General features: G+C 39.8%; 52 protein-coding genes and 1 pseudogene (1 of these 53 running past the window's edge). 20 read left to right on the top strand and 33 right to left on the bottom strand.

What is annotated here, in order from left to right:
- Both PSM_RS15565 and PSM_RS15560 read left to right on the top strand, forming a co-directional pair.
- Positions 1-1,737: the end of an AAA family ATPase gene (locus PSM_RS15565; protein ID WP_013462816.1), read on the top strand. It extends 1,914 nt beyond the left edge of the window; the window shows 1,737 of its 3,651 coding nt (coding positions 1,915-3,651); its start codon lies beyond the left edge, outside the window; its stop codon occupies positions 1,735-1,737.
- Between the two features lie 9 nt (positions 1,738-1,746).
- Positions 1,747-2,403 carry a class I SAM-dependent methyltransferase gene (locus PSM_RS15560; protein ID WP_013462815.1) on the top strand — a complete coding sequence of 219 codons (657 nt, stop codon included), beginning with the start codon at positions 1,747-1,749 and terminating at the stop codon, positions 2,401-2,403.
- Positions 2,404-2,504: 101 nt separating this feature from the next.
- Here the strand turns inward: PSM_RS15560 and PSM_RS15555 are convergent, their stop codons facing one another.
- Together PSM_RS15555 and PSM_RS15550 are read right to left on the bottom strand one after the other, a co-directional pair.
- A complete protein-coding gene (locus PSM_RS15555; RefSeq protein ID WP_011329603.1) occupies positions 2,505-2,714 on the bottom strand; it encodes a cold-shock protein in 210 nt (69 codons plus the stop codon).
- A 288-nt stretch (positions 2,715-3,002) separates the two neighbouring features.
- A complete protein-coding gene (locus tag PSM_RS15550; RefSeq protein ID WP_013462814.1) occupies positions 3,003-3,455 on the bottom strand; it encodes an Lrp/AsnC family transcriptional regulator in 453 nt (150 codons plus the stop codon).
- Between the two features lie 114 nt (positions 3,456-3,569).
- Between PSM_RS15550 and PSM_RS15545 the strand changes: the two genes are divergently transcribed.
- A complete protein-coding gene (locus PSM_RS15545; RefSeq protein ID WP_013462813.1) occupies positions 3,570-4,214 on the top strand; it encodes a LysE family translocator in 645 nt (214 codons plus the stop codon).
- Between the two features lie 14 nt (positions 4,215-4,228).
- On the opposite strand, the gene PSM_RS15540 is transcribed toward PSM_RS15545, so the two are convergent.
- Together PSM_RS15540 and PSM_RS15535 are read right to left on the bottom strand one after the other, a co-directional pair.
- On the bottom strand, positions 4,229-4,765 hold the full coding sequence (locus tag PSM_RS15540) for a DUF6942 family protein (RefSeq protein ID WP_013462812.1): 537 nt from the start codon (positions 4,763-4,765) through the stop codon (positions 4,229-4,231).
- A 1-nt stretch (position 4,766) separates the two neighbouring features.
- Positions 4,767-5,222, bottom strand: coding sequence for a YaiI/YqxD family protein (locus tag PSM_RS15535; protein WP_008110780.1), 456 nt, complete (start codon positions 5,220-5,222; stop codon positions 4,767-4,769).
- 68 nt (positions 5,223-5,290) lie between these two features.
- Between PSM_RS15535 and PSM_RS15530 the strand changes: the two genes are divergently transcribed.
- Positions 5,291-5,824 carry a lipocalin family protein gene (locus PSM_RS15530; protein ID WP_013462811.1) on the top strand — a complete coding sequence of 178 codons (534 nt, stop codon included), beginning with the start codon at positions 5,291-5,293 and terminating at the stop codon, positions 5,822-5,824.
- A 206-nt stretch (positions 5,825-6,030) separates the two neighbouring features.
- Here PSM_RS15530 and PSM_RS15525 read toward each other — a convergent pair whose 3' ends face one another.
- Genes PSM_RS15525 through PSM_RS15515 form a run of 3 tightly spaced genes read right to left on the bottom strand, consistent with a single transcriptional unit; the run spans position 6,031 to position 8,299 of the window.
- Entirely contained in the window at positions 6,031-6,372 is a 342-nt protein-coding gene (locus tag PSM_RS15525; protein ID WP_013462810.1) for a DUF3325 domain-containing protein, read from the bottom strand.
- Positions 6,369-7,958, bottom strand: a complete 1,590-nt coding sequence (locus tag PSM_RS15520; protein ID WP_013462809.1) for a PepSY-associated TM helix domain-containing protein — start codon at positions 7,956-7,958, stop codon at positions 6,369-6,371. Before PSM_RS15520 ends, PSM_RS15525 begins: the two co-directional genes overlap by 4 nt.
- Complete coding sequence (locus PSM_RS15515) at positions 7,955-8,299, bottom strand: hypothetical protein (RefSeq protein WP_013462808.1); 345 nt, start codon at positions 8,297-8,299, stop codon at positions 7,955-7,957. The genes PSM_RS15520 and PSM_RS15515 overlap by 4 nt, the downstream gene beginning before the upstream one ends.
- Positions 8,300-9,312: 1,013 nt before the next feature.
- Here PSM_RS15515 and PSM_RS15510 point away from each other — a divergent pair.
- The 3 genes from PSM_RS15510 (at position 9,313) to PSM_RS15500 (ending at position 13,939) form a co-directional block, all read left to right on the top strand.
- Positions 9,313-9,822: a hypothetical protein gene (locus PSM_RS15510; RefSeq protein WP_013462807.1), complete on the top strand. Its 510-nt coding sequence runs from the start codon at positions 9,313-9,315 to the stop codon at positions 9,820-9,822.
- Positions 9,823-9,949: 127 nt separating this feature from the next.
- Positions 9,950-10,717 (top strand): hypothetical protein, encoded by a 768-nt coding sequence (locus PSM_RS15505; protein WP_236613546.1) that lies wholly within the window; start codon positions 9,950-9,952, stop codon positions 10,715-10,717.
- A gap of 141 nt (positions 10,718-10,858) precedes the next feature.
- The gene (locus tag PSM_RS15500; RefSeq protein WP_236613545.1) at positions 10,859-13,939 is read left to right on the top strand and encodes an SdrD B-like domain-containing protein; all 3,081 of its coding nucleotides are present in this window, start codon (positions 10,859-10,861) and stop codon (positions 13,937-13,939) included.
- Here PSM_RS15500 and PSM_RS15495 read toward each other — a convergent pair.
- A complete protein-coding gene (locus tag PSM_RS15495) occupies positions 13,926-14,255 on the bottom strand; it encodes a hypothetical protein (protein WP_013462804.1) in 330 nt (109 codons plus the stop codon). The two genes, PSM_RS15500 and PSM_RS15495, sit on opposite strands and share 14 nt — an antisense overlap.
- A 163-nt stretch (positions 14,256-14,418) precedes the next feature.
- On the opposite strand from PSM_RS15495, the gene arfB reads away from it, so the two are divergent.
- A complete protein-coding gene (gene arfB / locus PSM_RS15490) occupies positions 14,419-14,832 on the top strand; it encodes an alternative ribosome rescue aminoacyl-tRNA hydrolase ArfB (protein WP_013462803.1) in 414 nt (137 codons plus the stop codon).
- Positions 14,833-14,890: 58 nt separating this feature from the next.
- On the opposite strand, the gene PSM_RS15485 is transcribed toward arfB, so the two are convergent.
- The 6 genes from PSM_RS15485 to PSM_RS15460 form a co-directional block, all read right to left on the bottom strand.
- Complete coding sequence (locus tag PSM_RS15485) at positions 14,891-15,940, bottom strand: DUF2955 domain-containing protein (protein ID WP_013462802.1); 1,050 nt, start codon at positions 15,938-15,940, stop codon at positions 14,891-14,893.
- Positions 15,941-15,951: 11 nt separating this feature from the next.
- Entirely contained in the window at positions 15,952-17,016 is a 1,065-nt protein-coding gene (locus PSM_RS15480; protein WP_013462801.1) for an HlyD family secretion protein, read from the bottom strand.
- Positions 17,017-17,018: 2 nt separating this feature from the next.
- Positions 17,019-17,495, bottom strand: coding sequence for a MarR family winged helix-turn-helix transcriptional regulator (locus PSM_RS15475; protein WP_008110790.1), 477 nt, complete (start codon positions 17,493-17,495; stop codon positions 17,019-17,021).
- Positions 17,496-17,585: 90 nt separating this feature from the next.
- Complete coding sequence (locus PSM_RS15470; protein ID WP_013462800.1) at positions 17,586-18,299, bottom strand: type 1 glutamine amidotransferase; 714 nt, start codon at positions 18,297-18,299, stop codon at positions 17,586-17,588.
- Between the two features lie 77 nt (positions 18,300-18,376).
- Positions 18,377-19,273 (bottom strand): spermidine synthase, encoded by an 897-nt coding sequence (locus tag PSM_RS15465; RefSeq protein WP_016899977.1) that lies wholly within the window; start codon positions 19,271-19,273, stop codon positions 18,377-18,379.
- On the bottom strand, positions 19,260-19,886 hold the full coding sequence (locus PSM_RS15460; RefSeq protein ID WP_013462798.1) for a fused MFS/spermidine synthase: 627 nt from the start codon (positions 19,884-19,886) through the stop codon (positions 19,260-19,262). The genes PSM_RS15465 and PSM_RS15460 overlap by 14 nt, the downstream gene beginning before the upstream one ends.
- A gap of 162 nt (positions 19,887-20,048) precedes the next feature.
- Here PSM_RS15460 and PSM_RS15455 point away from each other — a divergent pair, with 162 nt between their 5' ends.
- Together PSM_RS15455 and PSM_RS15450 are read left to right on the top strand one after the other, a co-directional pair.
- Entirely contained in the window at positions 20,049-22,124 is a 2,076-nt protein-coding gene (locus tag PSM_RS15455) for a TonB-dependent siderophore receptor (protein ID WP_013462797.1), read from the top strand.
- A 259-nt stretch (positions 22,125-22,383) separates the two neighbouring features.
- The gene (locus PSM_RS15450; protein ID WP_013462796.1) at positions 22,384-22,992 is read left to right on the top strand and encodes a hypothetical protein; all 609 of its coding nucleotides are present in this window, start codon (positions 22,384-22,386) and stop codon (positions 22,990-22,992) included.
- A 209-nt stretch (positions 22,993-23,201) separates the two neighbouring features.
- Here PSM_RS15450 and PSM_RS15445 read toward each other — a convergent pair whose 3' ends face one another.
- Entirely contained in the window at positions 23,202-23,702 is a 501-nt protein-coding gene (locus PSM_RS15445; protein ID WP_008130525.1) for a lactoylglutathione lyase family protein, read from the bottom strand.
- 104 nt (positions 23,703-23,806) lie between these two features.
- Here PSM_RS15445 and PSM_RS15440 point away from each other — a divergent pair, with 104 nt between their 5' ends.
- The gene (locus PSM_RS15440; RefSeq protein WP_013462795.1) at positions 23,807-24,673 is read left to right on the top strand and encodes a LysR family transcriptional regulator; all 867 of its coding nucleotides are present in this window, start codon (positions 23,807-23,809) and stop codon (positions 24,671-24,673) included.
- 37 nt (positions 24,674-24,710) lie between these two features.
- Here PSM_RS15440 and PSM_RS15435 read toward each other — a convergent pair whose 3' ends face one another.
- The 6 genes from PSM_RS15435 to PSM_RS15410 are packed head-to-tail and all read right to left on the bottom strand — an operon-like array spanning position 24,711 to position 32,810.
- Complete coding sequence (locus PSM_RS15435) at positions 24,711-25,790, bottom strand: heparan-alpha-glucosaminide N-acetyltransferase domain-containing protein (protein ID WP_013462794.1); 1,080 nt, start codon at positions 25,788-25,790, stop codon at positions 24,711-24,713.
- Positions 25,774-26,412 (bottom strand): hypothetical protein, encoded by a 639-nt coding sequence (locus PSM_RS15430; protein WP_013462793.1) that lies wholly within the window; start codon positions 26,410-26,412, stop codon positions 25,774-25,776. The genes PSM_RS15435 and PSM_RS15430 overlap by 17 nt, the downstream gene beginning before the upstream one ends.
- Positions 26,405-28,753 (bottom strand): GNAT family N-acetyltransferase, encoded by a 2,349-nt coding sequence (locus tag PSM_RS15425; RefSeq protein WP_013462792.1) that lies wholly within the window; start codon positions 28,751-28,753, stop codon positions 26,405-26,407. The genes PSM_RS15430 and PSM_RS15425 overlap by 8 nt, the downstream gene beginning before the upstream one ends.
- Positions 28,754-28,777: 24 nt before the next feature.
- Entirely contained in the window at positions 28,778-29,956 is a 1,179-nt protein-coding gene (locus PSM_RS15420; protein ID WP_013462791.1) for an MFS transporter, read from the bottom strand.
- On the bottom strand, positions 29,953-31,272 hold the full coding sequence (locus tag PSM_RS15415) for a lysine N(6)-hydroxylase/L-ornithine N(5)-oxygenase family protein (RefSeq protein ID WP_013462790.1): 1,320 nt from the start codon (positions 31,270-31,272) through the stop codon (positions 29,953-29,955). Before PSM_RS15415 ends, PSM_RS15420 begins: the two co-directional genes overlap by 4 nt.
- Complete coding sequence (locus tag PSM_RS15410) at positions 31,272-32,810, bottom strand: pyridoxal phosphate-dependent decarboxylase family protein (RefSeq protein WP_013462789.1); 1,539 nt, start codon at positions 32,808-32,810, stop codon at positions 31,272-31,274. Before PSM_RS15410 ends, PSM_RS15415 begins: the two co-directional genes overlap by 1 nt.
- A 382-nt stretch (positions 32,811-33,192) precedes the next feature.
- Here PSM_RS15410 and PSM_RS15405 point away from each other — a divergent pair, with 382 nt between their 5' ends.
- Positions 33,193-33,642, top strand: a complete 450-nt coding sequence (locus PSM_RS15405; RefSeq protein WP_013462788.1) for a GyrI-like domain-containing protein — start codon at positions 33,193-33,195, stop codon at positions 33,640-33,642.
- Between the two features lie 74 nt (positions 33,643-33,716).
- Here the strand turns inward: PSM_RS15405 and PSM_RS15400 are convergent, their stop codons facing one another.
- Entirely contained in the window at positions 33,717-34,394 is a 678-nt protein-coding gene (locus PSM_RS15400) for a haloacid dehalogenase type II (protein ID WP_013462787.1), read from the bottom strand.
- Between the two features lie 454 nt (positions 34,395-34,848).
- Positions 34,849-35,034 (bottom strand): annotated as a pseudogene (locus PSM_RS15395) (IS110 family transposase); the annotation flags it as partial.
- Positions 35,035-35,345: 311 nt separating this feature from the next.
- Here PSM_RS15395 and PSM_RS15390 point away from each other — a divergent pair.
- The 3 genes from PSM_RS15390 to PSM_RS15380 all read left to right on the top strand — a co-directional run bounded on the left by PSM_RS15390 (position 35,346) and on the right by PSM_RS15380 (position 37,197).
- Entirely contained in the window at positions 35,346-35,720 is a 375-nt protein-coding gene (locus PSM_RS15390; protein WP_016898937.1) for a DUF6864 domain-containing function, read from the top strand.
- Positions 35,707-36,081 carry a hypothetical protein gene (locus PSM_RS15385; protein WP_016898936.1) on the top strand — a complete coding sequence of 125 codons (375 nt, stop codon included), beginning with the start codon at positions 35,707-35,709 and terminating at the stop codon, positions 36,079-36,081. Before PSM_RS15390 ends, PSM_RS15385 begins: the two co-directional genes overlap by 14 nt.
- Before the next feature lie 75 nt (positions 36,082-36,156).
- On the top strand, positions 36,157-37,197 hold the full coding sequence (locus PSM_RS15380) for an HNH endonuclease (RefSeq protein ID WP_201764148.1): 1,041 nt from the start codon (positions 36,157-36,159) through the stop codon (positions 37,195-37,197).
- A gap of 367 nt (positions 37,198-37,564) precedes the next feature.
- On the opposite strand, the gene PSM_RS15375 is transcribed toward PSM_RS15380, so the two are convergent.
- Entirely contained in the window at positions 37,565-38,605 is a 1,041-nt protein-coding gene (locus tag PSM_RS15375; RefSeq protein WP_013462783.1) for a methionine synthase, read from the bottom strand.
- A 31-nt stretch (positions 38,606-38,636) separates the two neighbouring features.
- Positions 38,637-39,611: a DUF1852 domain-containing protein gene (locus PSM_RS15370; RefSeq protein ID WP_013462782.1), complete on the bottom strand. Its 975-nt coding sequence runs from the start codon at positions 39,609-39,611 to the stop codon at positions 38,637-38,639.
- A gap of 463 nt (positions 39,612-40,074) precedes the next feature.
- On the opposite strand from PSM_RS15370, the gene PSM_RS15365 reads away from it, so the two are divergent.
- Both PSM_RS15365 and PSM_RS15360 read left to right on the top strand, forming a co-directional pair.
- Positions 40,075-40,884, top strand: a complete 810-nt coding sequence (locus tag PSM_RS15365; RefSeq protein WP_013462781.1) for a sulfite exporter TauE/SafE family protein — start codon at positions 40,075-40,077, stop codon at positions 40,882-40,884.
- Between the two features lie 65 nt (positions 40,885-40,949).
- Positions 40,950-41,324 (top strand): hypothetical protein, encoded by a 375-nt coding sequence (locus PSM_RS15360; RefSeq protein WP_013462780.1) that lies wholly within the window; start codon positions 40,950-40,952, stop codon positions 41,322-41,324.
- A gap of 69 nt (positions 41,325-41,393) precedes the next feature.
- Here PSM_RS15360 and nhaR read toward each other — a convergent pair whose 3' ends face one another.
- Complete coding sequence (nhaR, locus tag PSM_RS15355; RefSeq protein WP_013462779.1) at positions 41,394-42,287, bottom strand: transcriptional activator NhaR; 894 nt, start codon at positions 42,285-42,287, stop codon at positions 41,394-41,396.
- Between the two features lie 109 nt (positions 42,288-42,396).
- On the opposite strand from nhaR, the gene PSM_RS15350 reads away from it, so the two are divergent.
- Together PSM_RS15350 and PSM_RS15345 are read left to right on the top strand one after the other, a co-directional pair.
- A complete protein-coding gene (locus tag PSM_RS15350) occupies positions 42,397-42,708 on the top strand; it encodes a hypothetical protein (protein ID WP_013462778.1) in 312 nt (103 codons plus the stop codon).
- 494 nt (positions 42,709-43,202) lie between these two features.
- A complete protein-coding gene (locus PSM_RS15345) occupies positions 43,203-44,177 on the top strand; it encodes an alpha/beta hydrolase (RefSeq protein WP_013462777.1) in 975 nt (324 codons plus the stop codon).
- Positions 44,178-44,346: 169 nt separating this feature from the next.
- Here the strand turns inward: PSM_RS15345 and PSM_RS15340 are convergent, their stop codons facing one another.
- Positions 44,347-46,683 (bottom strand): S9 family peptidase, encoded by a 2,337-nt coding sequence (locus PSM_RS15340; protein ID WP_013462776.1) that lies wholly within the window; start codon positions 46,681-46,683, stop codon positions 44,347-44,349.
- 134 nt (positions 46,684-46,817) lie between these two features.
- A complete protein-coding gene (locus PSM_RS15335; RefSeq protein WP_013462775.1) occupies positions 46,818-47,705 on the bottom strand; it encodes a LysR family transcriptional regulator in 888 nt (295 codons plus the stop codon).
- Between the two features lie 104 nt (positions 47,706-47,809).
- Between PSM_RS15335 and PSM_RS15330 the strand changes: the two genes are divergently transcribed.
- Positions 47,810-48,673, top strand: coding sequence for an MBL fold metallo-hydrolase (locus tag PSM_RS15330; RefSeq protein WP_029609893.1), 864 nt, complete (start codon positions 47,810-47,812; stop codon positions 48,671-48,673).
- 72 nt (positions 48,674-48,745) lie between these two features.
- Here the strand turns inward: PSM_RS15330 and PSM_RS15325 are convergent, their stop codons facing one another.
- The 5 genes from PSM_RS15325 to PSM_RS15305 form a co-directional block, all read right to left on the bottom strand.
- A complete protein-coding gene (locus PSM_RS15325; RefSeq protein ID WP_013462773.1) occupies positions 48,746-49,543 on the bottom strand; it encodes a DODA-type extradiol aromatic ring-opening family dioxygenase in 798 nt (265 codons plus the stop codon).
- A gap of 104 nt (positions 49,544-49,647) precedes the next feature.
- On the bottom strand, positions 49,648-51,117 hold the full coding sequence (rmuC, locus tag PSM_RS15320) for a DNA recombination protein RmuC (protein ID WP_013462772.1): 1,470 nt from the start codon (positions 51,115-51,117) through the stop codon (positions 49,648-49,650).
- 604 nt (positions 51,118-51,721) lie between these two features.
- Positions 51,722-54,868: a DEAD/DEAH box helicase gene (locus PSM_RS15315; protein WP_029609892.1), complete on the bottom strand. Its 3,147-nt coding sequence runs from the start codon at positions 54,866-54,868 to the stop codon at positions 51,722-51,724.
- Positions 54,869-55,294: 426 nt separating this feature from the next.
- Complete coding sequence (locus tag PSM_RS15310; RefSeq protein WP_013462769.1) at positions 55,295-56,257, bottom strand: transcriptional regulator; 963 nt, start codon at positions 56,255-56,257, stop codon at positions 55,295-55,297.
- 15 nt (positions 56,258-56,272) lie between these two features.
- Positions 56,273-57,511: an AAA family ATPase gene (locus PSM_RS15305; RefSeq protein ID WP_013462768.1), complete on the bottom strand. Its 1,239-nt coding sequence runs from the start codon at positions 57,509-57,511 to the stop codon at positions 56,273-56,275.
- Positions 57,512-57,671 lie beyond the last annotated feature (160 nt).

The following is a 57,671-nucleotide window of genomic DNA, read 5'->3' as shown; positions in this document are numbered from 1 at the left end:
GATGCTCAAACACAGCTTCATCAGCACCAAACACAACACGCGGTTTTGGTGGCAGAGCATACTCAGCACAACCAAGCCATTAGTGATGCACAAGCCAAAATGCTGGAAATTAAAAATACCATGCAAGCGGCTAAAACCGAGCTTAATGAGTTAACAGTTGAGCAGCTTGATGAAACTTATAAGCAATTAAGTGAACAAAAAACACAGTATTTTTCGGCGCAAAAACAGCTCAGTAATTTGCAAGAAACTGTTAACCAGCTGCAAAGCACAGTTAAAAAAGAACAAGCGACACAACAACAATTAAACACACAACATGTTGAGCTGAGCAATCAGCAATCTCAGCTTAATAACAAATGCGATGAACTAGCAACTCAAAGCGAAGCGCTTATAAATGAGCTCAATTTACATTTTGAATACAGTGATTTTTGGCACGCATTGCAAGCAGGATCGTTACCGCTTAGCGATTTAGCTCAGCAGGTAGAACAATATCAGCAAATCCAAGCACAGCTTGAGCAAAGTCAAAAACAATTCGACAGCGCCAATGTACAGTTACAACAACTAACACCGCTTATAACCAAAGCAGAGCAGCGAGTTAACACGCTCAATGAAGAATTAACTCAAACACAGCAACAGCACAATAATACGCAGCAACAGCGCTTAGCCTTATTTGATAACCAAACTATTAGCGCCGATGACTACCAAGCTAAACTGTCAGCACAGCTAGAGCACTGCCAAAACCAATTAAGTGCCAGCCAACAAGCACACGACAGCGCCGTAAAACAGCGCGATGAACACGCCATCACGCTTAAAAACCTTGAGCATCGTCTGGCAGATAACCACCAAGAGTTAGTGATGCTTGAAACGCGTTACAACGACTGGTTTAAAGAATTTAACATCCTTCATGGCGATATCAGTCATGAGCAAGTCACATTTTTACTAACTATCAGCAACGACGATATTAAAACTCAGTTAAAACAAGGCGAGCAACTATCGCAAGCAGTCGTTGATGCCAGTGCCGCGTTAAAGCAACAGCAACAAGCTAATGAACAGCATCAACAAAATAATCAGCCAACGCAAAGCGAAGCACAGCTAATTGAGCAACAAAACCACTTAAATACCCAGCAAACACAATTGCAAAATAGCTTACTCACCATCAACACCGCGATTGAGCAGCACAACCAAAATGCAAAAGCGCTTGAGGGCAAACAAGCTGAACTGAGCCAGCTCAAGCAACAGGTTGACCAATGGCATTTACTTAATAAAGTACTAGGTGATGCCACAGGTAAAACAATGCGTAATTTAGCGCAAACACAAACACTCAAAATATTGCTGCATTATGCTAATAGCCATTTAAAAACCCTTAACAAGCGTTATGAGCTCACTGCAATTGCTGAGTCACTTGATATAGCCATTATCGACCGCGATATGGCCGATGAACAACGATCGGTCAATACACTATCTGGCGGTGAATCGTTTTTAGTGTCGTTGGCATTAGCACTGGGACTTGCCTCACTATCTTCGAACAAAGTGCAAATTAACTCGTTATTTGTTGACGAGGGCTTTGGAACACTAGATAGTGAAACACTCAGTATTGCCATGGACGCGCTAGATTCATTGCAAGCGCAAGGTAGAAAGGTCGGTGTAATTTCACATGTAAGTGAAATGAGCGAACGCGTTGCTACGCAAATTCATGTCGCTAAAAAACCGGGTGGATACTCCACCATAAACGTAATTTAAGGAGACAGCATGCCCACTTTCACAGGCGAAGAAGCACAAGAATATGATAACCGCATTACCCGTTTAGTCCCAGGCTATGAGCTACTTCATCAACTAACCAATGCACAACTGCAAACCACGTTAAGCGACGATGCACACATTTTAGTGATTGGTGCCGGCACAGGTAAGGAAGTATTAGCATTAGCACAAATAAATCCTAAATGGCAGTTTACTGCCCAAGACACCTCCAGTGATATGCTCGATATTGCAAAACAGCGCTTTGCAGAGCAAGGTATTGATAGCCGTGTCACTATTGAATGTAGCCCAGTTGATAAAGTAAAAGCGAAAGCAGACGCCGTATTATGTTTACTGGTGATGCATTTTGTAGAAGATAACGGCGACAAAAAACAAATTCTTAAAAGCATTAAAACTAACCTTAAAAAAGGAGCGAATCTTTACATTGCTGATTTAATGCGCCCAGAAACAACATTTGAGCGTGAGTCACAATTAAACACCTGTGCTCAATTAGGCTTAACTGAAGCTGGCAAAACTCAAATGGGGCATAACCTCGAAAGAGAGTTTTACCCCCTAGATCGTATGCGCTTTAGTGAACTACTGAATGAATGTGGATTTGGTATTCCAAAGCTTTATTTTAAAGCACTTGGCTTTAGCGGTTACGTTGTATAAATTTTTGTCAAAAAAAAGCTAATATCATAATGATATTAGCTTTATTGCTTAACACTAGTTTAAGCGGAGTGAGTGCGCTTTAAAGCCCACTCCCTCTATAATTAGATGCAAACGATGTTTTCAGCTTGCGGGCCTTTTTGACCTTGAGTAACAGTAAACTGTACACGTTGGCCTTCAGCTAGCGTTTTAAAACCGTCGCCAGAGATAGCACTGAAATGTGCGAAAACGTCTGCGCCAGATTCTTGCTCAATAAAACCAAAACCTTTTGCTTCATTGAAAAATTTTACTGTACCAGTAGTTGTATTAGACATAATAATATCCTAAAAAAATAATAAAAAATTTGCCTTAAAATAGGCGTTTAACAGGAAGAAAACAAACATTTAACTTGAGGATATCGCGAAGGATTATTACTAATAACAACGAGGTACTTACAAATAAACAGGGCTTTCTATCAACCCGATGGCAAGCAGAATAACAGCAATACACTTTATAACAAGCTTTATTTACACTTTATTTTTACCTATTTAGGCAAAGCCCGCTGCCATAGGCTTTGCAGCGTCATCGGTTTAACTTTTTAAACTTCGTGTAAACATAACCTGTTAAAAGTGCAAGTTACGCGCTCTTACAATATCTTTCATCACAATGGTTGAGGTTAAACGTTGTACACCCGGTAAGGCTGATAGCTTGTCATCGTAGAGTTGCTGAAACGCGGCTAAATCTTTAGTAACGACGTGTAATAAGTAATCAGGGGTGCCAAATAAGCGTTGTGCATTGGTGATCTGAGGAATAGCATCCACCGCTTGCTCTAATTTGCTTAACGACGCTTTATCACCTTCTTTAATAGTAATAAATACTAACGCAGAAAAGTTTAAACCCACTTTTTCAGGTGATATTTCAGTTCTGTAGCCAACAATTGCTTTGCTTTTCTCAAGCTCTTTTACACGACGATGACAAGGTGACACGCTTAGCCCAACACGATCAGCCAATTCAGAAAGGGTGAGCCTGCCATCAACTTGCAACTCAGCAAGAATTTTCCTATCTATGGTATCCATAGTTGATTATTTCCTAAAATGAACGCTTATGTCAGTAAAATACAGTAACTTTTACTCATCAGAAAGAAATAAAATAGCAGCTCACTTATTTTGGGTTTTAGCGCATGGATACGTATGGATATTAATATTATTTTTTCTTTTTGGCTGGTATCAATCTTGTTTGTACTTACCCCCGGTGCCGATTGGGCTTATACAATCAGTGCAGGTATAGCGGGTGATAAAATCATTCCTGCCGTGTCAGGATTAATACTTGGGCATTTAATGGCTAGTTTGATTGTGGTGATAGGGTTAGGCGCGTTATTAGCGTCGCATGCCATTTTTATAAAGCTGTTAACCTTATTTGGTGCTTTGTACATAATTTGGATTGCCGTATCACTGTACCGATTTCCTCCAATGCCTGCAGCCTATAACGATGGCCAAGAACACACCTCAGACACGCCCCTAAAGTGGATGAGAAAGGGCTTTATAATTAGTGGCTTGAATCCCAAAGTGATGCTGTTATTTTTAGCCTTATTGCCGCAGTTTGTTTTACCAACACTGTCATTTTCTATTACTGAACAATTGCTGGTACTTAGCATTATTCATTTAGTTGGCTGTGCGCTGGTATATTGGTTAATAGGGGTAAGTGCCAGAAAAATCCTCAGCAACAATCCGGCGCTCTCACTAAAATTTGGCCGTGCATCGGCCTGCATCCTATTTATTTTGGGCTCGCTCATGCTAGTTGATAGCGCTAACACACTGAGCGTAACACTTACCTAAAAAACGAAAGTGGCTTAGATTATTCGCAACTGAGCCACTAATTCACTCAAACGGGCAATTTTAATATTACTCAGCTGCCTATAATCAAAATAGGGGCATACAATAATATTCTGGCTTTTATCTATAGCAAACTCATCATCAAGCCAATCAAGTTGGGCGTTTAACTTACCTTGTTGTATCAAGTTTTTAGCGTGAGTTCTTCCTGCAATAATGTGCAATTGATTTTTATGCTCAGTAAGCACCGGCGCACTAAAGAGTAATGCAGTCCCGCTATGCTGCTGTAACAACAGCTCATCTCGATATGCTTGCCAACTCACTGCTTGTTTAGCAAATGAGTAATATTCGCTGGGCAGGGCAAACAACACCTTGGCGTATACATTAAAAACTTTTCGCCAGCCATTGCCACAGTGCTGGTTTATGCTATTTATTTGCCCACTAACTAAAGGCTCTAGCTGCGCAAGTGTTTCAAAGTAAGGCATAGGGGGCGCTTTTGCTACATACACAGCAACACTGAATGAGTCATCACCTAACCCTATTAACTGACTGCTCACTTTAACTGCTCTTATTTTGCGCTAAAATACGATCAAGATTGTTAGCAAAGTTTTGTCTGTCACTTTGGCTTAATGGAGGCGGCCCACCACTCATTTCTACACCACTTGAGCGCATAGTATCCATAAAATCGCGTACATTTAGTAATGAACGAATGTTTTCAGTGGTGTAAAGCTCACCGCGCGGATTAAGTGCTTGGCCGCCATTATCAATCACTTCACTTGCCAGTGGAATATCTCCTGTGATCACTAAATCGCCTTTTTCAATCCGTTTTACTATTTCATCATCAGCCACATCAAAGCCCGATGACACTTGTAGTCGGCTAATAAATTTTGACGGTGGGATGCGCATGGCATGATTTGCAACCAGTATTGTTTCTGTTTGCGTACGCTCTGCGGCTCTAAATAAAATTTCTTTTATTACCACCGGACAAGCGTCAGCATCAACCCAAATTTTCATGCTAAGTTCTTTAAATTGCTTTAGTATTAAGGCGATCCTATAGCAATTTCTAAAGAAAAGGAAACAACATGAAACTCGCTTTTAAAACCGCATTATTTATTACCACCGTGTTTTTACTCAGTGCCTGTACCAGCGCACCCGAAGGAATAACCCCTGTTAAAAACTTTGATTTAGAGAAATACCAAGGCAAGTGGTATGAAATAGCACGATTAGACCACTCTTTTGAACAAGGAATGGAGCAAGTAACAGCCACTTATTCAATTAACGATGATGGAACGGTAAAGGTATTAAACAAAGGGTTTATTAGTAAAGAGCAAAAATGGGACGAAGCTGAAGGCTTAGCTAAATTTGTAGAAAACGCCGATACAGGGCATTTTAAAGTGTCATTTTTTGGCCCGTTTTATGGTGCCTATATTATTTTTGAGCTCGACCAACCTGATTATCAATATGCCTTTATTACCAGTTATAGCAAAAATTACTTATGGTTTTTATCGAGAAAACCTACAGTGAGTAAAGAGCTCAAGCAGCACTTTTTAAGCCAAGTAAAAGCGCTTGGTTTTGCAACAGATGAGATTATTTGGGTAAATCAAAAATCGCTGTAAAGGGGGTTTACATGCCCCTAGGTTGTAATAAAACATTCACCTTACTGTAAGGTAAACTAAATAAAGAGGGGCTATATTAGCCCCACTTGCAAAAGGAAAGGCAAGTACAAGACATAATGACAATCCCCCTTTTTAATTGGCAAGCCTGATGGCTTGCCATTTTTTACCTCAATTTAGCCTATTCTTTGGGATCAGGTTTTTACTAACTAAAGCCCATTTAAACCAAAAAATAACGTACTCGTAGCCAATATCAATAATACAAGCAAGTTAAAAAGCTTAGTTAAATTGACTAAAAAACTATAAAAAATCATTATAATTAAAGCACTTAACGACATAAACCCGCAAAACTGTAGAGCACCATAGCCGTGTAATTCGCTAACACAAAGCAGTAAACTTAGTAAAATACTGATCCAAGCAACACTCAGTAAGATTAAACGCTGCTGATCAGTAGGGCGCTTGTTAAAAACATCCTTAAAATGATTAAACTTAGCCAGTGCAAAGCAGTTAAAAGCCACCAAACATAAACTAAAAGGGAGCAATGCAATCATACTTTTTGCTCCTGAGTGTTTATCGGGCTAGGTTTTTTAGCTTGCAGTGCAGTACGTAATTTTTCGGTTTGTAACAAAAACAGCAAACCAAACAGTAAAAAGAGACTATCAAACATAAATAAAGCCCACTGCTCATTACGTAAATAACTAATTATATTACCTTGCGTTGTGAGCGCATTAACCACTGGCACACTAAAACAAGCAATGCTGTTTATGGCAGCCATAACACACCACAGCAACTTGTCACGCTTTACAAAAGCAATAATAAGTACACACAGCCAAGTTAAAAAGAAGGCAAGTATCTCTTTATCCGCGCGCTCCATTGCGCGTGTGCTAATTAATCGATTTGCTAAAAAGAACGCAGATGTTGCCAAGGGTAACCCCATTAAAGTTCCTAAATTAAGCGCTTCGACGAGTTTTAAACCCCATGATGGCTGGGCATTTTTTTTCATTCGCTCCCGAATACGCTTCGCCCACATAATACAGCCCGTGGCTATCATTATGCAGCCAGCAATGCCGCCTAAAAAGTATAAAACACGTAATAATGGTTCTGCTAAACGCCCAGTGTGCATTGAATTTAGTGACTCATACAGCGCTTTACTGCCGGTGAGTTCATCATCAGTATGAGCAACAAGCTCACCACTCGCTCCACTAAATATCAAACGCGGTGCTTGATCCCTTAATGTTTTTCCAGGACTGACCAAAACCATAATTGTCGCAGCGGCCTTATTCGGCTTATTTATAATCACCCGAGTTATATCAGCCTCTGGCCACTTAGTATAAACCTGATCCAAAACAGTATTGATAGGCACTAACGGCGCAGTGCCTTGCAACGACTCTGTTGCAGGACTACTTGGCGAAACATCATTAAAAAAGCCACGTATTCCATCCTCATAAACGGTTTGCGCGGGGTAGGGGAAAATCATAAATATCAGGGTAATAATGCCCGTATAAGTAATCATTAAATGAAACGGTAAGGCAAATACCGAACTTAAATTATGCACATCTAACCAGCTACGGCTGCCTTTATTAGCCCTAAAAACAAACATATCTTTAAAAATACGTTTGTGAATAACTACACCAGATATCAACGCAATGAGCATAAATAAACTAGCAAAACAGACAATCCAACGCGCCGTTTTTACATCGATATAATGCAAATCAAAATGCAGGCGATAAAAGAAATTACCCCCTCTGGTATCTACAAAGGGTGCTAAAGGCTGCATGGTATTTGGATTTAAACGGGTATTTTCGAACTGGGCTCTGCGCTGTCCAGGCTCTTTTGGTTTTGCATAACCATACGTTAAATAAGGTATACGCTCCTCAGGAAGCGTTATACGCCAATTAGGCGCATTAGGTGCTTGCGCATTTAAATACTCAACACCCGACACGATTTGTTGCTTTTGCGCGCCAATACGATCTGCCTGCTGCTCAATATTATGGACACTTGGCTGATTCCATAAGCTCACTTCATCTCTAAAAAAGCTAATAGTGCCTGCAAAAAATATTAAATACAGTAACCAACACACGAGTAAACCCACCCATGTATGTAACCACGTCATTGAACGAAAAAAACTCCCTTTCATAACCATTCCTTCAATAGCGATAACACGACAAGTTGCGCTGCAATACTTAGTAAAATACTGATCCAAACAGTTTTTAATGAATGAATATAAAAGCTATAAATAAACACTAGGGCATAAATTAAAATACTCGCAGACACACTAAGCAAAACCGCGTCAACTTTAGGCACAGGCACTACTGCACTTAATAGCGACACACTCACGGCTGTAAAAAAATACCCGCCAACAATGGCAATAAAAAAACGCGATAAAACCGCTAATTCATAGCTAAAGCGTTGCATAAATTGCCATAACATAGAAAAAACGGGTTTGGGAAAGTCTAAAAGACGGTTGGTGGCCTGCATAAACTGCAAATTCCTTTTAAACATAGCTAAAAAAAGATGGCGATATTATAACGCCAACAAATACAAAAGATAGTAATTCTTATTTGTATTTGAATGCAGTAATAGGCATTTAATTGAGTTAGTTAAATAGTGATCTATATAAAGATTAAAAGTCAGCTATAAAATAACCTATCTAAGTGAATGCTTACTCTGGATGCGTTGCTGTTACCGGCTAAATACATAAAGACACAGTAAACACACGTCCGTGTATGAAATTAAAAGTTAAATAAAGCACTCTATTTAATAAGTTTTTCCATAGCCTTAACAGGTAATTTTGATATAAGAAGCTAATAATTAGAGACCTTTTAAGCTATAAATTTCTCTCAAATAACACTGGATCAGTATTTTACCAACAAGGCATAAAATACCGCTGGCATAAACCGATTTTTTACTAACTTATTACCAAAGAAAGCTAAAAAACAACCAAAACAATGAAAAAACAGGCTTGAAAAATTAAATTTTATACTTTTAAACCGACATGTTAGTAAAAATCTGATCTTTGATAAATGCAGTTTAATCCGTAATGATTTTAACTGGGAAGGTAACAATAGAGATACAACGCGTAAATTATGCTCAAAAAATAAACATTTCGCATAGATGTTGCAGTCACTTTATTTCACCGCTTAAGCACAGAGCGACTGCCATAAAAAACTACAAAGTGGTTATGAAAGATTAAAAATAGTTTATAAACATTCATATAGGCTCAACATCAATTAAGTCGCTTTGACTATGCCTTAAAATAACTCCCTCTAGCGTTAAAAAATAATTAACATCGGTGCTATTTTTCTTGTTGCATTTTGCTGGTCAAAATTAATAACTTCATACTAATTATCTCTTTTAAAAAGCCTTGATGTTAACAAAAGATTTCATTTTGATAACAATTGTGTTTAAATCCGAAACAATGGACTGAGATAACCCTCAAAACTAATTTGCACGGAAGTAAAAAAATAATAATTTTTAAAAATGGAAAAACTATGAATAAAAAAATCTTTGCTGCTTCCGCTTTGCTAGCAATTTCATCAACTTCTTTACTTGCATCTAACCAAACATTTCAAGCAAGTGTAAATGGTTGGACTGAGCCTACTTTTGCAGAAGATAGCCCACTGCACTTTGGTAAAATTCGCTTATCTACAAGCTCAACCTGTACGATGGATAATGCAGGCGCTGTATCGGGTGACTGTGATGCGTCAGATGCAAACATTCAATTAGGTGGAATTACTGTATCTGGTTTAGCGCCAAATTCAGCAATGAATATTACTGTATCTGGAAGCACAGGCACTAACTTAACTTTTGCTCCAGTAACAACGGCTACAGATGGCACAACCAGTGTAACAACTGCTGACAATGTTGCGTCTGCTTTCACTACTGATGCAAGTGCAACCGATATTACTGTTAGTGTATATGGTGATATGACAGTTGATTCTACACTGACAGCGGGCGCTGCTTACACTGTAGATTATACTGTAGATGTGTCTTTCCAATAAGACTATGAAAGCTGAGGCTAACTTACTAAGTTAGCCTCAGTTTATTTTTTTGCGCAATTGCGCATTAAAAATAAAATGTGTGGAGCAACGCGCTCCACTTTTTATTATCATGTTGTTGAGTTGTCCCATGATTCTTAAACTTTTTTGTTGGGCCGCCCTTTGCCTAACTCTTTTACTACCTGAAATTTGTAGTGCCAACCTTGCGCTGTCTGAATACCGTTTATACTTTGATGGACGTACTAAAAATAATTCACTACTTATCCGCAATACCTCTAATAAAAATCTCGATTTTAAACTTGTTGTTACCCATAAAGATATGACCGAAGAAGGAGCACTTATAGATGTTACTCCGCAACAAGTTGAAGGACGCTCTGCCAAAAACATGCTACGGTTTTCTCCACGTCGCGGCACTATTGCCCCAAAAGGGATGCAAGCTATCAGAATGACCGTTCGCAAAAAAGCTGAGCTTGCTGTAGGCGAATACAGGGCGGTGCTTAAAATCATAGCCTCTGAGTCACAAAACCCCGACATTGATGGAATAAGCATTAGACCTAAAGTTGCTTACAGCGTGCCTGTTATTGTTCGTCATGGCCAATTAGAGGCTGACTCAGAATTAATAAACCCGCAATTAATTACTCAAAATGGGCGTCCGACTCTAACATTTTGGCAAACACTCACAGGGAATCGCTCTGTGTATGGAAACTTTGAATTAGTCGATGAGAATAATGTAATGATTGGTGAAATAGTCAATGTGGCCGTTTATACCCCTTTATCACGTCGCAAGGTATACATCACTTTACAGGCCCCTGTGACAGGGCCTGTGACACTCAATTACAAAGAAAACGAGCTTTACGGCGGTAAAATCGAGTTAGCGATCCCTATTAATATCAAATAACAAATGCTACACATTAATGCCTTATACTATGGTATAACGGCTCGCTTGTTACTTTGTACATTACTGTTAATTGTACCCAAAGCAATCATCGCAAAGCAGTTACCGACTCTTTATCAATGGCCTATTGATGAGGAGTCTTTTGTGATTATAAATGTAAGAGTTAATGGCCGTTCTGTTGTCTCCGACTTAGAAGCTTACTACTCAAAATCAAATAAGTTGCTACTTCCCATAAGCGGCCTGAAATCGACCATGGGAATTAGCTTAAACGTGTCACAAAATACACTGTCTGCTAACGTTGACTCAAGTGAGCAGGTGCTGAATGCTGAGCTTTCCTCAACTTTAGCCCCCTCAGAAAATGTTTCATTGTGGGCTGTCGATGACTACGACCACTATGTTGATTTATCTGTTATAAATACACTTTTAAATACCGACTCGCGCTTTGATTACTCACTGATGCAGGTTTCATTTTCTAGTAACTTGCTTACTTATAATAACAACCAAGTAACGAGTGGTATTACAAAAAAAATTAAGTCCAAAGCACTGCAATACGACCACTTTATAGACGACCAATACCAAGCGCTAACCTACCCCGTGTCTGAATATTCGCTATCAGCAAGCTATAAATCGTCTAATAATCGTTATAAGGGACTACTCAGGCTTAATAGCTACTTTGACTTATTTCATCATCGAGCTGAACTACGATTCAACAAAAACGAAAACACCGCTAATACCTTTTTAAAAATAACTAAAGACTTTAACTTAAGTGAACAAGATCACTCACTGGCACGCATTCACTACCAATTGGGAGATATTCAATCTCAGTCAGATCAGCTTATTACTAGCTCAAACCAAGGCCGGGGATTTTATATTTCAAATGCTAACCCGCATTCGGCACAAAATTTTTCAACTATCACCATTGAAGAACCGGCACTACCTGGCTGGCAAGCAGAGCTGCATCGAAATGGCCAATTTATTGCCACGACTCAAGCTAACGACGAAAATTTGGTTCGATTTACCGATGTTGAAACTTTTTACGGCAACAATATCTTTGAAATTAAACTTTTTGGCTCACAGGGTGAGCAAATTACACGCACTCAAAAATATACAATAGGGCAAGACGCACTATCGCCCGGAAAAATAAGCTATCAGGTGGAGTTTTTAGAAACAGATAAAAGCTTTTTTAATCAATCCAGTAACTCCTCAACGGCGATGAGTAATGCCTTTAAAAGTAATCTCTCTTATGGCATTAGTGAGTTTATTACTTATGACGCTCAAATTACTCATTTGCAAACTGAACAAAATAACAGCAGCTACCTATCATCTGGGCTAAACACACTTACAGATCACGGCAGTTACCGTTTTTTAGCCACAAAACAACTCGATGCTGGCTATGCTTATTTTGCCGGTTTTAGAGGCCTACTTTCTAATAAACTTTATAACGATATTAATGTTAATGTTGAATACAGTGCCCTTAATAACTTTTCTAGCGCTTTATTTGTAGCACAAGAGAACTCACTCAAAAATAGGCTCTCACTGAGCCTCAATGGCCGCACTGATTTTTTTAACTCCCTTAACTGGAATATGAGGTGGAACAATGAAGTACGTAAAAATACTAACACTAAAAATCGGTTCTCATTAGGCATCAATAAAAGTTATGTCGCAGGAACATGGTCAAGCCAACTATTTTATGATGACGATACAAATAACCTCATAAACCGGCTTTATTCTTCAATAGATATTGCCTCTTGGAAATGGACCAACACCTTAGATTGGCAGGCTAATAATGGCGCAGAACTCACTCGTTTGAGAAGTAGTTTACGCTGGCCACAAACACAAAGCACCTTTAATCAAACCCAGCTGACGTATCAGTCTAACTCTGCGGCAAGTACGCTTTTAAATCATCAATATACTTACCGCCATGAGATATTTAATATACAAGTATCAGGGCAAGTTGATAATCAAGGAGATTGGCGCTTATCTTTAGGTTTAAATGGCACATTTAGTTTTGATCATTTAGAAGCAGACTTTAACTTTGACACTCCTCGCTCATTAAATTCCGGGCAAATAGAAGTTAGTTCGTTCATAGATTGGAATGAAAATGAAATCTTTGACCAAGGCGATGAGCCAATTCAAGACGTTAATTTTACTGGCAACTACCTATGGCGAGATAAATACACCAATAATGACGGAAAGGTCTTGCTACCAAGCAGTTACGGTGGCCAGGTTTTAGATGTTAATTTACGCTCGTTGTCTAATCCTTACTTGCAGCCCTCTTTAGGAAAAATTAAAACATTGGCTCATAGAGGCGGACAAACCAAAGTAAATATTCCTTTAGTGGTCTACAACGAGGTTGAGGGGACTATTTATCTATCGAGCAATGAAAAGAGTAAACCTATCGCAGGACTCACGGTTGTACTTAAAGAAAAAGACGGCGAAAAGCATTATTCAACGGTCACTGAATATGATGGTTATTATTATTTCCCCAATGTTTCTCAAGGAAATTATATGCTTGAAATAGAAAAAAATGAGCAACTCTCAGAAAACATAACTATAAAAAATCTTCCTGAGCAGGTCATCACTGAAAAAAGCGGCGATACCATAATATTGCAAGATATTATTGTATACACAAATAACGCTGATACCTTAACTGAACAAGCTACAATAGCGGCTGAATCAAACCAACAAACACCTTATTTTGTGCAATTAGGCGTATTCAAAAAGTTTCAATCGGCACTTACTGTTGCGAATAAAATTGATAAAGCAGCCTATGCTTTGCAGTTATATAAGCATGAACGTCGTGATAGCTATTACCTCGTTGCAGGCCCATATAACAATGCAGCTAAAGCACAACAAACCATTAATGATGTTTATTCAATACCAGCGCTTCATGGTAGCTTTATGGTTGATGCAAGGCGATATGCCTCACCACAGTGGCGAAAAATAGGGGAGTGGAGCGATATGCAAACCAAAAATACTGAGACTTATTTTTGCCAGTATGGCGCATATACCTCTAAAAAATCCGTTAACAAAAAACTGCTAAGGGAAAACCCATCACTGTTCATAGCAGAACGAGCAATAAAAGGTAAAGCCCACTATTTGATGCTGTCAGGACCTCATAATGCAAAGCAAACAGCGTGTGATACGCAAGTGATTAAACAAATAAAAGGGCTCACCACCGCGATAAAGAAACCTTGGCACAGCATTTTTACTATAAATCAGTAGTAAAGTACTGCGCCTGTGTTTTGCCATCACTGTTTAAATGCGACTCACATTTTATTTCACAACGCGCTCCCGCAGATTCAGCAACCCAAATCGATTGCGCGCTCTTTTTGATATAACACGCAGAATACAGAGCATCTTCTTTTTGCGCAGCAACAACAAAGCAACGCTGAAAATCACCCAAAGCTAATACTTTGATTGGATAAACTTGTTCTTGTGCAATTACACCAGCACTAAATGTTTGTGATGATTTAGCATAAACAGCATATGAAATAGCGAGCATACACACCAAAAACATTAAAATAGATATTTGTTTCATATAATTAAAGCGAATTAAAAAGCAATATAGTAAGTGTAGAATAAATTAGTTTTTATGTGTTTATTTAACAAATATTAGACTGTAAATAGCAATGACCGCTTGATTCACCACAAGTCAATGTACTGATGATATAATACATTTTTTGCAAAAAGAGCGGGGCACTATGTTAACTATTTCAAATACCGTAACCATAGATGAATGGGAAGTAGAGCTCAGCGCTATTCGCTCACAAGGTGCAGGCGGGCAAAATGTTAATAAAGTAGCCAGTGCTATACATTTACGCTTTGATATTAATCGCTCTAAATTACCTGACTTTTATAAAGAACGATTACTTGCTTTAAAAGATTCAAGGATCACCAAAGAAGGGGTATTGATAATTAAAGCCCAGAGCCACCGCACTCAAGAGCTCAACAGGGAAGATGCACTAAAACGGCTAAAAGATTTAATTTTAAGCGCCACTAAGGTTAATAAAGCACGCCGTGCCACCAAACCTAGCCGTAACTCACAGCGTAAACGCATGGACAAAAAAACCAAACACGGCCAAACCAAAGCCCTACGCGGTAATATCAAGCTATAACTTAAGTAACCTGTACTGTGGTTAAGTATATAAAAAGGCTGCGGATGCAGCCTTTAATTTAATCATAAGTATGGTGGCGGGTGACGCTAAATCGGTTGAGGATTCGATGCACTACATACACTGCACTTAAGCTTACTGTTACTGCAACAGCCACCGAGCTAAATCGATACATGGCGCTGTATATTAAATCTTGCCCTGGGCCTAACGACTGACCAAATAAAATCCCAAACGTGGTTAATACCCCAAACCCAACCCCCGGTGGACCACCACCTAAAATATGAAAACGACTAAATATAAAAGATAAAATCCATAATATAGCCACCGGAAAAAGCAAAACGTCGGTATGGTTATACAAAAACAACTGCGCAACTAAAGCAGCATTACAGCCTATCAGTGTACCAATAATACGTTGCCAACTTGCGGTGCCCGCAGCCTTAAAACACAACGAAAACAAAATTAAAATAGACGCCGCTTGCGCCGAAATTGAATCTTGTAAGTCAAGTACCTGAAAAACCACGAATGATAAAGTCGCAACGCTAGCGCATAGCAACACCTCGTGACGAATACTTTCTTTATCCTTGTGTGGCACAGCCCGCATGGGCCGCGCTGTCACATCAGGAAACAAACCATGCATCAAGAGCGCAATAATAATAGTAATAAAAATAGCCATACCATTACTTAAAATAAGCGGGTAAATGCTGCTTCCTTGATCAACATGGCTGGCAAAGTGCAACTGAATCGATAAACTCACCGCCCCCAAAGCACCAAATAAAAATGCGCCACCAGAGCTCATTAAGTAAAACAATATACAAAAGCTGGCAAAAATAATGAGCGTCATTAACACCGGCAAGTGTGAAAATAAGCCCTGTAAAATAAGCACTATAAACGCACTGTAGGCAGCACTGGCAACAAATTGACGGATCACGCCTTTGTTAATACTTGGCACTAAACCGAGTAATAACATAGGGTAAACTGTAAAAAATATTCCATTGGGCCAATTCATTAACTTGCACAAAGTAAAACCAATAGTGCAGCCGCCAGCAATCCGTAGCGCTTGGCGTAAACCATTTGAATCGAGTTGTGGCGCTTGGCTAACATGTTGTGTCATTACTCGCCCCACTAATAAATGTAATGTAACCAACTAATAAAGCGGATCTGTACTGATCCCAACCATTGACCTATAGCCGATTGTGGAAGTAACTGCACAGTGGCACGCGCACCACTGGGCATATTATTTATAAGCTGAGTGTTATTTGGCAGCACTAAATGAATACGTTGACGCTGCGCGTCACGAACCCAGCGGTTGCTGGTTTCGGTGGTGCTAAGTAATCCATTCGCACTAAGTTGCCCGTCACTAACACCTGCTTCGAAGGTTTCAATTTTAGCGTCGAATACTTCACCTGGTCGGCTATCAAATACCACTTTTGCTAAACTGCCTGGCTGCATATTTGATAGTGACTTTTCACGAAAATCAGCCACTAAATCGGCTTTTTTTGCCACAATAGCAAGTAATGGCTTACCCGCAACAGCATAGGACCCCTCAAGTAACTGTAAATTAGCCACTACACCATCACTTAAAGCACGCACTTGCGTATAGGATAAGTTAAGCTCGGCTTGCGCTAACTGATTGGCCGCATGGCGCAGCGCTAAATTATTTTGCCCCGAGTCGCCTCGCGCCAGAACAGCTTCAGCAAGCTGTGCTTCAAAGGCGGCTAAATTAGATTGGCTGGCTGCAAAATTTGCACGAATGCTTTCAAGCTCTTGTTCCGAAATAGAGTTTTGTTTATAAAGCGTTTCGCCACGCTTTTTTAATAGCTGCTGCTCATGCAATTTAGCGTTAGCTGCACTTATTTGTGCCTCAAGCGCTTTTACATTGGTATCAAGGCGTTTATTTTGTAGTTTGGCATCGTCAAGGGCAAGCTGTGCTTGCTCAAGTGCTAGTTGGTAAGTATTTTTATCTATCTCAAATAATACATCACCCGCTTTAACCGCTTGGTTATTACTGACCAATACATCGGTAACACGGCCATTTATTTGCGGTGATATTTGCACAACCGGATGATAAACCCGTGCCTGTGGCGTAACCGGCAACCACACATCGGCAACAATATAATAAAAAAAGACAACAATAAAACCAACAAGCGAAACTTTAACGTAGCGGGCAAATTTTTGATCAGGTGTCATACTTATTTATCTCCAGATAAGCTTGCAATACAACGCCGCGCGTTTTCTTCCATTTGCACTAAACTGTGCGCCATACCATCAAGTTGCTCAGTACTTAAACCGGCATATAAACGCTGTTTAATATCGCTTGTTAGCTCTTTTAAATGTTCTAATAACTTTATACCCTCATCGGTAAAGTACAATTTTTTACTGCGTTTATCGTGTTCATCAACTTGTCGAATAACCAGATTTTGCTGCTCTAATTGCTTAATTGTGCGCGTTAATGAGGGCATTTCAATACCTAAACTGGTCGCCAACGCTTGCTGTGTTGCCCCTAAAGGTAAATGATGTAAGTGAATCATTGCCGTCCAGCGCGACTGAGTTAAACCTAGCGGCTCAACCGCCAGTGTCACCGCTTCTCGACATAAGCGGTGCACTCGACCCATATTGCCGCATAAAGTTAAATCGAGTGTTTCATGAAAAGGAATAGTGCTACTCATAGGAACTCTTACTTGTGAATATCAGCAAATTTTAGCATTAGTTAGCAGGCTAAGTAAATAATTGGCATTTTAACTTCACGTAAATAAGTATTATTTAGATAAATAGTGTACGGCAAGCTTATCTAAGAAAGTATAAAGCTTATTGTTCATTTCGTTATAGTCGTGACTTAAGAGCTTTTCGGGCTGTTCAACAAAGCGGTAATTATGGGCATTGGTTAAATCATCGTTGGCAATGAGGAGGGTAACCACCTCGGTGGTCAATTCCATGTGGCATTGAAAACCAAATACTAAATCGCTATAAGCGACTATTTGCCTTGGACAACCTTCGCTATAGGCAATAATACTGGCCGTAGCAGTCAGCCCAGGCATATCGTTATGCCAATGCCCCACATTAAACTCACTGCCAAAATGGCTAAATAACGGATGATTCAAGCCTGCATCGGTGAGGGTAATTGCAAACTTACCAATTTCCTTTTCTGGACTAGGTTGATAAGTCGCGCCTAACGCTTCACCAATTAATTGCGACCCCAAACAAACGCCTAACACCACTTTGTTTGCCGTGATCGCACTGGCAATAAAGGCTTGTTCTTTTTTGCTATCAAAATAAGGGCATTCTGCAAGCGATGTAGCGGGCGATTGTGGCCCACCCATTACGATTAAAAAATCGATATCATCGGTATGCTGAGGTAAGGGTTCAGCTAAATAAATACGGGTATAAGACAACGTATGGCCATTCATTTTAGCCCAAGCTTCATAAGCGCCTGGCGCTTCAAAATGTTCATGAATAATAAAGTGAATGTGCATTGCCGTTTCCTTAAAATATTATCTTTTTAATAATACCCTAGGGTCACCGGATATAAGTGACCATGTGATATCAGCCGCTAAAAGTTAAGTAAATTAGCGGGAGAGTATTGATCAGTCAGCACCTTAGTATCACTTGGCCAGTCCTTACCATCTTTAGTGAAAAACATACGTTGGCTAATTGCCTCTATATCGACATCATAAGGGGCAAGTAACGGAGCTAGTTGCTTAACCCGCAGTGCTATTTGTTGCTCTGTAGGGGTTTTGTTATAACCGGCTAAAATAATACGGTTACTATTATTATTGGCTGTTACATTAATAAAATCGCCAAATACCGCATGATAGGTTGCCGACTCATGCTCATAGAGTTTACTTGATGAAAACGTGTTAGCAGCCACAATTCCGCCTTCGGCTAATACGCTTTTTATCTCTTCAAAAAACTCTTTTGTGAGTAAGTGCTCAGGAATGTAATCGCCATTAAACGCATCTAAAATAATCCAATCAAATTGCTGACTTTTAAGCGCCGCACGTTTAATAAAAATACGCCCATCTTGTACTTTAGTAGTTACGTTATCGGTTTCTATAAAGTTAAAATAATCGCGCGCCACTTTAATTACCGAAGGATCTATTTCAACATTTTCAATGTGTGCCTTTGGGTATAGCTCATGAATCATATTAGAAAGCGTACCGCCACCTAAACCAATAATGAGCACATTTTTAGGGTTATCAATCAGTAATAAACTAGAAAAAGCCAACTTAGTATAATTAAATACCAGTTTTTTAGGGTCGCTAATGTACATGCAACTTTGGCTGCTTTGTCGGGTTTTTTCATCAAACTTTAAACAGCGTAAATCGCCAGTTTCTTCAACGAGTAAATTTCGATATAAAGAGCGCTCTTTATGCACCACATTACTCATACTATGAGCTGAAAATAGCAGCGCCATTATACTAATAAACAATAATTTAAGCTTGTGCATAAACGACCTCTCGCACTTTAAGTTTATCAAAGCTAATAGCAATTAGCCCAAGCGTGCCTAACACACCAGCAAAACCTAAAATAATGGTGTTAACATCAAACGCCAGTACCATATAAAAAGAGGTAATAATGGTGCCCAGCGCACTGCCTAAGGTACTTACAAAATAAAGGCCGCCAGCCACTTGGCCGCTGCGCTCACTATTGGTAACCAGCAAACGTACAGAGTAGGGCGAGATCATGCCTAAAATAATGGTGGGTATAAAAAATAACGCGGTTGAGGCGAGTAACGAGCCGTAGCGGCTGTCTTCAATATGCGAAAAAATAAATGCCATAATTGGCTCAGCAAACAAAGCAATGGGCACCACCATAATACTGGCAACTAAAAAGATTAACCCATATTTGGTCAACGAAGGATGACGAATAGACAGCTTCCCTCCCAGTAAATACCCGAATGATAAGCTAAGCATAAATACCGTAATAATACTGCCCCAGATATGTACGCTACTGCCAAAGTAAGGCGCTAAAATGCGCCCACCTAACAGCTCTATTCCCATAATACTAAAGCCACTGCTAAAGGCTAAAAAGTAAATTAATGCATTTGTTTTTGTTAACATTATATTGTTCTTATTGTGTTATTTTTATCCATCTTAACGTGATAGCTGTATAGCCGCTAGTGTAAAAATTAGACGCACACATAGAGCGCAAAAAAACATTTTGTTATAAAGTAACACATGCTATAGTTTTAGTTATAATATAACGTTACCAAAAAGCATTTTATGAAGTACTCATTAATTTACTTAGCCTGCTTAAGTGCAAGCGCACAAAGCATTGCCCAAAGCCAACCAATAGAGAAAATTGCGGTTACATATAAACAAGCTTACCGAGGCGATATTCCTCAAAAGCAAATGCCACAATCAATCGAAACCCTCGATAACGCGGTACTTGATCAAAAAGGAATAACTCAATTACAAGATGCGCTGGATTTTTCTGCCAGTATTTCACGTAAAAATAACAGTGGCGCATTGTGGGATAGCTTTTCGATTCGTGGATTATCGGGTAACGAAAACATGCCATCGGGTTACTTAATTAATGGTTTTAGCGGTGGACGTGGATTCAGCGGCCCTCGTGATGTATCAAACATTGAGTACATTGAAGTATTAAAAGGCCCAGGTTCTGCACTATACGGGCGCTCAGAGCCCGGCGGTACAGTAAATATCGTGACCAAAAAACCTCAATTTGAGCAACAGGGTGAGCTAAAGCTTAGCTTAGGTAGTGATAACTTTAATCGCGTTGAAGGTGACTATACAAACGGCATTAACGATAACACAGCATTTAGAATAAATGGCGCATGGCAAGATAGCGACAGCTACCGCGATGAGGTGTACACCCATAAAAAGGTGGTTACGCCATCTATTTATCATCAAATAAACGCTTCAACCAGTATCACTTATGAATTTGAATACGTTGATTTAGCCCAGCTATTTGACCGTGGTGTTGTTGTACTTAATGATAATTTTAATACTGTTCCTAGCTCACGCTATTTAGGCAATCCAAACGATGGTGACACGCAAGTATATTCTCGTGGTCACCAAGTAACTTTAAATCACGATATAAACAATGAATGGTCACTCGTTGTAGGCGCAAACTACCGCAGCTCTACACTAACTGGGTTTTCGTCTGATGCTGAACTTGCACCCTCGCGCCAATCATTATTCGATGATGGCCGCACACTTACCCGCCAACAGCGCTACCGCGATTATGAAGTTGATGATACCAGCCTTAAATTTGAGCTAAGTGGGCATTTTGATACCGCAGGTATTACCCATCACTTATTAATAGGAGCCGACGCATACAAATACGACTTACGAACTGGACTTTATCGTTATCGGGGCGGTAATGGCACTTACACAGTTGATATTTATCAGCCGAATTATAACGTTGCTCGTCCTGAAGTAGGTTTGCTCTACGAAAACAACGAACAACAAGATGCTTATGGTATATACGTTCAAGATCAAATGGATCTGACTGATAAAATTAAGCTATTAGTTGGCCTTAGATTCGATAGCGTAGATCAAGACATTTTAGAAACCAAAAGTGGTGTGCTATCAAGCAGTTCACAAAGTCAGGTAAGTCCACGAGTAGGCTTAGTATATGAACTAAACAACGCTGTAACCTTATACAGCAGCTACTCCGAAGGCTTTTTACCATTAAGTGGTACAGATGCAAATGGCGACCCATTTGGCTTTGAATACAGTGACTCATTTGAAGTAGGCGCTAAATTTAGCTACCAAGGCATAACGGGAACCCTAGCATTATTTGATGCCACTAAAAGTAATATGTTAGTAGCCGACCCTGTAAACGTTGGTTTTTCAGCGCCTATTGGTAAAGCAAATAGTAAAGGTGTTGAACTCGATTTAAGTACTTACATTACTGATGATACAAAGTTTAATTTATCTTACGCTTATATAGATGCCAGTACGGCAAACGACATAATAAATGCTGATTGGGGCGTGCCAATAAAAAAAGGCAGCCCATTAGTCAATGTGCCTAAAAATAACTTAAACCTAACGCTTAGCCATCAAACAGCCTTGCTTGGTAAAGAGCTTGAGCTAGGGGCTAGTTATCAGTACACCAGTGAACGATTAGGCGATGCCGCCGATTTAACATTTAACTTACCGAGTTATCAACTAGTTGGTATTTTTGGGCAGGTAAACTTAACCGAGCGCACCAAGTTAAATATCAGTGTTAACAATATTTTTGATGAAGAATATGCTCAAAGTAGCTACAACGCATTATGGGTTTACCCCGGTGCGCCTACTCAATTTAAGATGTCATTGGCCTATCAATTCTAACAATTTCATAGTCCCGATTAGCTATTTTAACGTCTAGTTATTTATAGTTTTTCATCCAAAGCGTCTTAATGTAGTGGTTAAGGCGCTTTTTTATTTTTTTGTATAATACATAGCCGCTGTTAACCCCCTTTACAGTCACTTTCATATCATAAAATAGCTGTCTGCATTATGACATTTTAGGTACGCTGTATTATAAAACATGTTATAAATATCACACTAAAATACAGCGACTCCGGTTAGATTTAAAGGACAAAAATAAATGGATACAAGCAGCAATAATAGCTCGTTAATTATTTTTCTTATTTCTGCATGTTTATTGTTACCATTCCTAGAAAGCATGCACGGGGGAGCGCTATGGGGGTTAAATTGGCACTCACCACGGCTTATGGATACATTAAGCCATAATCTACTTTATATAAAATTAGTGTTGGTAATTACGGGTTTAATACTGCTTTTCACCAAACCTAAAAAAATTAAAAGCATAATTAAAAATAAAATAGCCCAGTGGTTGTTCTATATCATTCTTACATTAGTCGGTGTAATACAAATTCCTTTTTTGTGTTTAGGGATTTTAGTCAATGGTTCTTCATTATCAACGCCTGATTATATTCACAAACAAAACACGTTTACTGATCGTACTATTTATATTTATACCGCAGACCCTGGGGCAATGGGGAAAGCCTATCATTATGCGTATTTAAATTGCCCGCTAGCATTTGGCCGTTATGAGCTAAAGCGAATTGCTAAACTCAATTGGATGCGCGAATACACGTTTTACATTGAAAAGAATAATCTGATAGTAATTGATAAAAATTCTGATGGTTTAACGCATACTTTTGATATGAGTGATGTAACCTGTTCGAGCTGATACCTCCTTTTTATAATTAGCTTAGATTACAACTTTCAATTAAGTCTCCATAATTGCCCTTAATGCTAATAAAAATTTCGACTTAAAGGCTGAGTTATTAGCACTAACTCATTTAGATTATGTATTTTTTTTAGGCACAAAAAGCCGCAGTATTTATTACTGCGGCCTTTGTTTTATTTAAGCTAAGTTAGATATATACCAATTACAATTTAATAAGCGCCTGCGCTGTATATAAGCTCATAACTGTGGCTGTAAATCTCAAGGATGTTACCAAACGGGTCTTCCATGTAGATCATGCGGTACGGCTTTTCGCCAGGGTAATAGTAACGTGGCTCTGGCATACGTTTTTTACCACCTGCAGCAACAATACGATCCGCTAAGCCTTCTACATCTGGGTCTTGTACACAGAAATGGAAGATACCGGTTTTCCAGTATTCAAAGTTGTCTTTAGGGTTTTCTTGGTCTTTAAATTCAAAAATTTCTACACCAATACGATCGCCTGTTGAAAGGTGCGCTATTTTAAATTTTTCCCAATTTGGACCAAATACATCGGTACACATTTCGCCAATTGGGCTGTTATCTTCAGTGATCACGGTAGGCTCCATTATGGTGTACCAGCCCATCACCTTAGTGTAAAACTCTACGGCTTTTTCAACATCGGGAACTGAAATACCAATGTGCGAAAAACTACGTGGATATGTATGACTCATAATAAATACTCCTACTTAACTATGTTTAGTTGATGGAGTTAGTTTACGAACTGACCAACATTAAGTAAAATTATCATTAATCATCATTTTGAGTATATTTTGTAATGATAAATCCTACATGGCTAAATACATTTTGTACTTTAGTTGAGGTAAACCATTTTACCCAAACTGCCGAGCGCCTTTATATGACCCAGTCAGGCGTAAGCCAACATATAAAAAAGTTAGAGCAGCAAGTAGATTGCGCCTTGCTTGAGCGCCACGGTAAACAATTTACGCTTACCGTTCAGGGTCAAAATTTATATCAGCAGGGTAGTCAGTTACTCAAAGAATGGCAGTTTTTAGAGCAGCAATTAAAAGATGATTCACCTTACAGCGGTTTAGTTAAAATACAGTCGCCAGGCAGTTGCGGGCTGCAGTTTTACAATCAACTATTAGCACTGCAAGTAGAGCACAAGGAGCTAATTATAGATTACCGCTTTGCTCCAAATACCAGTGTTGAACAAGCAGTGGCAAACCATAGTGCCGATATTGGCTTTTTAACTCAAGCACCTACTCTAAGCGAGGTAACCAGCCATAAAATAGGCCAAGAGCCTTTACTATTGGTAACACCGGCCGCAATAAAAAGCCCAACATGGAGCGCATTAAATGAACTGGGCTTTATTAGCCACCCCGATGCAAAACATCATGCACAGCTTTTATTAAGTGAAAACTACAGTGAGTTTGAACATGTTGATCAAATTAAGCAAACGGGGTTTTCTAACCAAATAAGTTTAATACTGGAGCCGGTAAGTTTAGGATTGGGTTTTACGGTTTTACCCGCACACGCAGTAAGTGCTTTTAATAAACCTGCGCTTATTAAAACGCATCATTTAACCAAACCAATTAGCGAAAATATTTATGTGTGCCATCACCGAAATAGGCCGTTAGCAAAGCGTATGCATAGCGTTATTAACGCGATAAAAGCAGGCTAGGGCACCCAAATCAGCGCCCGTAAAGCCCCTTTACAGCTTAAGCTGTACGTTTAGTTTTTTGCGTAATGTTTGTGAGACTTTGTTTGCTTTTTAAATAAACCTTATGCACAGCAAAAGTCAGTAAAGTCATCAGTACCATCATACAAAGTGTGGGCCACAGGCTGAGGGTATGATAACCAAGCGCCCCCATAAACCAGCAAATAAGTACCCATTGAATAACATAGAGCGCGGTTACATGTTTACTGGCATATAAAAGAGCACGTGTAATAGGGCCATTATATTTATCAGCAAAAATATACTGTATAGCCGCTAGGGCACATAAATTTAAGCCAACTAAATAGCTAATACCGCCGCCATTTAAATGGAAAAAGTTGCCAAACTGCCCTTTAAAATCAATGGCTAACCATATGCCGCCAATTACAAGTAAAGCAGCACCAAGTTGTGCACATACTTTATATAAGTAATCGGCATTTTGTTGGTTACTAAGATATAAACGGCCAAGTACATACCCCGTTAATATCGCACTTACCCAAGGAAATACCGGAAAATACACCTGATAGTTACTAGCAAAAAACAAATCGCTAATATAAGGTGAAAGCGTAAATTGCTGCCCCCTCACAAACTGGCTCATAACTGCAATTGCAATGGCTAAAACCGCAATCCATATTGTTTTCCAACGGGCAATATTAAGCACACCAAACAGCAATAAGCTAACTCCAGCCAGTTGTAAAATATCACCTGTTAACACCATAAATTGTAACTGCCCAGCACTGAGCGGACTTTGCCAGCCATAAGCATTTATAAACGCCTCAGGCATGGTATTAAATACTTCAATAGGTAGCCAAAACTTGGCCGCATTCATTAAATAGGCAAGCAGTAAAAGCTGTATGCCACGCTTAATTAACAGCAAGGGTGTTTGCCTGCGCGAAAGTGCCATAGACAGTCCCATTGCCACTAAAAACGAGGCAGTGCCTTTGCCAAGTATATGCACAACCGTACCAAATGCGCTTTCACTTTGAAGCGCTGTGGTGGCATACATCCATAAAGTATGCACAATAATCATAATGAAAACGCTCGCACCACGCGCAAGATCAATCGTTTTAAGACGTTGGTTCATTGGTTTTAATGTCCTTTTTAGGGCAGGTTTGGCATTTGCTGTAACCTGCTAAATAATAGCGGCAACAGGTTAAACGCTGAGGGTTTTCAGTAAATAGCGCATCAAGATTAAAGTGTTCACAAATAAGGGTGTGCAGCTGACGATGGCAATTATTGATATGTAAAGTGGTAGCAAGGGCTAAGCTATGAGCTCGCTCAGTAGCGCTACTTAACGAATCGAGTAATAACCGTGCTTGTTCTTTTTTACCCAGCGCATAGTCGGTATTTACCCATTCACCAACTTGGCTTATAAAATGAGTAAACGCTTGGATTTGCTCAGTTTTACTTACTAACACGCCATTATTCAGGTTAAACCCACGACAATAAGCGCCATTTAGCGCTAACGGCATGTTAATGGGGTCAGCCGTACTTTGCTTGCAAGCAAACCAATAGCAATAAGCGTAAATAGCTTGCCAACAAAGCTGCAAATACAAATGCCGACTAATAAATTGCTTAGGCGCAGTCGGGTACTGCGCCTTACAACGAACTGTTAAAGCGCGCACTAATAATAAGCTCGGTTTAAAAGTTCGTTGTACGGGTTGATGGCAATATAAAAACTGCGCAAGGGTAATCGGTTTAGCCATACAGCTTTGCCGATACGGGGTTGTTTAAGTTACCAGCAAACTGCAAACTACCTGCCGGATCCGTTAAATCAACCATTTGCTCATTATTACCCAGCTGTAAGCGGTTTAAACAAGAGTGAGCAAACTCATCACTAAAAAAGTCATACTCTTTAAATCGCTCATTTAAAGCAGGGTTAGCATGTTGATATGCTTTAACACTTTGCGTAACACACTGCCAAAAGTCATGCTCTGTAATACGCTCTTCTCGCACTAAAATTGCCACTAAGTATCTAAAGAAGCAGTCAAATACATCGGTAAATATACTTAACAGCTCAAGCTCTTTAGGCATAGAAAAATGAATACGTTCAACCCCTGCAGGCAATACTTCAGTGCTATTAAGTAAGGCAACCTCTTCACCTATGTCTTTCATATATGCGCCCACTGGCACCGAATTTTTAAGCTTTAAAATGAGGTTTTCACCGTGGGGCATAAACACTAATTTATGCGCGTAAAAGCAATGTACTAGCGGAATTAAATAGGCATTAAAGTACTCATGTAACCACTGCTGCGTGCTCAAACCACTTTGCGCTATCCATTCGCCCACTAAACTTTGGCCATTATTATCTAAGTGTAATAACGCTGCCATAGTGGTCAGTTGTTCATCACTATTTAAATTATGATTTGGGTTTTCTCGCCATAAACAGGCAAACATTTTACGATAGGGTGTATCCCCAAGGGCGTGTTGCTCAAACGTATGATGGGCATAACCTAAGGTGGCGTATTCTCTAAGCGCTGTAAAATTAGCGCCTGCGAGTTGTTGATCTTGGCTAACCTTTTCAAATACCCAATCGTTAATGGCAGGAGTCACCGCCATGTAAGCACGCGATAGGCCACGCATAAATCCCATATTTAAAATCGACAACGCCACTTTTAAATACGGCTTATGCGGGTGCGAGCAATTATATAAGGTCCGAATTGATTGTTGCGCTTGATATAAATCGTCACCTTCACCTAAATACACTAATCGCTGATTTGCCAACTCATTTGCAAATACCACACTCAATTTGTGTTGGTACTGCCAAGGGTGAGCAGGAATGAGTAAGTAATCATCGGGGTTAAGGTTTTGAGCTTTTAGCGCTTTGTTAAACGCATCTCGAGTGGTTAAATCTAGTTCATCACTTATATGGCTTGGGTAGTCGGCAAAGTATTCACTATGGGCAAAGTCGCATACCGCTTTATGCGCTGCTAACCACAGTACTTTAAACGGTTTGCCTACTTCTGGCGCATAACGTAAAAAGTCAGCTTTACTAAAACCAATGCGGCCATTATTAGCAACAAAGGCAGGATGACCTTCACTCATTGCAGCTTCTATTTTTTGCAGCCCTAAATTAGCTAACTGCGCCGCTGTTAACGTGTTATTTTCACGTTTAAAGCACGCACTGGCTAAAGTAGCATTTAGCTCTTCAATGTAGGTGGCAAGGCGCTTACCCGTTAAACCTAGCGCAGGCCCTTGCATACTAAAAAAGTGCAACACATCTAGCGGCTGCAGCTCTTCGTTAAGGTTGTAAAAGCATAGGCTTGGCTCGTCTATATCAATATGGTTTAGTGCCATAGCACGGCCATTAAAAATAAAGTAACCGCCTTCAACATTCACTTTAAAGCCTCGCTTTGTTGTCTCTGCGGCCAATAAACGCTCGTGCACTAGCTCGGTGAGTGCTTTAGCTTGTAAATGCCGATTTGCCCATTGCCAATGTGGCTGTATCACGTAATCAGTTTGCAAAGGCGCTAACGAATCAGTAAATAGTTGGCTGTGCCTATCAAAGGCTGCTTTATTACAAAAGCCTAAATAAGCGGCTTTTTCGCCCAGTTGAATTTGCTGGGTATGCACAAACCCCAAACGTTTATTTAACGTATGAATTTTACTATTAGCAATGTCGGGCTCAACCACAACACGGGCGGCACTGTTTTGAGCAAAAATACTTTGCAGCACGCACTGCATCATTTCAAAACTAAAATGGCGCTTAGGTGCCGTGTTAGGCGCTAATAAAATATGCATACCCACATCATTAGGTTCAACCTCGTACGCCGCTTTCATTAAGCTTTCGTGCTCAGGGCTATAAAGCTCAACTAAAGCCAATAGGTTATTATTTTGCTCGATCACGTATGCCTGATGATGAGGCGTATCAATAATAGCTTGATACACTTTAGTTATTTGTTGCTCGGTTTGCTGCTGCATCCCCCAAAAGTGCGCATACGGTTGCTTAAGCCAATCGCATATTGTTGGCATATCTGTTTGTTGTAATAACCGCATCGTCACTTTGCCGGTATGCTGTAGGGTGGTTACAAAAGATGAAAAATACATAAAAACTCCAATAAATCTTAAAAACTAAGACGCTGAACGCGCAGCTCGAGCAACAGCCTTAAACCGCCAAAGCAAAATAAAGGCAAGGCTTGCAAAGCCAATGGCAGCAAAGTAAAACACAACCGTAGTTGAAAGATGCTCTACGCTCATACCCACTAGTAACGACGCTAAAATAACCCCGACATTTTGAGCAATGTGCACTTTGGCAAAGTCGCTGCCGTAATGTGCAGGCTCACTTTTAGCAAATAGCATTACCTCTAGTAGTACCATCACTTGAAATAGCGCAAAGCCATATAAAACACGTGATAAAATCACTAACCCCACCGACGCCTGCGCTTGTAAATAAAGCCCAAGTGCCCCCAAAATAAGTGCACATAACAAAGTGCTCGTGCGGCTTAATGTTGGCAGTGGTAAATGCTGTCTATAATGGTTAAAAACCAGCATAACAAGCGCAGCAAAGGCAGGAATGGCGTATACAACAGCGCTTTGCAACGTGCTGCTTTGTGCGTTTAATGCTTGCCAATGAGTAGTAAAGAAGGGGCGAATTAAAAACGCGCTAAAATAAACCACCACACTTAAAAAGCAAAATTGCCAAATAAAATAGGGAATACGTTCTCGCGGTTTTTCAGTCGCTATTGCTTGCTGATAAATACCTGTTTTTAATGAATACATTAAGTAGGCGCATAATAAAACCTGAACTAGGTCACCGGCACTACTGAGTAATAACGCATAGCGTGGCTCTGCTAAACTAAAGAAGTAACCACCAATTAAAGCACCACCAATCGCACCAAAGTGCATCAATACAGAAAACAAACCAATAATAGATAAATGCTTAGTTTGTTGCTCTAATCGCAGTGCAAATGGGTATATAAGTAGGTAGCTTGCCTTTAGCACCAACATAAGTTGGTAGTAAATCCAAAACTCCCACACATTGGTCGCAAAGTAGCAAAGCAGGCCAAAACCAGCGGCTACTACTTGGGTTACTAACCACAAAGCCAACTCATTGTATTTTTTAGCGACCTTAGCCCATAGTGGTAAAGCCAGCATTACAGTAATACAACAGTTAGCCACAAAGAGGCCGATTAACGTGGCGTTACTAATAGCAAATTCACTAGCAAAAAATTGCGGATAAAACGGTAGCAACAAGGTATCGCATACCACCGAAATAACCGTCAGCAAAATTAGCGCTAAACGAAGACTCATGCGGCGCTACTCTGCTGTTGTGCTGATAGGGTTACATCACTTAAATCAAAGTTTTGAAAAGCAATTTTTTGCTCAACCTGATAAGGCGAATAACCTAAAATTTCACGTAAAATAATACTATTACGGTAGCAAGCCATACCTAAATCTGGAGTTACAAAACCATGAGTATGCTGCTCGGCATTTTGTACAAAAATACGTTTTTGTTCGCTATCTACCGCATATTCACGACTCACTAAATAACGACCTTGCTCATCTTGGGGTAATTGGTGGGCAATATTATTTAAAAAAGCAGGGCGCTGATATTTAAAGCCCGTGGCGCAAATTAAAAAGTCGGTTTCTATTGAAAAGGGCTGCTCAAGCTCCTGATGATAAAACTCAGTCAGTAAACGCTTACCTACTTTTTGAGTGATTGTTAGCTTGCTGTTAGTTTTAAATGTAGTAGAAATTGGCCCATCAAGGCTTTGCGCGTAGAGGGTGTCGAAAATGTCGTTAATTAAATCGCCGTTAATGCCTTTAAATAGATTTTTTTGGTTTTGATTGAGCCAATCTCGCTGCTCAGTTTTTAAATTATAAAAGTAATCAACATACTCAGGAGAGGTCATTTCAAGGGTGAGCTTAGTATACTCAAGCGGAAAATAGCGCGGTGAGCGTGCTATCCAATCTAACTGCAAGCCTTGCGGTACTGCTTGTTGCAATAAGGTGTGGTAAATTTCTGCTGCACTTTGCCCAGCCCCTACCACAGTAACCCGTTTAGCTGCCTTTAATTCATCAAGCCGATGACAAAAATCGCTACTGTGCATTACGTTATTTGAGTTACTTTGCACAGCGCAATCAGGAATATACGGTGCAGGCCCTGTGCCCAAAACAATATGGCGAGTCACATAATGTTGCGTACCATTGGGGGTGTTACAGCTAACGGTATAACACTCACTTTGCGCGCAAAACTCAACTTGAGTGACTGTTTGTTCAAAGTTAACATTTGAAAGCTGCGAGCAAACCCATTGGCAATATAAGTTGTATTCACGGCGCAATAAAAAAAAGCTTTCGCGAATATAAAACGGGTATAAACGATTATTTAATTTGGCATAATTTAAAAAGCTATACTGGCTGGTTGGATCTGCCATGGTTACTAAATCCGACATAAACGGAGTTTGTAATGTAACGCCCTCAAGCATCATTCCTGGGTGCCAGTCAAATTCACTACGTTGTTCTAAAAACAGGCTTTTTACATCTTCAAGCGGTTCACTTAAACACGCTAAAGATAAGTTAAATGGGCCAAGGCCAATAGCGATAAAATCGTAAGGTTGATTATCCATTATGCAATTTCCCTATATGTTTGCCATGCAATGTGGCTAATTTGCTCAATAACAGCGCGTACATCAGATAATTGGCACTGCGCATTAAGCAATGTAAATTTAAGGTAATGACGACCATTTATTTTTGTACGGGCAACCATGGCTTCACCGGTTTGTAAAAACGTTTGTCGTACATGCAGGTTTAAAGAGTCGAGTAAATCAAGGTCATGTTTTAAGTCATCAGGGGCAAATCTAAATACCAAGGCACTAAGCTCGGGGTAGTTAACTACTTCAAAGTCGGGATGGTCGTTAAGTACAATATGCGTTTGGCGCGCAAGGCCAATAACTTTATCGAACGCGCGGCCAAGCGGTGCTTCTCCAGTGGTGCGCAGTGTTAGCCATAACTTTAAGGCATCAAAACGGCGAGTGGTTTGCAGGCTTTTATCAACCAAATTAGGCGTGCCATTTCCCGCCTCTGCTAATGGGTTTAAATAATCGGCATACAAAGTAATGTGGCTAAAATGACGTTTGTCGCTTAATAAAAAGGCACTACAACTAACCGGTTGCATAAATGATTTGTGATAATCAATCGTTATTGAATCAACCAACTCAATGCCATTAAGCGCATTGCGGTGGTGCTCGCTTACCAACAAACCGCCACCATAAGCGCCATCTACGTGGCACCATAGCTGCTCTTCTTTAGCCAGCATGGCAATATTATGGATTGGATCGATTGAGCCAAAATCAGTTGTGCCTGCGGTAATAACTACTGCAATGGGTAAATCACCTTGCGCTTTGCTTGTTGCTATGGCGGTTTTAAGTGCCTGCATATCCATTTGCATTTTGCTGTTTGTAGCCACTGGCACCACGGCGTTGTAACCTAAGCCCAGTAACGCCGCTGCTTTTTGAATACTAAAGTGCGCCACCTCAGAGCAGTAAATTTTAAAGCGCGAGGCAACAGCTGGTAAGCCCTGAAGTTTTACCTGATGTTCTGGCGCATAGCGGCTAACAGCCACTTCACGAGCAACTAACATTGCCATTAAGTTTGATTGTGTGCCACCACTAGTAAATACTCCATCGGCAGTGCTTGGCAATGCTGCTTTTTGGCATGTCCAATCAATCAGCTTTTGCTCAATTAACGTCGCGCCTGCACTTTGATCCCACGTATCTACCGAGGTATTAATAGCGGCAATAATGTGTTCGGCCACCACAGCAGGATAGGTTACAGGGCAGTTTAAATGAGCCATATAACGCGGATGATGAAAATACACAGCATGATCTAAATACACGCCTTTTAGCTCTTCAAGCACCGCCGGAAAGTCAGCCAATGGCTGTGATAAATCAACATCGTTTACGACTTCTGCTAACGCATTTACCGACACACCTGAAAATGGCTTTTGGGCTTTAGCCATCGCTTGCTGAACTGCCGACAACCCTTGCAATGACGCTATCTGATAATTAATGAACTGCTCTAAATTGAATTGTGGGGGCAAGCCGCTTTGTTCAAATACAGCCTGTTTTTCAATGGTATTAATATTTAACACTTGAGATTGAGACACATCAACATTCCTTGAGTACACTTTTTAGGTGTAAGGATCTTAATGATAATGATTCCCATTTACAATAATGAAAAAAGGTTAGATAGCAACTTTTTTTTAATTAGAGCTAATAAGCTTGTCGTATATTTTTAACTAAAATCGATAAACCATATTATTAAACGACAAGCATTACATGCAAAAATAAAGTTAAAAAAGGGGGAATTGAGCAATTATTTTAGCGGTAGCAAAGCTACGTTTAGCGATTGGCTCCTATTTCAACATGAGCAATAAACACGAAATTGAGGTTAATAATCACTGTTTATGAAATATTTAATACAAAATTTAAAGTATTGGCGGTTTTTCTGTTACGTTGGTGTTTGTATTAACGCTAAAGGACGTCATGATGGAAGTAAAACAATTAGCAAGTCAGACCTTAATCGGCTTAAAAGTAAGAACCTGCAACGCCAATGAAATGAATGCTGGCACTGCAAATATAGCTGAACTTTGGCAAAAATTTGGTGAAAAGTTTGCCAACAGCCTTACAGAAAACACCAAAGTGTATGGTGTGTATACTAATTACGAAAGCGATCTCACTGGGGACTTTGACGTAATTGCCTGCTGCGATAATTTATCAATTAAACTCCCTGAAGCTAAAAAAGTAACCACCCAAGCGGGGCGTTATTTGGTATTTAAAGGTGAGGGTGAAATGCCCGATGCAGTAATCGATTTATGGGGCGAAATTTGGCAATACTTCAGCTCAGACGATTGCCGTTATGCCCGCACCTACACTAGCGACTTTGAGTACTATAAAAGCAGTAACGAGATAGAAATTGCTATTGCAATTGAAGACTAAAAAACAGCTAGGTTTGTAAGCGCAAACCTAGCCTTTCATTGCTGTAATTTAACCCCTGCCCACTAAATCATTGGTTATTTATTACTGGCTAGCTTGGTTTTTAAATCATGTAAATCGCACGCCGTTATTGTAGGCGTTAGTTCCCAGGGATCAAAAATAGCCTCACTTGAGCGCTGTATCCACGCAGCACGCATACCATGCGATAACGCCCCAATCACATCAAACGGGTTACTCGATATTAACCAGGTATTAGCACCGGTTGAATGTGCCTCGTGTAAAAAATGACTATAAACACCGGGGTTGGGTTTAAAAGTTTTAATGTCATCGGCGCTCACTACGCCTTCAAAATAATCACTTATACCCGCCGTTTCTAGCAAGGTATTTACCGCACTGGCCGCACCATTAGAAAACGCAAATAACCGATAGTTTTGTGCTTTTAAGCTCTCAAGCCCTGCTTTTACATCATCAAATGCGGGTAGGGTTTTATAACGTGCTAATAACTGTGCTTTTTGCTCATCGCTTAAAGTTACCTTGTGTAGTAAACACGCATAATTAAGTGCCTGCTCAGTACACACCGAAAACGGCACATAGTTTTGCATTAAGCCGCGTCTAAACGAATATTCGAGTTGTTTTTCACGCCAAGTAGTTGAAAATGCGTGCGCGTTATCACCAACCATATTTTCAAGTAACGACACCACGCCATGGGTGTTTATAAGCGTACCGTATACATCAAACGCCAGTGTGGTTGCCATTTATTACTCCTGTTCAATCGTTACTAAAACGCGATTTTATTGCTTTGTATTAATTACCTTATCAGTTAATAAAGTACAGTAACAGCACCGACGTTTTAAGCTGTTACTGTAAACCCCCGTTACGGTTTGGTTAAAAATACCGCATTGTAAGATGGTATTTGATCAAGTAATTAATAAACAATCCTTTGAAATCCGAGACACACGCTTTGTCTTAGAATGGGTAGAAGGACTGTTGAGTTTGTAAGTGCTAGTTAGAAATCAAACAAAGTAATAGCTAAAAGTAGGGGATTACTGATTTATCTTGTTGCTTTAGACTTTGTCTAATAGGCAAAATAAGGATAACGGGTCAGTCAATAAATTTGATGTCTGAAGTCAAGATTTGACCCCTTTGGTTCAATAAATTTGATGTCTGAAGTCAAGATTTGACCCCTTTGGTTCAGACCCCTTTGGTTCATCCAGTCGCCTCAATAGTGACGCGCGTTACGGGGTGTTTTTTTAAGATTTGAATGGCGTGTTTAATGCCACTTTGATTGTTTTCTACAGTAAAGTAAATGTCTAAAGGCCTGATATAAATATCGAGTTGTTTTTTACCTGTATCGACACCTACGTTAATTTCATTTTGATTATTTTTTGTATTCATAATAAGCTGACTCTGCCTTGCTATTCGGGCTCGAGGCCCCGTTGACTATCCGAGTTTAATGCTTGGAGTTTACACAGCGTTCTAACTTGTTACCGGTCTCTCAATAGAGGAGCCTTCAATCAATCGAACTACTGTATAAAAGGCTTTGGTTGCAGCCAAAGCTTGGGCCTCACATTACCCGAACTAGGTTAAAATAATAATTAATTTATGGGTTTATTATCCATACAAGTCAATCAACTTCGCGCCTTCGGCGCCGGACGCAGCAGAGCTGCGCCGGTTATAGAGGCGTTAGGCGAAATAGAGAGTAATACGTGACTATAAAAGTAAATGGAAATGAAGTAATAAACTTTTCTTCATTGCTGGTTCCTGAGGCTGAATCAGCGCTTCTGGAGTTTGAGCATGACGGGGATCAGCAACGATTTTCTCTTAATTTTGAAATAGAAGAGCCTGAAAATGAAAAGGAAGGAAAAACAAGATCCCTCAGATTTTCAGGTGAGGAAAATTATCTCTCCCTTACATTCGTAAATTGGGACTCCCCAATAGGTGTAAGTACAGGAAAGCCTATTGAGGTGGGGGAGACAGAAAAGGGGGAATTGATCTATATTCTAGCCAATGTCGCAAAACTAGGTAGTTTATACCGAGTAGACATTCAAACTATGCTCGGAGGTACTAATGTCTCAGAGTAATAGTATTCGTTACCGGCGTTCACCAGGAGTGGAAATCGAAGAAATTCACAGGAATGTCGGACAAGAGCTAATAGAAATTACTGAAGATAAGCTCAAACTGTTATTGGCAGAGCATCTCTCGTCAATTGAGTCGCGCAACACATGGCATACTCCTCTTGCTTTGCTGATAACCATTGTATTGGTTTTAACTACAACGCAGTTTAAAGAATCATTAAGCATAGCTGCTGATACTTGGGCTGCAATATTCATAATATCGGCGGGGCTATGTGTTTTTTGGCTTGGAAAAGCGCTATGGGAGCGCCCTAAGAAAAGTACAGTCCAAGAACTGATTAACAAAATTAAGAATAAGCAAAGTGCCTAAAAAAAGCTTCAATCGGACATAGGTAAGCTGTCACCTATGCCGTTGAGCAAGGCGATAAATGATATGGAGGTTGTGATGATAGAAGATGTTGAAGGCTACAAATCATACCTAAGGGATGTGAGAGGCTTAGTCGAGGGTACGGTAAATAGCTACCCTACATATTTATCTGCCATCACAAATCATCTACACATTGATATAACTGCAGATTCTGTATATAGCTCCGAGTCTGTTAAGGATATTCTACGACGTTTGAAAGCTTCACTTAAAGAAAAAAATTATTGGGGAAACTGCCAGTCTGCATTGAAAGCCTATTTAGAGTTCTTGGAGTTCAAAACCCGAGCAGCATCGCCATTGAATTCGAATGAGGAAAGGCTTCTAAATTACCTAGTTTCACATATCCAAAGTGGTGCTATTGATACAAATAACCCAATGACACATCTACCCTATTCGAAGGTACTTAATGATTTAGAATTTCCAAATGATGGAAGAACACCTGGCTATAGTTTGAACAAACATGCTATGGGTGGGTTAGCTGAATGGCTTCATAATAATAAATTGCCTGCTGTTACCGGAATCATCATAAATAATAAGAACCACCCTGACAGAGCTTTGTTTCCGTCAAAGTCTTATTTTGAATTTCACAAAAAGCAGGACATGGACTTTGCTTGGCAGCGACATCAAATAAAGATTGCCTGTGAACTTGATTGGGGTAGTGAGCTAGCAAGTCGAGGGGTTTATCTTTTAGATAATTTTTCCTTTGCTGAAGAAGTTAACGAGCTTCTCAAGGAAGGAGCAAGAAAAACAATTACTGTAAATGCATACGAGCGCAACCCCGAAGCAAGAAATTTGTGTATCAAAGAATACGGAACTCGTTGCTGCGTATGTGATTTTAGTTTCGTTGAGTTTTACGGAAAGCGAGGTGAAGGTTACATTCATGTGCACCACCTCACTCCTGTGTCGGAGATCAAATCTGAATATGATATTAACCCGATAAGAGATTTACGTCCAGTTTGCCCAAATTGTCATGCAATGCTTCACCGAAAGGGGAATATAAGCATAGAAGAGCTAGTGGGTGAAATATCATTTAACAAAGCATTGAAGCGGGCAAGCCGCTGAATGCGGCGTTGCCATCTTCTACAATTGACACTTTTCACTCAGTCATTAATACCTAGCGGCTCGGTTAAATTTAACTATTTTTGCTATGAACGGAAGGGGTCAAATCTTGACTTCAGACATTATAGATCTTGATAGTCTGCAAGAGGCACTTTTCACTCAATCAATAATACCTAGCGGCTCGGTTAGGTTTGATTACTTAAGCTAATTTGTTGCACTCAACCCAACTAACACTCAACGAACTTAAACCTTTCACCTAGCACCTTTTGCCTTTAACCTCGTTGTGTAAACCCCCGTTACATTTTGATTAAAAAAGCCACACTTTAACTTATGTTTAGGTGTGGCTTTTTTCAGCAACTGTAACTAAAAATTAAGCGACATTCGCTGCTAATAACTCGTTACGAACTAGCTCTGCGCCTTTGCTAAGAGCGTTGAGTTTGCCGTTTGCGATGTCGCGCGGCAGGGGGGCCATGCCGCAGTTGGTGCAGGGGTATAGTTTGTCGGCATCTACATATTTAAGCGCTTCGCGTAGAGTTTTGGCCACCTCTTCGGGGGTTTCTATAGTATTGGTGGCTACATCAATTGCGCCTACCATTATTTTTTTGCCACGTACGAGTTCGAGTAGCTCTATGGGTACATGTGAGTTTTGGCATTCTAGCGAAATAATATCTATATTCGATTTTTGCAGCTTAGGGAATACTTCTTCGTATTGTCGCCACTCGGTGCCGAGGGTTTTCTTCCAATCGGTGTTGGCTTTAATGCCGTAGCCGTAGCAAATATGCACGGCGGTTTCGCATTTTAACCCTTCTATGGCTCGCTCTAGACAGGCTATGCCCCAGTCGTTTACTTCATCAAAAAACACGTTAAAAGCGGGTTCGTCAAATTGAATTATGTCGACCCCTGCGGCTTCTAGCTCTTTGGCTTCTTGGTTAAGTATTTTAGCAAATTCCCATGCCAGTTTTTCACGGCTTTTATAGTGATCGTCATATAGGGTGTCGATCATGGTCATGGGCCCTGGCAATGCCCATTTAATTGGTTGGTTGGTTTGTTGGCGTAAAAACTTGGCGTCTTCAACAAATACCGATTTAGTGCGAGACACAGGGCCAACCACTGTGGGTACGCTGGCGTCGTAACGGTCGCGAATTTTAACTGTTTTACGGTTTTCAAAATCAACGCCATTTAAGTGCTCAATAAAGGTGGTTACAAAGTGCTGGCGAGTTTGTTCGCCATCGCTGACTATATCTACGCCTGCGGTTTGTTGCTCGTGTAGGGAAATACGCAGGGCGTCGTGTTTGCCATCAATCAGCTCGCTACCTTTTAATTTCCACGGTGACCATAAGGTTTCGGGTTCGGCAAGCCATGACGGTTTTGGCAAACTGCCTGCTGATGATGTGGGTAATAGTTTTTTCATAATAAATGCTGCCTTTAATTTTGTTGTGTGGTTAAGCGATACTTGCTGAGAACTGCTGCAGCACTGATTGATAAGGCTTAATAAAATGCTGCTCGGTAAATTTGCCTTGCTCAACCGCTAATTGACCTCGCTCTGCGCGGTCATACACAATTTGCGTTAATGAATGATCATCATTTTTTAAATTTGGTTTATAACGACTACCTGCGGCGGCATTAGCGTTATAAATTTCTGGACGATAAATTTTTTGAAACGTTTCCATGGTGCTAATGGTGCTAATTAGTTCAAGATTGCTGTAGTCGTTAAGTAGGTCACCAAAAAAGTAAAACGCTAACGGTGCAACGCTGTTTGGTGGCATAAAGTAGCGCACTTGTAAGCCCATTTTTTTAAAATATTGCTCAGTTAACGACGATTCATTAGGCTGATACTCTACGCCTAAGATAGGGTGTAGATTTTCGGTTTGCTGATAGGTTTTGTTATCAGACACGCTTAAACAAATAACCGGTGGCTTTTTAAAATGCTGTTTATAGGTATCTGAGTTTACAAAGCATTTAAACAACTTACCGTGTAAGTCACCAAAATTATCGGGGATACTAAATTGCGGTTTGCTTTTGTTATGCTCAAGCAATAACACGCTAAAGTCGTAGTCGCGCACATAGGATGAAAAGTTATTACCCACCATGCCTTCAATTCGCTCGTTGGTTTGACGGTCAATAATATTGGTTTTTAATACCTCAATTGACGGAAATGCTTGGCCACTGCCTGCAATGTCTAAATCAACCGAAATGATCTCGAGCTCAACCTCGTAACGATCCCCTTGTGGGTTATCCCAACTAGCCAGAGCATTAAAACGATTGTTGATCATTTTTAGGGTATTACGCAGGTTTTGTTGGCGGCTTTCACCCCTTGCTAAATTAGCGAAGTTGGTCGTGATACGTGTGTTATTTGATGGATGATAGTTTTCATCCAAGTTAGTGCTTTTAATAGTAAATGTAAGATCAGTGCTCATAGCCGTATCCTTTCAATTTGAGTTGTTGCTGCTTTTATTGATGGCGCATTACTCGCTGTTAAAACCGACATAACGGGTTAGCTGTAATGGTGCTCTGCAGAGTTAATAAATTTATACGCGCTATGTAGCATGAAGAAAAACGGTATTATTTCAGGTAAAACATGAGCCAGATTCATTCTGTAGCAAAGTTAAATGGGTAAATTCAGCTAATTACCTATGACCCTCTCACAAAAACCGCTTTAGAAGTCTAGATTTCTAGATGTTTTTACGGGTGTTGTGATTTATTCATACAAAACGTGAGTATTATTCAATACTTATAAGTACTTAAAGTGCCATTTGCATAAACGGTTGTTGATATACTCGAATAAACCTTGGTGAGCTTAGATGTTTTATTAAACGTTTTTTACACGCAACTCACCGCCACAGAGCATAACAACCCTTAACATAAGAAGAGACAAAAGGAATGAGTGATTTAATAGTGTTAATTATATACTGCGCCATATTAGGTAGCGGTGTTGGTTTTTTAGCAGGCTTATTAGGAATAGGGGGCGGGCTGGTTATTGTACCCATACTCAGCATGATATTACTGCACTTTAATGCTTTGCCACCTGAGCAAGTAGTGGTGGTTGCCATTGCGACCTCGCTGGCCTCTATTTTATTTACCTCGACCTCGTCGGCTATTGCGCATCATAAAAATGGCAATGTACCCTGGAATATTGCACCTTGGGTTATGGTAGGCGTTGCCTTTGGCGCGCTTATTAGTGGCTTTATGGCTGCGCTGTTACCTGAGCATGTAGTGCGTTTGGTATTTGCTGTAAGTGTGGTGCTAATTGCACTTAAAATGATTTTTTCTGGTAAGAATGATTCAGCAATAGCGCGCCCGTTACCAAACAAAGGGTTACTCAGTGTTTATACGACCATAACCGGTGGCTTGTCTGCCATGATTGGTATTGGCGGCGGGGCAGTATTGGTGCCGTTACTGACGTTTTTTTCTGTTGATATGAAAAAAGCCATAGGCTGCGCCTCGGCCTCAGGCATTGTGATAGCGCTGTTTGGTTCACTGGGTTATATCAGCTCAGGCAGCCAGTTATTTAGCCTAAAACAAGGATTTGCAGGCTTTGTGTATTTGCCCGCTTTATTGGGTATTGTATGCACCTCATGGTTTACTGCGCCACTCGGTGCTAAAGCCACCCATTATTTGCCAGTTTCAACCATAAAGAAAATATTTGCCGGCTTATTAATTGTAATGGCAATTAATATGTTTACTCGATAAGGTTAAAGTTCGCAGGCTTGCTTGTGAATATATTTTGAAATAAAAAACTTTAAGGCAAGGATGCTATGAAAATAGTTAAATTAAGGGATAAAGTTGATAAAACAATCTTAAGTGTTGCTTTGTTCTTTTTGATATCACCTATTATAGGGTTAATTACAGGAACTGCTCATCAGCTTGGAACGACAGGCAGCGACTATCAACAAGCATCGTTAATTGATGACCCAGAGCAATACTGGCAAATTATTATCATGCAACTTACTATTACTTTAGCTATCGGTATCCAAGGGTTTATTACATTTCCAGCCTTAATTGCCGCACGCCAAAAAATATTAAAGTTTAGAGATAACAATAAAATAGTAGCCAATATCATATTTTATTTGCTCACTCCGATATTCTTTATCGCTTTGTTGATATTTTTAATATATTTATTTGAAGTATGAGAAGTGTAAGGTTTTAGATCCGTAACCCGCACCCCGACGCCCGTTAATCTTAAGACGGTTAACTAAAATCTACGTCATTTGCGCGTGCTTTATAAATTCATCATAAATACTGTCTTTAATGAGCCTGTCAGGCGTAAAAGCATAATAATGCTGATAAACATTATCAATTGTACCAATGTAATTAACGCCGTAATGGCGTTCAACTTCGGCTCTTACCAAAATAGGCGCAGGGAATATACCAAACCCTTGCTCACCGAGTGACTTCATTAATGCGCTGTCGTCAACATGGCCAGCTATTGTCATTTCAATCTCTTGCTCTTGCAGCCAATAATAAATAGCACGCGCGACGGGGCTTTCTTTTGCAGGGAGCACTAAAGGCTTGTTATTTAAAGACTGCGGAAACTGCTTATGTAACTGCGAATGCCATGTTTCGTTACCAAAAAGAGCAATTTGGCTTTTACCTATTTCATGGCAAAACGCCTTAAATGGCAAGGTGGTATCGAGTGGTTTATCGGCTAACACTAAGTCGAGCTTATGAATCGCCATTTGTGCAAGCAGCTCATCTTGTTGGCCGTCAATACAGTGTAAGTTTGTAATACGGTCGTTATTAATTAAAGGCGCTAGCCACTTCGACACCAGTGATTTAGGCAACACGTCTGAAATACCCACCTTTAACGTTCGTGAATAGTGCGTGGTATCACCTTGCGTGGTTTCTAGCCATTCATGGGCAATAGCAAACATATCATTGGTGTATTGCTGGGTTACATGGCCAAATTCCGTTAACTGTAGGCCTCGCCCTTGACGAATAAATAGCGGTTTTCCTAGTCGTTGCTCTAAGTTAGTAATTTGCGAGCTCACCGTTTGCGGCGTTAAATTAAGTATTTTACTCGCCGCTGCAATACTGCCGTGCTTACTTACTTGCCAAAAATAATATAAGTGATTGTAGTTAATGTTGGTAATCATTCGAAAATACCTGTTTTAAAGTAAGAAATAATCAGCTTTTTCCTTTGCCACTAAGTTAGTAGATTACAGTCATGCCTGCAACATAGTTACTATTAAAAGGTGTAATTGCATGAAGCTAAAACTTACAGTTAAAAACAAGATAATTAACGCAAGTGAAAAGATGTCGCTTTTAAAGTTGATAAAAAGCCAATTGGCAAAACATGCTTTAAATATTCGTAAAGTTGAGATTCAAATAAATGATCTTTCGAGTGATCGCCACGGCACTTTGCAGCAATGCAAAATTAATATTCTTTTGCCTGGGCTACCCAGTATTAATGTAAATACAAAGGGAAGAAGTATGCTGCAAGCGATAAAGCGAGCACTTAAAAGTTTGCAGCACATTCTCGTTAATAAGTATCAACCTTCGCAACCAAGCTCTTAATATCGCACTTGTAGTAGCAAGGATGCTACTTTTTTAATACCTCTCTAATTCCAAGTTATGTTTAGCAATAAATGATTCAATTATTGCCATTGAGCAGTATTTCCTTGTTGGGCTTTGTTCGACTCTACCCAACTCACAATAACTAAAAACCTTTGCCCTTTTTCCTTTAACCTTTGACCTCAGCTGTAAACCCCTCACACCATTTTGATTAAAAAAGAGAGTTAAATTTCAGCCCCTAAATCCATAAAACTTAGATAAAAAAAACTCAAAATCGTAACTAAGCACTAAATTTGGGTTTTGATTAATAAGCAAGTGTCTACTTAATGCCAAACAGATTTATTTACTTGAGAAAATTGAGGTGGATAGAAGATACTGTTAAGGTACTTTGAAATGATAAAAAAATGCCTAACTAACGGCTAAAACCTCCTCCACCTCATAGGACGTTATCTGCTTAATTAAAGTGTTGATGTTCAAGTTTAACTAATGAAGCGAAAATGGAAAATTTCACCAAACTATTAGCAATTACACTTTATATATTTTCTTTGTCTGGCTGTACTTCAATTGGCAGTTACGTCATGTCAAACCCCGGTATCTATCTTTCTGAAGCACAGTTTATAAAAGCAAAACCTAGCGACATTGGCTTTGAAAAACAAAAGTTTTGCTCTTTTAGTACCACTCAATGCATTACATATCTGACTGCTGAACCTTATCAAGCAGCCGAATTTTCGCAAGAGAGTTCTGTTTATTACAACCTTCATGCAACTGGTAATAATGTAGAAAATACAATTTCACACAGAATGACACCAGACACATTTAATCGTTTTGAAGGCACTGCTTTATTACTTCATGGCTATGGGGGCAGTAAAGAAGCAATGATGGCTTCAGCTATCTATTTTAGAGCGCTTGGTATGAACGTTATTATTCCAGATCTTTTTGGCCATGGTGAATCAACTGAAGCATTTGTATTTGCAGCAAAAGAGCACGGCATTTTAAATGAACTGCTTGCTGAATCACTTTTAAATCAAATAAATAACCAGACTGTTGTAGTCGGCCATTCTATGGGAGCACTTACTGCAAGTAACTTATTATCATCAGAATATGTTGACGCTGCTATTTTACTTGCCCCAATGATGAGTTTTGACGTTGCAGCTAAGGAGTACTTACCTTATAAATCGCCTTTGCTTAGTCATTTTTTTCATAGCGAGATTGATAATATTGTTAACCAAGCAATGTTTGAGGCAGGAGTAACCATTCAAGAAACAAATTTATTGCCTAAATTAACTGAGACTAAAAAGCCTGTATTGTTAATTAACTCAGATGTTGACTCTCTATCCCCCCCGGCTTACTTTTCATCTATACAAAATGAGTTAGTAAAAAAAATAACTTTTAATGCTCGCTCTCATTCAAGTTTAATGGTGTTTGATCGTGATGATGCTATCGAAATTGAAAAATGGCTAATAACATGGTGAGCCTTGGCTGTTTTAGATGACATTGAGTGTATAAGTCATTTTTTATTATTGTTGAGTTTCGTTGCACTCTATCCAACTTACGCTTTGTAAACCCCCGTTACATTTTGATTAAAAAAGCCGCACACTAATAATTAGTGTGCGGCTTTAGTATTTTATTTTTTTAAAGCGATTACTTGTTTAATAAGTGCTTTTCAAAAAAGTCGGCCATCATAGTATGGTAATGCAAAGTGGTGCCCTTGCCTTCGCGCAAGCTGTGTGAACGGTTAGGGTATGAGAAAAACTCAAACTGCTTGTTGTGCTTAACGAGTTCGTCAATTAAACGCTCTGAGCCTTGATAATGCACGTTATCATCGCCTGTGCCGTGAATAAGCAATAGCTTACCGGTTAGGTTTTTAGCAAAGGTAATAGGCGAGGTGTTATCGTAACTCTCAGGATCGGTATTTGGGTTACCCGCATAACGCTCTTGGTAAATGGTGTCGTATAAACGAATGTCTGGCACGGGTGCTGAGGCAATGCCTACTTTAAATTTATCACCGTGGCGGAACAATAAGTTAAGGGTTGAACTACCGCCCCCTGAGTGTCCCCATACGCCAACACGGTCGGTGTCTATTACATCCCAGCGTTTAGCCATAGCATCAAGCGCGTCTACTTGGTCTTGCACGGTAATTGAGCCAATTTTTTTATAAATTGATTTGCGCCAATCTCGGCCTTTTGGTGCACGTGTACCACGATTATCAACCGATGCCACAATAAAGCCTTTTTGCGTTAGTAACGATTTATATAAGTAACTGTTACCTTCCCAGCGGTCTTGCACGGTAGAGCCCCATGGTTCGCCGTATACGTAAAAAACAATTGGGTATTTTTTACTTTTATCCATGTTTTCTGGGAACATAATATAGCCGTCAAGCTCAGTGCCATCTTGCGCGTTTACTTTAAAGAACTCATGCTTTGGTAAGCTTTGCTCAGCAAGCTTTTGTTTGAGCTTTGTATTTTCAACTAAGGTTTTTACATTACTATGATCGCTCACTTTAATGATCTCTTTAGTCGGTGGCGTACCAAATTTTGAGTAAGTATGCATTGCCCATGAGGCATCTTTTGACATGTAGTAGCTGTTTGATCCCTCAAACTCAGCAGGTGTTACCCGTACCGGTTTGCTGCTGCCATCAAGCGGTGTGCTGTATAAATAACGCTGACCAGGATCGTTTGGCGAGGCAATAAAATACATCACGTTTTTGTCTTCATTGATGGTAAGCATATCAATAATGTCGTAATCGCCAGGGGTTAGGTCGATAATAGTCTTGCCATCGCGCGATACACGATAAAGATGACGCCAACCGTCGCGTTCGCTATGCCAAATAAAAAACTCGCCGTCTTTTGACCAGTTTGCTTTATAAAACCATTCGATAAACGCATCGTCTTTGTCTTCTAAAATCTTGGTCAGTTGCTGCTTTTGCCAATCAAACAACCACACTTTGTTATGGCTTTGCGGGCGGTTTAAGTCTTGAATCATTAATTCATTACCGGTGCCAGCCCAGCTAATACGCGGAATATAACGGTCGCGGTTATCGCCTTCAAGCTCAGCCCAACGGGTTTGTTTATCACTAAGGCTTACCACACCAACACGCACGGCAGAGTTGGTTTCACCGGCTTTAGGATAAGGGAATTCTTTAAGGGTAGGGTACAGTTCGTCGGTGTTGTTAATCATAGTGAAAAATTTAACGTCACTGGTATCAAGCTGCCAATAGGCGATTGATTTGTTGTCGGGGCTCCAACGAAAACCATCGGCAATGGTGAATTCCTCTTCGTATACCCAATCAAAATTACCGTTAACTATGGTGGCGCAGCCATCGGTTGTAAGCGCGGTTACATCGTTACTGCCAACCGATTGCATGTAAATGTTGTTATCGCGTACGTAAGCCACTTTTGAGCTATCTGGCGAGAACTTAGCAAACATTAACTTAGTTGGCTCAACGTCTTTACCACCAAGTTGCTGTAATTGGTTAGTCTCAAGGTTAAGTAACCAAAAGTCGCCTCGGCTGCGTGAGCGCCAAACTTGCTCACTGTTGGTAAATACCATCAGCCATTTACCGTCTTTTGACCACTGATAGCTTTCGATTGCAAATGGCTCGTCTGCGCCCTCTGGCAACAGCTTTTCAAACTCAACCAGTACTTTACGGCCTGTGCCGTCAGCATTGTAAAATACAATGTCGTTGCCTTTTACGCCGTGCTCTTTTTCGTCATCGGCTTGGGTGTCGTCTGTTTGCTTTTTATCGCTTTCGCGCTCTTCAAGCACAGTGTAGCCAGTACCATCGTCTAGCCACTTAAAGTAGGTGCTACGCTGGGTTTTAAACTCTTTATCTTTATAAATTTGCGCTAGGCTTAATGGATTATTCACGGTACTCATCGCTGCATTGTTGTTGGTTGTTATGTTGGTACTTGAACATGCTTGCAAGCCTAAGCCCGCAACAATGGCCAGTGCCAAGCCCGATGTTTTGATCAGATTCATTGTTATTGTTCCTTGGGTCTGTTGACCTTTATAGATTAAGGCGCTTATTACATTTACTGTAACAAAATAACGTACACAATATCAGCATGCTTAACGCACAAAGCTATGGTTTAAACCCAAACTTTTATAATTAATTACCATGCTGGATTTTTAAATTCTTCACTGAGCGTGTCGATTAGTGCTCTTACTGTTGCTGATAAATGCTGACGAGAAGGGTAAAGCACATATATTTTCATTGGGTTTAATGTCCATGGCGCTAATACACGCTGCAAGCGACCATCCAGTATATATTGATTTGCCAAATACGTAGGCTGCACTGAAATACCACCACCGGCTATGGCTGCATGAAGTAATGTGGTGGCCTCGTTTGCACTTAAATTACATTTAACATCAACCGATTGAAATTCATCCCCGTTGTGTAAATGCCAAATATATCGGTCAAAGTTTTTATAGCCTAAACATTGATGAGTGCTTAACTGTTGTGGTGTCGTTATTGGCGGATAATCAGCAAGGTAGCTGGCTGAGGCCACTAATATAGATTCACACTCGGCAATAGGTTTACCTATTAACGAAGGATCAGGATTGGCTGCAATACGTATTGCTAAGTCAACACGCTGCTCTATTAGATCTGTGGTTGAGTCTTCAAGATCTATGTCTATTTGCACGCTAGGGTGACGTTTCATAAAGCGTGTAAATATAGGGGCTAATTGTGCAAAACCTAACGACATACTGGTCGCTACTCGTATTTTACCTGACAACTGTTGCTGGCTTTTAGTTTGTTCAACTAAACGGTTAGCCTGTGCTAACCATTGCTCTATTTCGGGTAAACAGGCCTCGCCGGCGGTGGTAAGCGTTACTTTACGGGTAGTGCGATGCAATAAGCGCGTATTTAACCAGGCCTCTGCCGACTCAATATGACGAGTAACCATAGGGCGTGACATTTCAAGCCGATCGGCAGTGGCAGTAAAACTGCCTGAGTAGGCAACATCCACAAAAACCTGCGCTGCGGTGAGTTTATCCATAGTATTTGCACGATTTATGAAACAATGATGCTAATTATTGGTTGTTTTTCTGAACATATCAAACCTTTATTATGCTCGCATTAACAACCAATGATGAGAATACTATGAACCTACGCACGCTTTTACTAAGCACACTATTAGCCAGCAATATCGCTATTGCAGACGAAACCCCACTAACCCTTGATGTGTATAACGCTGACAGCAATAGCTTTCATGTTAATGCCACGCTGGTTTATGGCCGTACCGATGCAATTTTAATTGATACCGGATTTACCAAAGCAGATGCACTGCGCATTGCCGCCAAAGTAATTGACTCTGGTAAACAACTAAAAACTATTTTTATTAGCCAAGCCGATCCTGATTACTACTTTGGCGCTGAAGTGTTACAGCAGTTTTTTCCTGACGCAAAGATTATAACCACACCGGCAGTGCACCAAAAAATAGCAGCAAAGCTTAAAGGTAAACTTGCTTTCTGGACGCCAAAAATGGGTGAAAACGCCCCAAAGGACCCCGTTGTTCCTAAGGTATTTAATGGTAATAGCTTAAAAATAGAAGGCCATACCATTGAAATTCGTGGTACAGAGGGTGAGCATAATCATCGCCCTTATTTATGGATACCTGATAACAAAGCCATTTTAGGGAATGTGGCTGTATACGCTAATGTTCATTTATGGATGGCCGATGCGCAAACTCAAGCAGAGCAAGATGCCTGGGCAAAACAACTTAATGAAATGAAAGCACTTAAACCTGACGTGGTGATCCCAGGGCATATGAAAGCAGGCACCCAATTAGATGCTGCAAATATTGATTTTTCAATTCAGTATTTAAAGGATTTTGCACACGCTAAGCAAAGTAGCGGTAGCAGTAAACTGCTGATAGATAAAATGACCAACTCATACCCAGAGGCTGTATTACCTATGGCTCTTAGCATTGGCGCTAAAGTTCATAAAGGCGAAATGAAATGGTAATTGCCGCTTAACCGCTGCAATAAATGCAGAAGAACCAAAAAACACGCCTAGCAAAGTCTGGCGTGTTTTTTATTATTGCCACAAATACATACTGGCTCGCTTATTGGCAATATTTAATTCAAATACCTCAGTGCTTGAACACATAGCAGCACCATAGCATACATGTAGCGGTAACAAGTGTTCTTCTCTGGGGTGATTAAAGCGTGCAGCTGGAGCCTGCTGCCATGCTAATAATTGCTGTTCACGCTGCTGCTCGGTTAATGTTTGATCTGCGATTGTGCTTACCAGCCAATTTTCAAATGCCTGATTTTGCTGATTAACATCGCTTGATTGGGTAACACCAAAAGCGCGCATATTATGGAAGGTAAAGCCTGAGCCTATAATTAATAAGTTATCGTAATCAATACGTTGCAGCACTTTACCAATTTCAACATGCAACAGCGGATCAAGACTTGGATGCAAGGATATTTGCACACAAGGAATATCGGCCTCTGGGTACATAATTTTTAACGGTACAAACATACCGTGATCAAAACCACGCTGTGGATCGAGTTTTGAGTCAATATTATGTGTTGCGAGCGCTTGCTGTACTAAATTAGCAAGTTGCGGCTGGCCAGTACAAGGGTAAGTTAATTGGTACGCCTGCTCAGGAAAACCATAGTAATCGTAAATAAGCGGCGGTGAAGAGTGCGCAGTTATACTAATTGGTTGAGCTTCCCAATGCGCGCTGACCATTAAAATAGCGCTAGGCTTTGGGATTGTAGCGGCAACTTGTTCTAAGCAGGCTCGCATTTCTGCATGGTTAGCATCACCTAGTAATGGCATTGGGCCGCCACCATGAGAAATGAAAAAGACGGTTGGGCGTTGCATGTGGTTAATCCTAAAGGACAGATATTATTATAGTGCCTGCGCAGTTAGTAAATAACTAGCCACATAAACGCACAACCTCAGTGCGCAAATATTATATGTGGTGTTTATTCATCAAGCTCTAAGTGAGCGCGTTCAACGCTTTCTTGAGGTAACTCTTTTTGCACCGATACACCCAACTCTTTAAATTCTGAGGCTTGTTTAATTAAGTTACCTTTACCACGGTATAACTGAGAGAATGCTTTATCGTAGGTTTCTTTGGCTTTATCGAGCTGTTTACCCACCCCTTCCATACTGGTTAAAAAGCCGTTGAGCTTACTGTAAAAACGCTCAGCACGATTAGCCAGCTCTTTTGAATATTTAGTTTGCTCTTCAAAGCGCCATAACTGCTTAACAATATTTAAACTGGTTAGCAGGGTAGTAGGAGTAGCAACCAAAATGTTTTTTTCGATTGCTTGCTGGTAAATGTCGCTTTGGTATTTAAGTGCTTCTACAAACGCAGATTCAATCGGTACAAACATAATAACAACCTCAGGCGAGTTTATCCCTGGTAAACGGTCATACGATTTACTGGCCAGCTCATTTATACGGGAAGTTACGGCATTTACATGCTCTTTAATCGCTTGTTGAGATTCCAGCTCTGTTTCGGCATTTACATAACGGGTATAGGCATTTAACGATGTTTTTGCATCAATCACTAAGTGGCGACCTTGAGGTAAATACACCACCACATCAGGACGAAGACGGCCGTCTTCGGTATTAAACGACACTTCGCGTTTATAGTCTGTGCCAGCTCGAAGTCCTGCGCTATCAAGCACGTTTTCAAGCATTAACTCGCCCCAATTACCTTGGGTTTTCTTTTGTCCTTGCAGCGCATTACTGAGCTTGTCAGCCTGCTCGGTAATGGCTTGGCTTTTGGCTTGTAAATGCAATAGTTCGGTTTTAAGCGCAGCACGTTGTTTTAAGTCTTCAACGTGAATAGATTCCATTTTATCTCTAAAGCCTTTTAGCTCACCTTGAACCGGCTTGAGTAACTGCTCTATGCTTTCTTGATTGAGGGTTTTAAATTTTTGCGATTTTTCTTCTAAGATTTGATTGGCTAAATTTTCGAATTCTTTTTTAAGCGTTTCTTTACTTTGCTCTATATGGGCGAGTTGCTCGCTGAAATGTTGCTGCTTTTGCTCAAGGGTGGTGCGTATATTATTAAGCTCGACATCGCGCAGATTGTATTGCTCGCGCAGGGCGGTTAGCTCGGCTTCGGTTTTACGCCAATATTGATTATAAAGTTGACTTTGTTTTTCTTGCTCAGTTAATCGCGTTTTAAAATGTTGCGCCTGATCACGTTGCTCTTGATGAGTAAGCCCTAACAAGTCGTGCTCTTCCACTAAAGAGGCATATTGATTTTGCGTATGCTCATACTGGCTTTGTAATAACAATAACTCTTGTTGCTGCTCACTCACTTGGCGCTTTATTTTTTTACTTAACTGGACTGATACAACGCTGAAAATAGCCATACCGGCTATAGCGCCAGTACCAACACTTAACCAATCTAAATGGGATAAAAACGAAGTAAACATAGAATAAACTTTTAAAATTTAGTGACATGCCATCATAACGAATTACGCTCTTTAGCAGTAGGGTAAAACACTAAATTAAGCGCATAAAAAAAGCCAGCTAGTAAAGCTGGCTCAATATTACTAAATTAGTAAATTAGTAAATTAGTAATCAAACAGGGAAATCAACATGAAACTTGTAAAACAACATATCAACTACAAGCATAATTGTAGACGCGCTCTGATTAAATTAGTTCAAAATAATTTTAAAAAAGTTGAATTTGAGGCATAAAAAAAGCCAGCTAATAAAGCTGGCTCAATATTACTAAATTAGTAATCAAACAGGGAAATCAACATGAAACTTGTATAACAACACATCAACTACAAGCATAATAATAGACCCAGCCATTTGTGATTAGTTCAAAATAAATTAAATAAAAAATAAATATTTTTAAAAGCAAAAAAAAGCCAGCGCATTACTGGCTGGCTTAATCATTACTATGTCTAGTAACTACTATATGGGATATCAACATGAAAGCTTGGAGAAACTGCAATTTAACCAAGCATATTAATAGACGCCTACAATTTAAATAAGTTCAAAAACTCGTCATGATTTTTTAAAATTATTTTAGCTTTTAATTAAAGACAGCATTTGTTGTTCGTCAAACTGGGTAAAACTCATTGATTTTTCGGTAAATAATGCATCTACAAGCGCTTGCTTATCTTGCTGCATTTGAAATACTTTTTGTTCAATAGAGTTAGCCATAATTAGTTTATAAACAAACACTGGGTTTGTTTGCCCAATTCGATAAGCACGATCGGTGGCTTGTTTTTCAACGGCAGGGTTCCACCATGGATCAAAATGAATAACCGTGTCGGCTTGGGTTAAATTAAGCCCTGTGCCACCGGCTTTTAAGCTAATTAAAAACACAGAAGTGTTACCACTGGTAAATTCGTCTATTACTTTATCCCGATGACGCGTTTGCCCCGTTAGCATACTAAAATTAATATTTAGCTCATTTAAACGCTCGGCAATTAAATCAAGGGCAGAGGTAAACTGACTGAATATAATGACCTTACGGCCAAGGCTTAGCATTAAAGGTAAGTGGCTCGATAACCATTCTAATTTAGCACTGGCTGCCTCAGTTTCAGGTTCAATGAGTTTAGGATGACAACAAATTTGGCGTAACTTTAACAAGGCTTCTAAAAAGGCGAGTTTACTTTTTTGCACACCTTGCTCAGCAAATAAATCGATGAGCTTTTCTTCAAGCGCACGCGTAATGCCGTGATACATATCTTTTTGTTTAGGTTCAAACTCAAACTCTTTTATAAGTTCGGTTTTTTGCGGCAGCTCTTGAGCCACTTGGGCTTTAGTACGGCGCAAAATAAACGGCATAATTAACGCTTTTAGTTGCTCTGCACGTTCAATGTTGCTTTCGCGTTCAATAGGGCCTTGAAAATGCTGCTTAAAGTGCGCCTGTGAACCTAAAAGCGAGGGCATTGCAAAGTCGAGCAATGACTTTAATTCAAATAAATTGTTTTCAATTGGTGTGCCACTTAAACAAAGCTTAAAGTCGGCATTTAAACGTTTTACCAACCGCGAAACTTGTGCGGTATCGTTTTTAATATACTGGGCTTCATCAAGAATAATGTTTTCAAAATACAGCGGTGAGTAATAAGCAATGTCACGTTTTAATAGCGGATACGTGGTTAAAATACACTGCGCTTGTGCCAAATGCTGCAACGAATCATTTCGGTGTGCACCAAAAATAGTGGTCACTTTTAAGCTTTTTGCGAACTTGGTAATTTCGTTTTGCCAATTACTCACTAAACTTGTAGGGCACACAATAAGCGTAGGCCCTGCTTGCGGTGTATTGTATGAGCTTGCTAAGTAGGCAATCACTTGTAACGTTTTACCCAAGCCCATATCATCCGCTAAAATCCCACCTAACTGATTACGCTTTAAAAAGTTAAGCCAAGCCACGCCTTCTTGCTGATACTCTCTTAATACTACAGAATCGTGTAAGCCATGAATGGCAGTGTTAGGTGATAGCAGTGCATCGTTATTTAGTTCATCAAGGTAACGCTCTAATGACGGGTCATGTAGCTCTACATTAATAGCTGTGTGCTGAACTAATTCAGGTAAGTATGAAAGCGGAATGTTAAATTCGTCACGGGTTTTAATAAATTCAAACCGCAGTTTAAACTCAATTAATAAATTAAACGCTGCTTTATCAATAACCCCAAATTGACGGCCAACAGGGTAGTAATAAAATAATTCACTTTGACGGTTTAACGATTCATACAGTTTATTATTTACATTTAATAGGGTGGCTACTTTGGTATCGTTTAGCATTACTTTACTATGCATTTGATGATTTGCAGCTCTGTTTACATGCAATGAGATTTGGCTTTTAGTATCAGCAACATTAACTTTGCTCATTGATACTTGCCAACCGCGTTGTTTAAAGCTGGGCAGTACCTCGTGAACTAGCCAATGTAAGTGAATAGCCGATTCCTGACTAAAAATAAACTCGCTGTGTAAACCCCCTTTACAAAAATCGAAGCCTAAGTTGACTAACTCATTGGTAACGGTGTTTTCAAAGGCGCTATTAATTAACTTTGCAGGCGCGGTGCCCGCTAAATAGTTTTTATTTTTATACTTAAACGATAACGAAATAGCCATTACTGAGCCCGACATGCTAACTTTAAGTATGGCATTACTCAACGACTTAACAGGCGTGCTTGGTGTATTAGTAGGGTGGGGAATAACACCTACTCCAAAGTTATCAGCAAGCTGCTTATAAATTCGGTCAAAGTTTGTATCGTGCAGCGCCGGTATAGTTTGTAAGTGCGCAATTTCATCAGCACTGAGGGGCGTACGAATACGGCCTAATTTATATTTATCTAAATCTAAGTAGATAGGCGGCGTTGTTTTAATTAACGCCCAATTAGGAATTTGATCCAAGTGAATTTTTAACTGGGTTACCTCTTTTTGTTTTTCCCAAACAAAGTTAAGAGGTAAACCAGGTTGCGCTTTAATAGGTACTCGAGAGCGTTGTAAAAATAATCTGTCTGTGGCTAGTAATTGCTGCAGCGCATTAAAACCCCATTGACCTTTAAGCTCAATATTACCGACCGCATTTTGCGATCGGATCCAGCTATATAATCTAAAATCACTTTCGAGCAAATCGCTAGGGGTTACAAAACTATTAAGCTGTTGCTCAGTTAAATTTCGCCCAAGTGCATAATTATTATTTTTATCGTAGTTGGCAATTTTAGGGGTTAAAAATACTTTGTTGTTTTCTATGTCTAATACAAACAGTAATACTTGCGAGGGTTGAGCTTGGTCGGTGTTTTTAAGTGCGCTTAGTTCACTAAACCAATCATTAATAAAATAATCTTCACCGTACTCACCAGAATGCTCAATTTTAAGCTTTAACAAAATAGCGGCCAAATGGCGGCATTTTGTTTTAACATTACAGGTACAGTGGGTATCGACCGAATAACCAGTTGGTAATTTACTGATCTCAATACGTTGGTTGAACGCGATTCCTTTATCACCTTGCACCGTAGAGTCAACCACAGAAAAATCTGCATTATGTTCTAACCAACTGATTTGGCCGTTTTTATAGTACGATTTTCCTTTGGCCAACACCGCGGGTTTAAATAATTTTTTTATGAATCGCTCAGAAAGAGGAAACTGGGTAGCCTGCTCATTTTTAATTTCTTCAAAAATAGCCATTAAATCATTTTTTGATAAGTTAGCAGACATGTCACTCAAAGTATTAAAATTTAAAAACAATTTTTCCAGTATATGCCTTATCAGCGCTGAGCTAAAGCAATATTATTTTTAAAATAAACTGGTTGGATCTGATTGGTTAGTAAAAAATTGGTTTATAGCGAATTGGCGATCATTGTTTAATTTTGCTCACTAAAAAAGTACGTTTAAATTACAAAATAAAAACAATTAATTAACTTTAAAAGGAGATTTAGTTAGGCTTAGATCAGGTTTTTACTAACAAGGTGAAAAATGGCATTAAAAGGAGGTGTTTAGTTAGTAAAAATATGATCCTTGATGGTTTAAGCCATGTTTTTAGCCTTTTTATGCCACTAAAGATCAGATTTTTACCAACTAAAAAAGAGGTTTAGATCATGTTTTAACTAACCCAACCCCTTTTACAGATCACGATATTACTAACTAATTAAAGGCACTTAATAACTTAGTAAGTTGCTCTAAGCGCTTGTCTGTCATCACTTTATTATTTATTTTAATTGAAACGTCACCACTTTTAAGGTTGCGTTGCACACTAATAAAGTCATTTTCTAAAACCGCTTCACGTTTTGATGCTGTTTTAGGCTCTGCAGTTAGGTATTTAGTAATTAGCATAGCGCGCTTGTCGTCGGCTTCTAAGGCGTTAATTTCATCATTGCTGGCAAGTGCAACAACTAACTCGTTAAATGCTTCCTCATCGCGCTCCTTTGCGTTAATCAGCTTTTTAGCAACTTCTCTACCAACATGATTAGCTGTTGGGTAAAGGGCTATAACATCTGCAGATATTTGCTCATACGCTTTTATCGCATCAGCAATCGCTGTATGCGATACCCCTTCAATAACAGCAATTTCACGGTACGAGCCTTTTTTGCCTTGTTGAATAAGATCGTTTCTAGTTTGCTGATACGCTTGACCCAACTCCCAAAGACTTGGGGCAATGTATTGATCTGATGAAACCGCAAGTACTTTGGCATCTTGCTCGCTAAAGTCACTAGAACTCAATACGAGGTAGTCTGCGCCACCTAAAATACAGGCTTTACGACGTCTAGAGCCAGCTAATACAAGGCTCATATCACCTTGCTCCCACAATAGAGCAGGGTGCTGATTACGGCCATCTTCTTTAATAGCAGGAAGAATATCTGCGACTGACTTTTCGTTTAAAAGCGCTTGTACGCGACGATTTTTACCATAAACCTGAGTTGAGTTTTCAATCTCGTTATGTGCTATCACTTTACAAACAAGCGTAATTTCCCGATTAGGATCACTAGGAGCAGGCATACGAATAACATCGCCTGCATTGGCTTGCTCTAAAAGGGCATCTAAGCTGCTACTGCCAACAGCGGTTGCAAAGGGATCTAAGCGGGTGTCATTTTTACGTTTTTTAGCCATTTTTAGTCAACATCCTTACTTAGGCGTATTTAATTTAGATTGAGTGGATTGCCAATTAGAACGAATTAGCATTTCGAGTTCATCAACTACATCTTTGATATTTTCTTGTGCGCGCATTAATGACTCTCTACTTGCTAAGCTGTCAGATGCTTTTTGGTCAAAGATAGTATTGAACGACGATGAACTGGCGGTAATTGCTGAACTATGATTGATAGGATAGCTCATTACTTGGCGACCAAAAGCACTACGCACATCTTTAACTATGTCGCGTTGTGAGTGATTGCCTTTCACATAATTAGTAACTAAAAATTGCATGAAATCCCAACCATCATGGCCAAGAGCGGCAACTGTATGATAAATCTCACCTAAACGTTTTAAATATTTATTATTTGCATCAAAGTCTACCGCTTCAGGGTGAACCGGAATTAGCATCGCCGTTGAAGCCATTAATGCATTGTAAAACATAAAGTTAAGCGTTGGCGCTGTATCAATTAAAAGAATGTCAAACTCATCTTTTACCGGATTTATTACTCGTTCTAGTAGTTTGTGGTAATGGCGTGTTTGCTCATAATTGGAGGTGTCTTTGAGTAATGTTGCTGTTTCGTGTTCAAAGTAAAAGTCATCCATACCTGATGGTAAAACACGAATATTAGGAATATGAGTAGGTAAAAAAGAATTAGACACAAATTCTGGCCATGTTTCACCTTCATCAAGGTCAATGCAATCACGCATCAAATCACCAACGGTAATTGGATCGGGCTCTGAAGATGGGAAAAAGCTTGATGATGACCCTTGAGGATCTAAATCAATTATACCGATACGGTAACGTTTAATGTTAGTGGTAGCGAGTGCAGCAGCAATGTTAACAATGCTTGTTGTTTTACCACAACCACCTTTTAATGAATTAATAACAATAACTTGGAGTTTGTCTGTTGATGCGCGGTGATCAGGCTGTATGTCCATAATATCAGCCATAGCAAAAATATTAACTAAGGTGTAGGCATAGTGGCCGTTTGCACCGCGTTTTATATTTAAATCGTCAAAGTCACCATTGTCATGGCGTCTTTTTAAGGTACGATTATTACAGCCAAGTAAATCAGCTGCTGCTTTTTGGGTGTAAGTTCTTAATTCTTTTTCTTCAGATTTAAGATGGGCGCGATAATGTTGGATACGTCCTTCTAGTGATTTTTCAGCAACTTCTGCGGTTGCTTTCAAAAGTCGATAAGTATCTAGCGCGTTTTTATTGATAGACATACTTTATTCCTCAAAGTTAGGTGTTTAGTATAATGTCCATTCAATTAGCTGTAAACAACTATTTAAGGCGACATGTCTTTTAAATACATGACATATAAAATAATTTTTACACCTTTAAGATTGCTTAGTATAAATAAAGAAGTTTAAGTATGGTTAAATA

Source organism: Pseudoalteromonas sp. SM9913 (assembly GCF_000184065.1).
Lineage (GTDB): Bacteria > Pseudomonadota > Gammaproteobacteria > Enterobacterales > Alteromonadaceae > Pseudoalteromonas > Pseudoalteromonas tetraodonis.
Note: the sequence above shows the minus strand (reverse complement) of the source record. Positions and strands in the feature narration are given on the sequence as shown.

What these genes read in the sequence shown, in the direction of transcription:
- PSM_RS15345 (WP_013462777.1), top strand. Translation starts at nt 43,203, where the DNA reads ATGGAAAATTTCACCAAACTATTAGCAATTACACTTTATATATTTTCT.
- PSM_RS15350 (WP_013462778.1), top strand. Translation starts at nt 42,397, where the DNA reads ATGAAGCTAAAACTTACAGTTAAAAACAAGATAATTAACGCAAGTGAA.
- PSM_RS15340 (WP_013462776.1), bottom strand. Translation starts at nt 46,683, where the DNA reads ATGAATCTGATCAAAACATCGGGCTTGGCACTGGCCATTGTTGCGGGC.
- PSM_RS15450 (WP_013462796.1), top strand. Translation starts at nt 22,384, where the DNA reads ATGGATACAAGCAGCAATAATAGCTCGTTAATTATTTTTCTTATTTCT.
- PSM_RS15330 (WP_029609893.1), top strand. Translation starts at nt 47,810, where the DNA reads ATGAACCTACGCACGCTTTTACTAAGCACACTATTAGCCAGCAATATC.
- PSM_RS15525 (WP_013462810.1), bottom strand. Translation starts at nt 6,372, where the DNA reads ATGATTGCATTGCTCCCTTTTAGTTTATGTTTGGTGGCTTTTAACTGC.
- PSM_RS15305 (WP_013462768.1), bottom strand. Translation starts at nt 57,511, where the DNA reads ATGTCTATCAATAAAAACGCGCTAGATACTTATCGACTTTTGAAAGCA.
- PSM_RS15310 (WP_013462769.1), bottom strand. Translation starts at nt 56,257, where the DNA reads ATGGCTAAAAAACGTAAAAATGACACCCGCTTAGATCCCTTTGCAACC.
- PSM_RS15440 (WP_013462795.1), top strand. Translation starts at nt 23,807, where the DNA reads ATGATAAATCCTACATGGCTAAATACATTTTGTACTTTAGTTGAGGTA.
- PSM_RS15465 (WP_016899977.1), bottom strand. Translation starts at nt 19,273, where the DNA reads ATGCACAAGCTTAAATTATTGTTTATTAGTATAATGGCGCTGCTATTT.
- PSM_RS15455 (WP_013462797.1), top strand. Translation starts at nt 20,049, where the DNA reads ATGAAGTACTCATTAATTTACTTAGCCTGCTTAAGTGCAAGCGCACAA.
- PSM_RS15430 (WP_013462793.1), bottom strand. Translation starts at nt 26,412, where the DNA reads ATGGCTAAACCGATTACCCTTGCGCAGTTTTTATATTGCCATCAACCC.
- PSM_RS15315 (WP_029609892.1), bottom strand. Translation starts at nt 54,868, where the DNA reads ATGTCTGCTAACTTATCAAAAAATGATTTAATGGCTATTTTTGAAGAA.
- PSM_RS15470 (WP_013462800.1), bottom strand. Translation starts at nt 18,299, where the DNA reads ATGCACATTCACTTTATTATTCATGAACATTTTGAAGCGCCAGGCGCT.
- PSM_RS15510 (WP_013462807.1), top strand. Translation starts at nt 9,313, where the DNA reads ATGAATAAAAAAATCTTTGCTGCTTCCGCTTTGCTAGCAATTTCATCA.
- PSM_RS15380 (WP_201764148.1), top strand. Translation starts at nt 36,157, where the DNA reads ATGATAGAAGATGTTGAAGGCTACAAATCATACCTAAGGGATGTGAGA.
- PSM_RS15550 (WP_013462814.1), bottom strand. Translation starts at nt 3,455, where the DNA reads ATGGATACCATAGATAGGAAAATTCTTGCTGAGTTGCAAGTTGATGGC.
- PSM_RS15415 (WP_013462790.1), bottom strand. Translation starts at nt 31,272, where the DNA reads ATGGATAATCAACCTTACGATTTTATCGCTATTGGCCTTGGCCCATTT.
- PSM_RS15535 (WP_008110780.1), bottom strand. Translation starts at nt 5,222, where the DNA reads ATGAAAATTTGGGTTGATGCTGACGCTTGTCCGGTGGTAATAAAAGAA.
- PSM_RS15545 (WP_013462813.1), top strand. Translation starts at nt 3,570, where the DNA reads ATGGATATTAATATTATTTTTTCTTTTTGGCTGGTATCAATCTTGTTT.
- PSM_RS15325 (WP_013462773.1), bottom strand. Translation starts at nt 49,543, where the DNA reads ATGCAACGCCCAACCGTCTTTTTCATTTCTCATGGTGGCGGCCCAATG.
- PSM_RS15485 (WP_013462802.1), bottom strand. Translation starts at nt 15,940, where the DNA reads ATGACACAACATGTTAGCCAAGCGCCACAACTCGATTCAAATGGTTTA.
- PSM_RS15400 (WP_013462787.1), bottom strand. Translation starts at nt 34,394, where the DNA reads ATGGCAACCACACTGGCGTTTGATGTATACGGTACGCTTATAAACACC.
- PSM_RS15435 (WP_013462794.1), bottom strand. Translation starts at nt 25,790, where the DNA reads ATGAACCAACGTCTTAAAACGATTGATCTTGCGCGTGGTGCGAGCGTT.
- PSM_RS15405 (WP_013462788.1), top strand. Translation starts at nt 33,193, where the DNA reads ATGGAAGTAAAACAATTAGCAAGTCAGACCTTAATCGGCTTAAAAGTA.
- PSM_RS15420 (WP_013462791.1), bottom strand. Translation starts at nt 29,956, where the DNA reads ATGAGTCTTCGTTTAGCGCTAATTTTGCTGACGGTTATTTCGGTGGTA.
- rmuC (WP_013462772.1), bottom strand. Translation starts at nt 51,117, where the DNA reads ATGTTTACTTCGTTTTTATCCCATTTAGATTGGTTAAGTGTTGGTACT.
- PSM_RS15460 (WP_013462798.1), bottom strand. Translation starts at nt 19,886, where the DNA reads ATGTTAACAAAAACAAATGCATTAATTTACTTTTTAGCCTTTAGCAGT.
- PSM_RS15335 (WP_013462775.1), bottom strand. Translation starts at nt 47,705, where the DNA reads ATGGATAAACTCACCGCAGCGCAGGTTTTTGTGGATGTTGCCTACTCA.
- PSM_RS15530 (WP_013462811.1), top strand. Translation starts at nt 5,291, where the DNA reads ATGAAACTCGCTTTTAAAACCGCATTATTTATTACCACCGTGTTTTTA.
- PSM_RS15425 (WP_013462792.1), bottom strand. Translation starts at nt 28,753, where the DNA reads ATGTATTTTTCATCTTTTGTAACCACCCTACAGCATACCGGCAAAGTG.
- PSM_RS15480 (WP_013462801.1), bottom strand. Translation starts at nt 17,016, where the DNA reads ATGACACCTGATCAAAAATTTGCCCGCTACGTTAAAGTTTCGCTTGTT.
- PSM_RS15365 (WP_013462781.1), top strand. Translation starts at nt 40,075, where the DNA reads ATGAGTGATTTAATAGTGTTAATTATATACTGCGCCATATTAGGTAGC.
- PSM_RS15505 (WP_236613546.1), top strand. Translation starts at nt 9,950, where the DNA reads ATGATTCTTAAACTTTTTTGTTGGGCCGCCCTTTGCCTAACTCTTTTA.
- PSM_RS15445 (WP_008130525.1), bottom strand. Translation starts at nt 23,702, where the DNA reads ATGAGTCATACATATCCACGTAGTTTTTCGCACATTGGTATTTCAGTT.
- PSM_RS15360 (WP_013462780.1), top strand. Translation starts at nt 40,950, where the DNA reads ATGAAAATAGTTAAATTAAGGGATAAAGTTGATAAAACAATCTTAAGT.
- PSM_RS15560 (WP_013462815.1), top strand. Translation starts at nt 1,747, where the DNA reads ATGCCCACTTTCACAGGCGAAGAAGCACAAGAATATGATAACCGCATT.
- PSM_RS15370 (WP_013462782.1), bottom strand. Translation starts at nt 39,611, where the DNA reads ATGAGCACTGATCTTACATTTACTATTAAAAGCACTAACTTGGATGAA.
- nhaR (WP_013462779.1), bottom strand. Translation starts at nt 42,287, where the DNA reads ATGATTACCAACATTAACTACAATCACTTATATTATTTTTGGCAAGTA.
- PSM_RS15520 (WP_013462809.1), bottom strand. Translation starts at nt 7,958, where the DNA reads ATGAAAGGGAGTTTTTTTCGTTCAATGACGTGGTTACATACATGGGTG.
- PSM_RS15555 (WP_011329603.1), bottom strand. Translation starts at nt 2,714, where the DNA reads ATGTCTAATACAACTACTGGTACAGTAAAATTTTTCAATGAAGCAAAA.
- arfB (WP_013462803.1), top strand. Translation starts at nt 14,419, where the DNA reads ATGTTAACTATTTCAAATACCGTAACCATAGATGAATGGGAAGTAGAG.
- PSM_RS15515 (WP_013462808.1), bottom strand. Translation starts at nt 8,299, where the DNA reads ATGCAGGCCACCAACCGTCTTTTAGACTTTCCCAAACCCGTTTTTTCT.
- PSM_RS15375 (WP_013462783.1), bottom strand. Translation starts at nt 38,605, where the DNA reads ATGAAAAAACTATTACCCACATCATCAGCAGGCAGTTTGCCAAAACCG.
- PSM_RS15475 (WP_008110790.1), bottom strand. Translation starts at nt 17,495, where the DNA reads ATGAGTAGCACTATTCCTTTTCATGAAACACTCGATTTAACTTTATGC.
- PSM_RS15495 (WP_013462804.1), bottom strand. Translation starts at nt 14,255, where the DNA reads ATGAAACAAATATCTATTTTAATGTTTTTGGTGTGTATGCTCGCTATT.
- PSM_RS15385 (WP_016898936.1), top strand. Translation starts at nt 35,707, where the DNA reads ATGTCTCAGAGTAATAGTATTCGTTACCGGCGTTCACCAGGAGTGGAA.